This is a genomic window from Streptomyces sp. NPDC059037, assembly GCF_042740015.1.
In the GTDB taxonomy this organism is placed as follows: domain Bacteria; phylum Actinomycetota; class Actinomycetes; order Streptomycetales; family Streptomycetaceae; genus Streptomyces.
Window position 1 is genome coordinate 1 of record NZ_JBHYIG010000032.1, and the last position, 46766, is coordinate 46766.

47 protein-coding genes and 1 pseudogene are annotated in these 46766 nt (G+C 70.4%); 24 read left to right on the forward strand and 24 right to left on the reverse strand.

The genetic code is table 11. From position 1 onward, the window contains the following. Positions 1-144: 144 nt before the first annotated feature. On the reverse strand, positions 145-816 hold the full coding sequence (nucS, locus tag ACFWY6_RS09830; RefSeq protein ID WP_266870826.1) for an endonuclease NucS: 672 nt from the start codon (positions 814-816) through the stop codon (positions 145-147). Between the two features lie 212 nt (positions 817-1028). Here nucS and ACFWY6_RS09835 point away from each other — a divergent pair, with 212 nt between their 5' ends. Further along, positions 1029-1421 carry an SCO5389 family protein gene (locus ACFWY6_RS09835; RefSeq protein ID WP_266870828.1) on the forward strand — a complete coding sequence of 131 codons (393 nt, stop codon included), beginning with the start codon at positions 1029-1031 and terminating at the stop codon, positions 1419-1421. A 70-nt stretch (positions 1422-1491) separates the two neighbouring features. Here ACFWY6_RS09835 and ACFWY6_RS09840 read toward each other — a convergent pair whose 3' ends face one another. Then, positions 1492-2562 carry an LLM class flavin-dependent oxidoreductase gene (locus ACFWY6_RS09840; RefSeq protein WP_384687693.1) on the reverse strand — a complete coding sequence of 357 codons (1071 nt, stop codon included), beginning with the start codon at positions 2560-2562 and terminating at the stop codon, positions 1492-1494. 211 nt (positions 2563-2773) lie between these two features. On the opposite strand from ACFWY6_RS09840, the gene ACFWY6_RS09845 reads away from it, so the two are divergent. Beyond that, complete coding sequence (locus ACFWY6_RS09845; RefSeq protein WP_384687694.1) at positions 2774-3112, forward strand: ATP/GTP-binding protein; 339 nt, start codon at positions 2774-2776, stop codon at positions 3110-3112. Between the two features lie 3 nt (positions 3113-3115). On the opposite strand, the gene ACFWY6_RS09850 is transcribed toward ACFWY6_RS09845, so the two are convergent. The 8 genes from ACFWY6_RS09850 to mce all read right to left on the reverse strand — a co-directional run bounded on the left by ACFWY6_RS09850 (position 3116) and on the right by mce (position 13677). Next, positions 3116-3970, reverse strand: a complete 855-nt coding sequence (locus ACFWY6_RS09850) for an ABC transporter permease (RefSeq protein ID WP_384687728.1) — start codon at positions 3968-3970, stop codon at positions 3116-3118. A gap of 86 nt (positions 3971-4056) precedes the next feature. Beyond that, on the reverse strand, positions 4057-5250 hold the full coding sequence (locus tag ACFWY6_RS09855; RefSeq protein ID WP_384687695.1) for an ABC transporter ATP-binding protein: 1194 nt from the start codon (positions 5248-5250) through the stop codon (positions 4057-4059). A gap of 109 nt (positions 5251-5359) precedes the next feature. Next, positions 5360-6148, reverse strand: a complete 789-nt coding sequence (locus ACFWY6_RS09860; RefSeq protein WP_384687696.1) for a hypothetical protein — start codon at positions 6146-6148, stop codon at positions 5360-5362. Continuing rightward, entirely contained in the window at positions 6141-6911 is a 771-nt protein-coding gene (locus tag ACFWY6_RS09865; RefSeq protein ID WP_384687697.1) for an ABC transporter permease, read from the reverse strand. The genes ACFWY6_RS09860 and ACFWY6_RS09865 overlap by 8 nt, the downstream gene beginning before the upstream one ends. 3 nt (positions 6912-6914) lie before the next feature. Beyond that, a complete protein-coding gene (locus ACFWY6_RS09870) occupies positions 6915-7901 on the reverse strand; it encodes an ABC transporter ATP-binding protein (RefSeq protein ID WP_384687698.1) in 987 nt (328 codons plus the stop codon). A gap of 113 nt (positions 7902-8014) precedes the next feature. After that, a complete protein-coding gene (locus tag ACFWY6_RS09875) occupies positions 8015-8950 on the reverse strand; it encodes a cellulose-binding protein (protein WP_360767068.1) in 936 nt (311 codons plus the stop codon). Positions 8951-9132: 182 nt separating this feature from the next. Next, positions 9133-13005: a polarized growth protein Scy gene (gene scy / locus ACFWY6_RS09880; RefSeq protein ID WP_384687699.1), complete on the reverse strand. Its 3873-nt coding sequence runs from the start codon at positions 13003-13005 to the stop codon at positions 9133-9135. A 231-nt stretch (positions 13006-13236) separates the two neighbouring features. Further along, complete coding sequence (gene mce / locus ACFWY6_RS09885; RefSeq protein WP_249587713.1) at positions 13237-13677, reverse strand: methylmalonyl-CoA epimerase; 441 nt, start codon at positions 13675-13677, stop codon at positions 13237-13239. Between the two features lie 135 nt (positions 13678-13812). Here mce and ACFWY6_RS09890 point away from each other — a divergent pair, with 135 nt between their 5' ends. Both ACFWY6_RS09890 and meaB read left to right on the forward strand, forming a co-directional pair. Continuing rightward, the gene (locus tag ACFWY6_RS09890; protein ID WP_384687700.1) at positions 13813-15015 is read left to right on the forward strand and encodes an acetyl-CoA C-acetyltransferase; all 1203 of its coding nucleotides are present in this window, start codon (positions 13813-13815) and stop codon (positions 15013-15015) included. Positions 15016-15093: 78 nt separating this feature from the next. Next, on the forward strand, positions 15094-16050 hold the full coding sequence (gene meaB / locus ACFWY6_RS09895) for a methylmalonyl Co-A mutase-associated GTPase MeaB (protein WP_135330224.1): 957 nt from the start codon (positions 15094-15096) through the stop codon (positions 16048-16050). Positions 16051-16430: 380 nt separating this feature from the next. Here meaB and ACFWY6_RS09900 read toward each other — a convergent pair whose 3' ends face one another. After that, entirely contained in the window at positions 16431-17072 is a 642-nt protein-coding gene (locus tag ACFWY6_RS09900) for a PepSY domain-containing protein (protein ID WP_384687701.1), read from the reverse strand. 135 nt (positions 17073-17207) lie between these two features. Here ACFWY6_RS09900 and ACFWY6_RS09905 point away from each other — a divergent pair, with 135 nt between their 5' ends. Next, the gene (locus tag ACFWY6_RS09905) at positions 17208-17891 is read left to right on the forward strand and encodes a response regulator transcription factor (RefSeq protein WP_384687702.1); all 684 of its coding nucleotides are present in this window, start codon (positions 17208-17210) and stop codon (positions 17889-17891) included. Further along, positions 17888-19324: a sensor histidine kinase gene (locus ACFWY6_RS09910; protein WP_384687703.1), complete on the forward strand. Its 1437-nt coding sequence runs from the start codon at positions 17888-17890 to the stop codon at positions 19322-19324. The genes ACFWY6_RS09905 and ACFWY6_RS09910 overlap by 4 nt, the downstream gene beginning before the upstream one ends. Positions 19325-19327: 3 nt before the next feature. Here ACFWY6_RS09910 and ACFWY6_RS09915 read toward each other — a convergent pair whose 3' ends face one another. The 4 genes from ACFWY6_RS09915 to ACFWY6_RS09930 all read right to left on the reverse strand — a co-directional run bounded on the left by ACFWY6_RS09915 (position 19328) and on the right by ACFWY6_RS09930 (position 22012). Next, a complete protein-coding gene (locus tag ACFWY6_RS09915; protein ID WP_266870842.1) occupies positions 19328-19804 on the reverse strand; it encodes a MarR family winged helix-turn-helix transcriptional regulator in 477 nt (158 codons plus the stop codon). Positions 19805-19924: 120 nt separating this feature from the next. Continuing rightward, on the reverse strand, positions 19925-20680 hold the full coding sequence (locus ACFWY6_RS09920; RefSeq protein WP_384687729.1) for an AIM24 family protein: 756 nt from the start codon (positions 20678-20680) through the stop codon (positions 19925-19927). 41 nt (positions 20681-20721) lie between these two features. After that, positions 20722-21372: an AIM24 family protein gene (locus tag ACFWY6_RS09925; RefSeq protein WP_384687704.1), complete on the reverse strand. Its 651-nt coding sequence runs from the start codon at positions 21370-21372 to the stop codon at positions 20722-20724. 1 nt (position 21373) lies between these two features. Next, positions 21374-22012, reverse strand: a complete 639-nt coding sequence (locus tag ACFWY6_RS09930; protein WP_266870844.1) for an AIM24 family protein — start codon at positions 22010-22012, stop codon at positions 21374-21376. Between the two features lie 167 nt (positions 22013-22179). On the opposite strand from ACFWY6_RS09930, the gene ACFWY6_RS09935 reads away from it, so the two are divergent. The 6 genes from ACFWY6_RS09935 to ACFWY6_RS09960 all read left to right on the forward strand — a co-directional run bounded on the left by ACFWY6_RS09935 (position 22180) and on the right by ACFWY6_RS09960 (position 25430). Then, complete coding sequence (locus tag ACFWY6_RS09935) at positions 22180-22524, forward strand: DUF3817 domain-containing protein (RefSeq protein WP_360767041.1); 345 nt, start codon at positions 22180-22182, stop codon at positions 22522-22524. Next, positions 22521-22814 (forward strand): MTH1187 family thiamine-binding protein, encoded by a 294-nt coding sequence (locus ACFWY6_RS09940; protein ID WP_135330232.1) that lies wholly within the window; start codon positions 22521-22523, stop codon positions 22812-22814. The genes ACFWY6_RS09935 and ACFWY6_RS09940 overlap by 4 nt, the downstream gene beginning before the upstream one ends. Before the next feature lie 163 nt (positions 22815-22977). Then, positions 22978-23676, forward strand: a complete 699-nt coding sequence (locus ACFWY6_RS09945; RefSeq protein ID WP_384687705.1) for a hypothetical protein — start codon at positions 22978-22980, stop codon at positions 23674-23676. Further along, a complete protein-coding gene (locus tag ACFWY6_RS09950) occupies positions 23673-24356 on the forward strand; it encodes a DUF4166 domain-containing protein (protein WP_384687706.1) in 684 nt (227 codons plus the stop codon). Before ACFWY6_RS09945 ends, ACFWY6_RS09950 begins: the two co-directional genes overlap by 4 nt. After that, complete coding sequence (locus ACFWY6_RS09955; RefSeq protein WP_384687707.1) at positions 24353-24982, forward strand: TetR/AcrR family transcriptional regulator; 630 nt, start codon at positions 24353-24355, stop codon at positions 24980-24982. The genes ACFWY6_RS09950 and ACFWY6_RS09955 overlap by 4 nt, the downstream gene beginning before the upstream one ends. Next, entirely contained in the window at positions 24945-25430 is a 486-nt protein-coding gene (locus ACFWY6_RS09960; protein WP_384687708.1) for a hypothetical protein, read from the forward strand. Before ACFWY6_RS09955 ends, ACFWY6_RS09960 begins: the two co-directional genes overlap by 38 nt. 39 nt (positions 25431-25469) lie before the next feature. Here the strand turns inward: ACFWY6_RS09960 and ACFWY6_RS09965 are convergent, their stop codons facing one another. From ACFWY6_RS09965 to ACFWY6_RS09980, 4 genes are read right to left on the reverse strand one after another with little or no spacing between them, the layout of a single operon-like run. Further along, complete coding sequence (locus ACFWY6_RS09965; RefSeq protein ID WP_384687709.1) at positions 25470-25766, reverse strand: hypothetical protein; 297 nt, start codon at positions 25764-25766, stop codon at positions 25470-25472. Between the two features lie 46 nt (positions 25767-25812). After that, the gene (locus ACFWY6_RS09970; RefSeq protein WP_384687710.1) at positions 25813-26349 is read right to left on the reverse strand and encodes a cupin domain-containing protein; all 537 of its coding nucleotides are present in this window, start codon (positions 26347-26349) and stop codon (positions 25813-25815) included. Further along, positions 26346-27563 carry a cytochrome P450 gene (locus ACFWY6_RS09975; RefSeq protein WP_384687711.1) on the reverse strand — a complete coding sequence of 406 codons (1218 nt, stop codon included), beginning with the start codon at positions 27561-27563 and terminating at the stop codon, positions 26346-26348. Before ACFWY6_RS09975 ends, ACFWY6_RS09970 begins: the two co-directional genes overlap by 4 nt. Before the next feature lie 46 nt (positions 27564-27609). Next, the gene (locus ACFWY6_RS09980; RefSeq protein WP_384687712.1) at positions 27610-28671 is read right to left on the reverse strand and encodes a type III polyketide synthase; all 1062 of its coding nucleotides are present in this window, start codon (positions 28669-28671) and stop codon (positions 27610-27612) included. Position 28672: 1 nt separating this feature from the next. Here ACFWY6_RS09980 and ACFWY6_RS09985 point away from each other — a divergent pair, with 1 nt between their 5' ends. From ACFWY6_RS09985 to ACFWY6_RS10005, 5 genes are all read left to right on the forward strand, one after another. Continuing rightward, the gene (locus ACFWY6_RS09985) at positions 28673-28891 is read left to right on the forward strand and encodes a hypothetical protein (protein WP_384687713.1); all 219 of its coding nucleotides are present in this window, start codon (positions 28673-28675) and stop codon (positions 28889-28891) included. Continuing rightward, a complete protein-coding gene (locus ACFWY6_RS09990; RefSeq protein WP_384687714.1) occupies positions 28888-30132 on the forward strand; it encodes a cytochrome P450 in 1245 nt (414 codons plus the stop codon). Before ACFWY6_RS09985 ends, ACFWY6_RS09990 begins: the two co-directional genes overlap by 4 nt. Beyond that, positions 30129-30341, forward strand: coding sequence for an acyl-CoA carboxylase epsilon subunit (locus tag ACFWY6_RS09995; RefSeq protein ID WP_384687715.1), 213 nt, complete (start codon positions 30129-30131; stop codon positions 30339-30341). Before ACFWY6_RS09990 ends, ACFWY6_RS09995 begins: the two co-directional genes overlap by 4 nt. A gap of 175 nt (positions 30342-30516) precedes the next feature. Continuing rightward, positions 30517-32331: a glycosyltransferase family 2 protein gene (locus tag ACFWY6_RS10000; RefSeq protein WP_384687716.1), complete on the forward strand. Its 1815-nt coding sequence runs from the start codon at positions 30517-30519 to the stop codon at positions 32329-32331. A 3-nt stretch (positions 32332-32334) separates the two neighbouring features. After that, positions 32335-34293, forward strand: a complete 1959-nt coding sequence (locus ACFWY6_RS10005) for a galactose oxidase-like domain-containing protein (RefSeq protein ID WP_384687717.1) — start codon at positions 32335-32337, stop codon at positions 34291-34293. Between the two features lie 35 nt (positions 34294-34328). Here the strand turns inward: ACFWY6_RS10005 and ACFWY6_RS10010 are convergent, their stop codons facing one another. Together ACFWY6_RS10010 and ACFWY6_RS10015 are read right to left on the reverse strand one after the other, a co-directional pair. Next, entirely contained in the window at positions 34329-35351 is a 1023-nt protein-coding gene (locus tag ACFWY6_RS10010) for a glycoside hydrolase family 6 protein (RefSeq protein WP_384687718.1), read from the reverse strand. 93 nt (positions 35352-35444) lie between these two features. Next, positions 35445-36306 (reverse strand): annotated as a pseudogene (locus ACFWY6_RS10015) (DUF5937 family protein). Between the two features lie 78 nt (positions 36307-36384). On the opposite strand from ACFWY6_RS10015, the gene ACFWY6_RS10020 reads away from it, so the two are divergent. The 5 genes from ACFWY6_RS10020 to ACFWY6_RS10040 all read left to right on the forward strand — a co-directional run bounded on the left by ACFWY6_RS10020 (position 36385) and on the right by ACFWY6_RS10040 (position 41634). Then, complete coding sequence (locus ACFWY6_RS10020) at positions 36385-37668, forward strand: MFS transporter (protein WP_384687719.1); 1284 nt, start codon at positions 36385-36387, stop codon at positions 37666-37668. Between the two features lie 10 nt (positions 37669-37678). Continuing rightward, a complete protein-coding gene (locus tag ACFWY6_RS10025) occupies positions 37679-38188 on the forward strand; it encodes a MarR family winged helix-turn-helix transcriptional regulator (RefSeq protein ID WP_266870860.1) in 510 nt (169 codons plus the stop codon). A 67-nt stretch (positions 38189-38255) separates the two neighbouring features. Further along, positions 38256-38588 carry a DUF3817 domain-containing protein gene (locus tag ACFWY6_RS10030; RefSeq protein WP_384687720.1) on the forward strand — a complete coding sequence of 111 codons (333 nt, stop codon included), beginning with the start codon at positions 38256-38258 and terminating at the stop codon, positions 38586-38588. 74 nt (positions 38589-38662) lie between these two features. Next, complete coding sequence (locus ACFWY6_RS10035; protein WP_384687721.1) at positions 38663-40363, forward strand: methylmalonyl-CoA mutase; 1701 nt, start codon at positions 38663-38665, stop codon at positions 40361-40363. Positions 40364-40536: 173 nt separating this feature from the next. Beyond that, a complete protein-coding gene (locus ACFWY6_RS10040; RefSeq protein ID WP_384687722.1) occupies positions 40537-41634 on the forward strand; it encodes an alpha/beta fold hydrolase in 1098 nt (365 codons plus the stop codon). Between the two features lie 55 nt (positions 41635-41689). On the opposite strand, the gene ACFWY6_RS10045 is transcribed toward ACFWY6_RS10040, so the two are convergent. Together ACFWY6_RS10045 and ACFWY6_RS10050 are read right to left on the reverse strand one after the other, a co-directional pair. Continuing rightward, the gene (locus ACFWY6_RS10045; protein ID WP_384687723.1) at positions 41690-43072 is read right to left on the reverse strand and encodes a sensor histidine kinase; all 1383 of its coding nucleotides are present in this window, start codon (positions 43070-43072) and stop codon (positions 41690-41692) included. Then, the gene (locus ACFWY6_RS10050; RefSeq protein WP_384687724.1) at positions 43069-43773 is read right to left on the reverse strand and encodes a response regulator transcription factor; all 705 of its coding nucleotides are present in this window, start codon (positions 43771-43773) and stop codon (positions 43069-43071) included. Before ACFWY6_RS10050 ends, ACFWY6_RS10045 begins: the two co-directional genes overlap by 4 nt. A gap of 198 nt (positions 43774-43971) precedes the next feature. Between ACFWY6_RS10050 and ACFWY6_RS10055 the strand changes: the two genes are divergently transcribed. Together ACFWY6_RS10055 and ACFWY6_RS10060 are read left to right on the forward strand one after the other, a co-directional pair. Continuing rightward, a complete protein-coding gene (locus ACFWY6_RS10055; protein ID WP_384687725.1) occupies positions 43972-45153 on the forward strand; it encodes a glycosyltransferase in 1182 nt (393 codons plus the stop codon). Beyond that, positions 45150-46154 carry an SDR family NAD(P)-dependent oxidoreductase gene (locus ACFWY6_RS10060; RefSeq protein WP_384687726.1) on the forward strand — a complete coding sequence of 335 codons (1005 nt, stop codon included), beginning with the start codon at positions 45150-45152 and terminating at the stop codon, positions 46152-46154. The genes ACFWY6_RS10055 and ACFWY6_RS10060 overlap by 4 nt, the downstream gene beginning before the upstream one ends. 49 nt (positions 46155-46203) lie before the next feature. Here the strand turns inward: ACFWY6_RS10060 and ACFWY6_RS10065 are convergent. Beyond that, the coding region (locus ACFWY6_RS10065; RefSeq protein WP_384687727.1) for a TetR/AcrR family transcriptional regulator at positions 46204-46766 on the reverse strand (563 nt) is incomplete at its 5' end.

The window sequence follows — 46766 nt, forward strand, 5'->3', positions numbered from 1 at the left end:
GCGCGCCCCCCCCACCGCCAGAAGCCCCCCCCCGCCGACCCTATAAAATCCACAAACACCTGCTCCGCGGCCACCCACACCACCCCCCCCCCTCACGTACGTACGGAAACCGACGGAAGAGTACGTACGGAAACCGACGGAAGACTAGAACAGCCGCAGCTTGTCGTCCTCGATGCCGCGCATCGCGTTGTAGTCGAGGACGGTGCAGCCGATGCCCCGGTCCGTGGCGAGCACGCGCGCCTGGGGCTTGATCTCCTGGGCGGCGAAGATGCCCTTGACCGGTGCGAGGTGCGGGTCGCGGTTGAGGAGCTCCAGATAGCGGGTGAGCTGCTCGACGCCGTCGATCTCACCGCGCCGCTTGATCTCGACGGCGACGGTCTGCCCGTCGGCGTCACGGCAGAGGATGTCCACCGGGCCGATCGCCGTCATGTACTCGCGGCGGATCAGGGAGTAGCCGTCGCCGAGGGTCTCGATCCGGTCGGCGAGCAGTTCCTGAAGGTGTGCTTCCACGCCGTCCTTGATGAGGCCGGGATCGACACCGAGTTCGTGCGAGGAGTCGTGCAGGATCTCCTCCATCGTGATGATGAGCTTCTCGCCCGCCTTGTTCACGACGGTCCAGACGCCGGCGTCGTCCCCCGAACCCTCCTTCAACGTGCAGGGCGGGGACATCCAGTTGAGGGGTTTGTAGGCCCGGTCGTCCGCGTGGATCGAGACACTGCCGTCCGCCTTCACAAGGATCAGGCGGGGGGCCGACGGGAGATGGGCGGTGAGCCTGCCCGCGTAATCCACGGAGCATCGGGCAATGACGAGACGCATGGGGCGCAACGCTACTCGACACCAGGTGGTGCGCGCGATTTCGCCGTCGATGGGGCTGTTCGATCCTGGCCGGTTATGTGCCCAATCTCCTGGTGCGGTGCCGGTCCGATGCTTACCGTATAAGCAGGAGGTCGTCATGCGTGCACTCTGCGTATGCGGACTTCTTCCCTGTCCGTAAGCCCCCGCTCCCCGGGGGTGCGAGAGGAGAACCCATGTCGCTCGACGTCTCACCGGCACTGTTGGAACAGGCCGAGCGAGGCGAGGTCGACGAAGCGGAATTCGTCGACTGCGTCCGGACCTCCCTGCCCTACGCATGGGAGATGATCAGCTCCCTGGTGGCCCAGCTGAAGGTTGACGGCGGAGAGTTCGCCGACAACCAGACGCCGCCGCCCGACGAGCAGGCGCGTGGCCAGCTGCTGCGCGCACTCGCGAGCGACGCGATCCGCGGTGCGCTGCAACGGCACTTCGGCGTGCGCCTGGCATTCCAGAACTGCCACCGCGTGGCGGTGTTCCCCCTGGATGCTTCCGTGGACGACCGGTTGGCCCGATTCACCTCGATCCGAGGTCAGTTGCTCAATCAGTCACCCGAACTGCGGGACTGCTGACGCCTGTTGCTGCCGCTCCGTACGCGGGAGGTGTTCTAGTACCGGAGCGGCAGCTCCCCGCCCCGGCGGCTCAGCCGAGCTGGGGCAGCACCTCGGCGCCCAGCCTGCGGACGTTCTCCTCTGTCGTGGACAGGTCTCCCGAGCCCTCGACAAGCAGCGCGAAGCGTGTGATGCCCGTCCGCTCCGAGGTCGCCGAGATCCGGTCGGCGCACACCTGGGGGGTGCCCACCGGGTGGATGCCGCAGAGCAGTTCGGTGTACGCGAGCGGGTCCCGCATCGCCCGCGCCCGGCCGTCGACCGTGACATGCGCGTCCAGCCCCTGCTTCAGCCAGCCCGGCATCGCCTTCTGCAGCGTCTCCGCCGCTTCCACGCGCCGGTCCGCGATCTGCGCGACCCCGGCGGAGACGTGCGCGGCCGTGTGGATCTCCTCCGGCGTACGCCCCGAGGCGCGCGCGTGCCTGCGCCACAACGCCACCATTTCGGCCTTCTCCTCGTCGCCGACATGCATGCCGAGCAGCATCGGCAGACCGCGCTCCGCGGCGAGCCGCACGCTCGACGGTGAGGTGCAGGCGACGATCACCTCGGGGCCGCCCACCGCCTCCGGGGTGTCGGTGCCCGGGGGGTCCGAGAGGTCCGAGCCGGGCAGGGCTTCTTGCGGGCGGGGCACCACGGCGACCTCGCGGAAGGCGAAGCGGCCCGACTCGCTCGCGACCCGGGGCTCGGTCAGCCACCGCAGCAGCAGATCGAGGGATTCCGGGAAGCCCTTCTCGTACGCGTCGAGACCGGAGCCGAAGACCTCCAGGTCCACCCACGGCCCGCCGCGCCCCACGCCCAGCGAGAAGCGCCCGCCGGACGTCACGTGCAGCAGCGCCGCCTGCTCGCCGAGCGCGACGGGATGCGCGGTCGGCAGCACGCTCACGGCGGTGCCGACGCGGATGCGCCGCGTACGCCCGAGAAGGAGCGCGGCGAGGGTCACGGCGGACGGACACGTGCCGTACGGCACGAAGTGGTGCTCGGCGAGCCAGACCGCGTCCAGACCCGCCTCCTCGGCCACCTCGGCGGACCGCACCGCACGGTGCAGCGCCTCCCCCTGCCCCTGTCCGGGGAACTGGGCGGCCAGAACAAAACTACCTACACGCATCGCACTCCTGCCTCCTTGGCGCCGACGCAGGCACTCCCCCTACGGGCAACAACGCGTGACACGTGCCAAAGGCACGGCCTGGCATGAAGATTGACGGATTTTCTGCGCAATGCAGGGGGGATCTGTGGGGGTTGGTGCAGGACGCCTACCCCTGGGAGCGGCGCGTAGGCTGGACACACCCCTGAACCCCGTACATCCAGTGAGGTGTCCTGTGTCCCCGCGTCGCAACCGCCCCAAGGGCGCCGGAGCCGGAGCAGAGAGTCCGCGTGCGGACGCGGAGCCTTCGGGCCGTTACGGCGGCTTCCAGCGGGCCGAGAGCTGGCAGGACGAGCAGTGGAGCGTGCGCCATGTGGCGGGCGCGAGCGCGGCGGGCAAGACCTACCGCTGCCCCGGCTGCGACCAGGAGATCCCCTCCGGCATGGCGCATGTGGTGGCCTGGCCCGAGCACTCGGGCGTGGACGAGCGCAGGCACTGGCACAAGGCCTGCTGGAACGCGAAGGACCGCCGCACCTCGCGGGTGCAGCGGTCCCGTAACGCGCCTCGGTACTGAGGATCAGACGTCGCGCTTCTCCAGAAGCGCGAACGCGCCGACGATCGCGGCCAGCGTCACGACGATCAGCAGCACCAGCTGTGAGTTGCCGTTGCCCGAGCCGGTGTCGAGCTGGAAGATCTTGGCGAGCGAGTTGGGCGCGTTGTAGTCCATCATCTTCTCGCCCACGCTGCGGGTGCTCTCCGAGATCAGCAGGAACGCGGGCAGGATCGCGGGCACCAGGACCAGGCCCAGCATCGCGGTGATCGCGCCCGCCGAGTGGCGCAGCATCGAGCCGACCGCCAGGGCGAGGACGCCCAGGAGCGAGACGTAGAGGCCGCCCTTGAGGACCGTGCCGCCCCATGCCACGTCGCCCGCCTCGGAGCCGCTGTGCATCCCCGACGTCATGGCGCCCACCAGGAAGATGGATGCCGCCGAGACGACGAAGGCGATCACGAAGAAGACCACGATCTTCGCGGCGAGGACGCGGTAGCGCTGCGGCGACGCAGTGAACGTCGTACGGATCATGCCCGTGCCGTACTCGGACGACGTCACCAGGACGCCGAGCGTGATCAGGCAGATCTGGCCGAGGACCAGACCGAAGAACGCCGGGATGGTGAACGGCACGTCCAGGTAGTCACGGGGTTCCGTCTGCGCGGCGACGAGCAGGCCGATGCCGATCACCAGGAGGAGGAAGACGCCGAGCGTCCACATCGTCGAGCGGACCGACTTGATCTTCGTCCACTCGGAGGCCAGGGCGTTGCCGATGTGGGTCTTCTTGACCGGGATCGGCGAGGTGTAGGCGTTGCTCATCGCCTGCTGCCAGGCGGAGGGCGGCGCGGGCGCGGCGGGCGGGGGAGCCGTCGGGGCGCCCTGCATCGGTGCGCCCTGCACGGGGGCGCCGGCCTGCGCGTACATCTGCTGGGGCTGCGCCTGCGGCTGCTGCTGCGGAGTCGGAGGCGTGGTCATCGGGGGTCCTCGCTGTCGCGCTTGGTCATGTCGGGGACGGGGGAAGAGGCGGGAGCCGCGGCCGGTGCCTGCGGGGCGGCGGCGTACGGGTTCGGCGTCCCGGACGCGTCCTGCGGCTGCTGCATCGCGAAGGGCTGACCGCCCTGCTGGGGCGGCGGCGGTGCGTACCACCCGGGCTGGCCCTGGCCGGGCACGGGCATCTGGCCCTGCGGCGGCATGCCACCGGGCATCGCGCCCTGCTGCACGGGCTGCTGCAGGCCCGCCCGCTGGTCGACCGTGGAGCGGTAGTCGACGGCGCCCTGCGTCATCCGCATGTACGCCTCTTCCAGCGAGGCCTGGTGCGGGGAGAGCTCCCACACGCGGACGTCCGCGCCGTGCGCGAGGTCGCTGATGCGGGGCAGCGGAAGCCCGGTGACCCGGAGCGCGCCGTCCTGCTCGGGCAGGACCTGGCCGCCGGCCTCGGTCAGCGCGGCCGTCAGCTTCTCGCGCTGCTGCGGCTCGCTGTCCGGCGTACGCACCCGGGCGAAGTCGGCGGAGTTGTGCGAGATGAAGTCCTTGACGCTCATGTCCGCGAGCAGCTGCCCGCGGCCGATCACGATCAGGTGCTCGGCGGTCAGCGCCATCTCGCTCATCAGGTGCGAGGAGACGAAGACCGTACGCCCCTCGGCCGCGAGCGACTTCATCAGGTTCCTGACCCAGAGGATGCCCTCCGGGTCGAGGCCGTTGACCGGCTCGTCGAAGAGCAGCACCTGCGGGTCGCCCAGGAGGGCGGCCGCGATGCCCAGGCGCTGGCCCATGCCGAGCGAGAAGCCCTTGGAGCGCTTCTTCGCCACGTCCTGGAGGCCCACGACGCCGAGCACCTCGTCGACCCGGCGGGCCGGGATGCCGGAGAGCTGCGCCAGGCACAGGAGGTGGTTACGGGCGTGCCGGCCGCCGTGCACCGCCTTGGCGTCGAGCAGGGCGCCGACCTGGCGCGGGGCGTTGGGGAGCTTGCGGTACGGGTAGCCGCCGATCGTCACCTGGCCCGTGGTGGGTTGGTCGAGCCCGAGGATCATGCGCATCGTCGTCGACTTGCCGGAGCCGTTGGGGCCCAGGAAGCCGGTGACGGTGCCGGGTCGCACCTGAAAGGAAAGGTTGTACACGGCTGTCTTGGCGCCGTAGCGCTTCGTCAGGCCGACTGCCTCGATCATTCTCCGCACCCATCGAATGGTTCAGGACGTCGGGGCACACGCCCCCGTAAGGGTTAGGAGGATATAGCCGAGCTGACGGTTCCAGCCAAGAGAGGGTAAAAGTGCGGCATCACGGAAACCCCGGCTGCGGCAGCGCCCAGCCCGCGTCGGCGAAGGCCCGCCTGCCGCGATCGCGCAGCCCGCGGTCCGCCGCGGCCTTGCGCACCCAGTCGGCGGGACCGGGCCCGAGCAGCCCGCGCAGGGCCGCCGAATCCCCGATGAGCGAGGCGAGCAGCGCCGCCTGATCGCCGCCGCCGGGGCGTGGCAGGCCTGACCGCGGATCGGCGAGGACACCGTACGTACTGACGTAGAGATACGCGCCGTCGAGCCGCTCACCGGACGGCAGCGTCATCGCGAAGTCGCCGCCCGGAAGGAGCGCCCGCCGGTAGTTGGGCAGCTCCGTGTCGTCGACCGCACGGAACTGGTCCTGATCCAGCCAACTCACGACCAGGGAGGTTTCGACCGCCGGGTCCAGGTAAGGGGCGGCCGCCACATACCCGGCACGCCCGATGTGCGCCGAGCAGCCCACCGCGATGCCGCGCACCCGCATCGGGACCATCGGCACGGCGGAGGTGATGCCGCGCCTGGCCAGTTTGTACGCGACCTGTGCGGGCGAGGCGTTCGATCCCACGGCGATGACGGGGTGCCGGCTGCCGGTGGGCGCCTCGCCCCGCCCGCTCAGCGTCTCGTCGAGCGTCAGCCCCGCCACGGGCCACTGGCCGAGCGGCAGCGGACGTACATCGAGGGGGAGCAGCTCGTCGCCGGCCAGGAGGGCGGGCCAGGGGACCGGACGCCCCGGATACGTCAGCGGCCGCAGTGCGGGAACCTCGTCGAGGCCGAGCGCCGTGAGGCTAGGCATCCCGCTTCTTCAACAGCGCGTAGCCGCCGATCAGGGCGACCACGACCCACGTCACCATGATCGCGAGGCCGCCCCACGGACCGTACGGAGTGTCGTCGTCCAGCGGCGTCTTCACCTGCATGATTCTGCTTCCGGCCTGGTCGGGGAGGTAGCGGCCGACCTTCTTCGTGGCCGAGACATTGCCCAGGATGCTGGAGATCAGGAAGAAGAACGGCATCAGGATGCCGAGCGAGAGCATCGGGCTGCGCAGCATCGTGGCGACGCCCATCGAGAACATCGCGATGAGCGCCATGTAGAGCCCGCCGCCGATGACCGCGCGCAGCACACCGGGATCGCCGATCTCGGCCCTGTGCTCGCCGAGCATCGCCTGCCCCACGAAGAACGCGATGAAGCTCGTCACGATGCCGACCGCAAGCGAGAGCAGGGTGGCGACCGCGACCTTGCTGAACATGAAGGTGCCGCGCTGCGGGACCGCGGAGAGCGAGGTGCGGATCATGCCGGTGCTGTACTCGTTCGAGACGACGAGCACACCGAAGACGATCATCGCGAGCTGGCCGAGGCTCATCCCGGCGAAGCTGGTGAAGGTCGGGTCGAAGACCCTGCGGTCCTGGGCGTTGAGGCTGTCGTAGTCGTTCTTCGCCAGGATGCTGATCAGCAGGCCGAGCCCGACCGTGACGACCACGGCGAGCCCCAGCGTCCACACGGTCGACGCGACCGAGCGGATCTTGGTCCACTCCGACTTCAGGACTTGCGTCGCGGCCATCGCTCAGGACCCCTTCTTCTGCGTCCAGCCGTCGCCCCAGCCTTCGGCCTGCTGTGGGGGCGGCGGTGCGCCGGGCCCCTCGTGGTCGGCGTGCGCGTGATACTCCACCGACTCCGCGGTCAGCCGCATGAACGCCTCTTCCAGGGAGGCCTGTTGAGGGCTCAGTTCATGGAGGACGAGCTGATGCCGGGCGGCGATTTCGCCGAGCTTCTCCGCGGGCGTGCCGTCGATCTCCAGGGAGCCGTTGCCCGTCTCGACGGCGGTGATGCCCTCCTGGTGCAGCACGTCGAGGAGCCGTTCGCGCTGCGGGGAGCGCAGTCGGACGTACGAGCGTGAGTTCTGCTGGATGAAGTCCGACATGGAGGTGTCGGCGAGGAGCCGGCCCTGGCCGATGACGACCAGATGGTCGGCGGTCAGCGCCATTTCGCTCATCAGGTGCGAGGAGACGAAGACCGTACGGCCCTGTGCGGCGAGGGACTTCATCAGGTTCCGGATCCAGTGGATGCCCTCGGGGTCGAGTCCGTTGACCGGCTCGTCGAACATCAGGATCTCGGGGTCGCCGAGCAGCGCGCCCGCGATGCCGAGGCGCTGGCCCATGCCGAGCGAGAAGCCCTTGGCCTTCTTCTTGGCGACCTGGGTCAGGCCGACGGTGTCCAGGACCTCGTGGACGCGGGCACGCGGGATGCCGTTGCTCTGCGCGAGGCAGAGGAGATGGTTGAAGGCGCTGCGCCCGCCGTGCATGGCCTTGGCGTCGAGGAGGGCGCCGATGTACTTCAGCGGGTCCTTCAGCTGTGCGTACCGCTTGCCGTCGATACGGACGTTCCCCGCCGAGGGATTGTCGAGACCGAGCATCATCCGCATGGTGGTGGACTTGCCCGCGCCGTTGGGGCCGAGGAAGCCGGTGACGATGCCCGGGTGCACGGTGAAGGTCAGATGGTTGACGGCGACCTTCTCGCCGTACCGCTTGGTCAGCCCCTCGAGCTCGATCATGCGCCAACGCTAAAACGGGACGGGGCCCCTTGCCACCGGAGTGACAGGGGGCCCCGTAAGGGGCGCGGGGAACTGCGCGACCAGCCGAAGCGGACCGTCAGATCCCCACAACCTCAACGCGTCTGCTGAGCAGGCACCCCGCGGCTGATGGGCTCATCCTCGGCAGGCGTACCCGCCGCGGCGACGGCCGCACCCGTGAGGGTGGCCAGCATCTCCCGCACATTGGTGAGCTGAGCGTTGATCGAATCGCGACGATTCGTCAGCGCCGCAAGCTCCCGCTCGGATTCCGAGCGGATCCGGTCAGCCTTGGCATTGGCATCGGCCACGATGTCCTCAGCCTGCCGCTGAGCGGTCTCGACGGTCTGGCGAGCGCGACGCTCCGCGTCGGTCCGGAGCTTCTCCGCCTCAAGACGGAGCTGCTCGGCACGGTGCTCGATCTCCGCGAGCCGCTTCTCCGCCTTCGCCTGCCGCGAGGCAAGGTCACGCTCGGACTGCTCGCGGCGCTTGGCGAGGTTCGTCTCGAAGTCGGCGGCGGCCTGGGCGGCCTTCGCGCGGGTCTCCTCGAAGAGGGCGTCCGCCTCCTCGCGCTTGGACTGAGCGTCCTTCTGCGCCTCGGTGCGCAGCGCACCCGCCTCGCCCTTGGCCTTCTCGACGATCCGGACGCCCTCGTCCTCCGCCTTGGCCTTGCGCTCGGCGGCGAACGACTCGGCGTCGTTGCGCACCTGCTGGGCCGCCGACTCGGCGAGCTCGCGGTGCTGCTCGGCGGCGCGACGGGCCTCCTCGCGCAGGTCCTTCGCCTCCTCCTCGGCGAGGCGGAGGATCTTCTCGACGCGGGCACCGAGACCGGCGTACGACGGCTCGGCGTCGGCCACCTGAGCCTGGGCGTTCTGCGTCTCGAGGTGCAGCTCCTCGATGCGCTTTTCCAGAGCAGTGATACGAGCAAGAGCGCTGTCACGGTCGGAGACGAGCTTGGAGATACGTTCGTCCACCTGAGCGCGGTCGTACCCACGCCGCACAAGCTCGAAGCCGTAGGGGGAAGTGTCGCTCATGGGGTTCCTGTCGAATGAGACCGGTGAGGTGATAGAGGGAATCCTAGGGGTCCAAGCGGCGTGTCATCGAGCAGATGCCCGTTTGATCTGGAGAATGACACCCCTTTTGAGTGGCTAACCGCCAGAGCACTTGCCAGGGACAGTGCCGAAGGTCCTTTCAAAGCACGGCAGAAGCTCCTTGGCTAGCCCTCAGACGTCTTGCCACCCGATCGAGTTGACCCCGCCGCTGCACCGGCCTTGACGCCCCCCGCGCCGGAGCCGCCGTTCGACGTCGGTTTCGCGCCGGCCGCCGGGGCCTCAAAAGATTCCAACGCCTCGAGCACGTCTTGGACACGGGAAATCTCGGCGTTGATGTCCTCGCGCCGCCGGACAAGCACTTCGAGCTCGCGCTTGCCCTCGGAGACCATCCGCTCGGCCTCGGCCTCCGCCTCCGCCTTGACCCGCTCGGCGTCGCGCACCAGCCCGGCCACCTTCGTCTCGGCCTCCTTGAGCAGCCCCTCGGCCTTCTTCACGGCGGAGATACGCACCTTGGCGGCCTCGGAACTCGCGTCCGACACCAGCTCCTTGGCCTTCGCCTCGGCCTCGGCACGCTGCTCCTCGGCGGCCTTCACAAGCGCGTCGCAGCGCTCGCCCGCGGACTTCATCGCCTCGGCGGACTCGCGGCGCGCACGCTCGTGCAGCTCCTCGATCTCGGCGGTCAGACGGTCGCGCTGCTCCTCGGAGCGCTCCCTTATGGCCGTGGCGTCGCGGCGGGCGCCGACGAGCAGCTCGTCCGCGTCCGTACGGGCCTTCTCCACCAGGGAGTTGCCCTCCACCGTCGCCTCGGAGACAAGGCGGTCGGCCTCCGTGCGGGCCGCGCCGACCATCGTGTCGGCCTGCGCCTCCGCGTCCGTGGTCGCCTTGAGAGCCTTCTCCTGGGCGTCGGACGTCAGCTTCTCGGCCTCGGCCGCCGCCTCCGTGATGAGCGTGTCGACCTGCTCGGCCGCCTCCGAGCGGCGCTTGTTGGCGGCCTGACGCGCCTCGTCCAGGGTGCGCTCGGCCTCCTCCCGCGCCTGCGAGGTGAGCCGCTCGGCCTCGGCCGCGGCCTCCGCCTTGACGCGCTCGGACTCGGACCGGATGCGCTCGGCGTGCTGCTGGGCCGAGCCCACCGTCTCGGCGGCGTCCGCGCGAAGCCGCTCGGCGTCGCCCGTGGCGTCCGAGATGAGCTTCTCGGCCTTCGCCACCGAGTCCGTGCGCTGCCGGTCGGCCTCGGCGGTCGTCTCCGTCTGCAGCCGCTCGGCCTCGCTGCGCGCCTCGCCGATCAGCTGGTCGGCCTGGCTCGCGGCATCGCTGCGGATGCGGTTGGCGTCCTCGCGGGCGTCGGCACGCGTGCGTGAGGCGTCCTGCTCGGCCGAGGCGATCGCGTCCGACGCTTCCGTACGCGACCGCTGGGCGTGCTCGGTGGCGTCCGAACGCAGCCGCTCCGCCTCCGCGATCGCGTCCGAAACCGTGCGCTCCGCAAGGGACTTGGCGGCCTCGGCCTCGTCGTTCGCCTCGCGTCGGGTGCGGTTGGCGTCCTCCGTGGCGCGCTCACGCTCGGCGTAGGCGTCCGCGCGGACGCGGTCCGCCTCCTCCTGCGCCTCGGTCCTCGTACGCTCCGCCGCGTGCTCGGCGGCGCTGCGCAGGCCCGCGACCTCGTCCTGCGCGCTCTCGTGCAGGCCCGCCACGGAGTCCCGTACGGACTGGGCGGTCTGCTCGGCGCTGGAGACCATCTCGGTCGCCCTGCGGTCGGCCTCCTCGACCAGGCGGACGGCCTCGGCCTGGGCCTCCTCGACGCGCTTGCGGGCGGAGGCGAGCAGCTCCTCGCTCTGCTCACGGGCCCGCTCGCGCTCCTGGTCGGCCTCGCCGCGCGCGGAGCTGAGGGTCTCCTCGGCCTCGCGGTGGCGCCGCGCGGCCTCCTCCTGGGCGGCGGAAAGTGCCTCCGCGGCCTCGGTGGAGATGCGCTCGGCGGCGGTGGCGGCCTCCGCGCGGACCCGGTCCGCGGACTCCTGGGCCTCCGACTTGAGCCGCTCCGCCTCGGCGGCGGCCTCCGAACGCAGCCGTACGGCGACGCTCTCGCCCTCGGCGCGCGCCTGTGAGGCGTCCGAAGCGGCCTCCGTGCGCAGCCGCTCGGCCTCGGTCTCGGCCTGTGCCTGCAGGGTGCGGATCCGCTCGGCGGCCTCCGTGCGCAGCCGGTCCGTCTCGTCGGCGGCCTCCTTGCGGATGCGCTCGGCCTCCGCGCGGGCGTCGGTCAGCGCCTGCTCGGCGGCGGCGACGCGCTCCTCGGCCTCCGTGTGAAGGCGCGTCAGCTCGTCGGCGGCCTCGGACTTCCGTGCCGCTATCGCCCGCTCGGTCTCGTCGTGCAGCGCCCGCGCGGCCTCCTCGGCCTCCGACTTCGTGGCCTCGGCCTGCTCGGCGGCCTCCTCGCGGTGCCGCTCGGCCTCCGCGCGGGTGCGCTCAAGGGTCTCCTCGGCCTGCTTGCGCAGCGTCGTGGCGCGCTCGATGGCCTCGGTGCGGACCCGCTCGCTCTCGGCGGTCGCGGCCGTCTTCAGCTCGTCCGCGTCGGCCTTCGCCTTGGCGAGCAGCTCCTCGGCGGACTTGGCCGCCTCCTCGATCTTCTGGACGGCCTCGCGGCGGGCCTCGCCACGGATCCGCTCGCCCTCGGCGACCGCGTCGGCCCGCAGCTGCTCGGCCTCGCCGCGCAGCCTGCGCGCCTCCTCCTGCAGCTCGACGGTCTTGGCGCGGTACTCCTTGGTGTCGTCCTTCGCCGCGCCCTTGAGCTCCTCGGCGATGTCGTGCGCCTGACCGCGAAGCCGGTCCGCCTCGGCCTCGGCCTCGCCGCGGATCCGCTCGGCCTCCTCGGTGGCGGCCTTCGTCGTCTCCTTGGCGTCCTTCGAAGCCTTGTCGAGTACGTCCTCCGCCGTACGGGCCGCCTTGGCGAGCTGGCCCGCGGTCTCCTCGGCGGTGATCGTGCGCGCCTTCTCGGCGGCGTCCTTGATCAGCTTCTCGGCCTCGGCGCGGGCGTCGGCGACGAGCTGCTCGGCCTCGGACTTGGTGGCCTCGGCCTCCTTGGTGGCCTCGCCGACCAGGCGCGCGACCTGCTCCTTGGCGGTGCGCGTGCGCTGTTCGTTGGCGCCTTCGGCGGCCGCGAGCTGCTTGGCCGCGGCGTCCTTGGCCTCGGTGAGCACCTTGTCGGCCTCGGCGCGTGCCTCGCGCAGCGCCGTCTCGGCCTCCGCCATCCGCTGCTCGGCGGCCCGGCTCGCCTCAGCGGCCTGGCGGCGCGCCTGCTCGGACTCGGTGGCCGTGGTCGAGCGCAGGCTCTCCGCGTGGTCGGTGGCCTCCTGCGCCTGCGTCGACGCGGCGTTCAGGAGGCGCTCGGCGTCCGTGCGGGCCCGGCGCAGGATCGACTCGGCCTCCGCGCGGGCGGACTCGGCGTCGCTCGACATGCGCTGGCGTGCCTCTTCGGCGACGCGCTCGGCCTCGGCGCGGGCGGCGGCCAGCGACTGGTCGGCCTCGGCGCGGGACTCGTCGAGCAGGCGGCGCGCCTGCTGCTCCGTACGCGCGCGCAGCTGCTCGGCCCACGCCACGTTCTCGTTGACGTGCGACTCGACGGTCTGGCGGCGCTCGGACAGCTCCTGGTCGAGCTGCTGACGGCGCGACACCGCCTCGGAGTGCAGCTCGGACTGGAGCCTGGCCTGCTGCTCGGCGTGCTCCTGGAGGATGCGCTGGGTCTGCGCCCTGGCGTCCCGCAGCTCGCGCTCGGCGTCCTGGCGCAGCTGATCGGCCTGGATCTGGGCGTTACGGAGCAACTGCTCGGCCTGGTAGCCGATGTCCGCGCCGTCGTAGGCAGGGCGGGACGCGAGGTTGCGGCGCGCCTCGTGCAGCTTGGCGCGCAACACCTCGACCTGGTAGCCGAGGTCCTCGGCGTGCTGAACAGCCTTCTCTCGTTCGGTCTTCAGCCGGTCCATCTCGGCCTCGAACCGCGAAAGATGGTCCGTCTCAGCCCGCGAGCTCTCTTGGCGTTCGTAGCCCCGCACTGCGCGGTCCCATCCGTCCCCTGGTCGCAACTCCTGAAGTACGAGCCCTGCCCATCCGCCGAACGGGGCCCCCGGGGAATGGTGTCAGATCAACAGCTGAGCACGGGCTGCTGCCCCGACGCTCGTCCCCCGAAACCCGGACCCCGGCACGCGGCCGCCCAGCGTACGGACGACCGGCCGCCCAGACTTCGGACGGCCGACCCCAACCCTACCGGCCCAAGTATGCGGAGGTCAGTGCTCCGGTGACTCCTGAGCTGCCGAGGTGACGAGTTCGGTCAGCACGCCGTGGCAGTCCTTGGGGTGCAGGAAGGTGATGCGCGACCCCATCGACCCGATCCGGGGCTCCTGATAGAGGACTCGTACGCCCTTGTCCTTGATGGCCGCGGCGTCGCCGTCCACGTCAGCGGTGCCGAAGGCGATGTGGTGCACACCCTCGCCGTTCTTGGCCAGCCACTTGCCCACGGCGGAGTCGTCGCGGGTGGGTTCGAGGAGTTGCAGGTAGGAAGCCCCGCCGTCACTCGTCTCATTGATCTTGAGCATGGCCTCGCGTACGCCCTGCTCTTCGTTGACTTCGGTGTGGAACACCGTGAAGCCGTAAGTCTCCCGGTAGAACTCGACGGTCTTGTCGAGGTCGAAACAGGCGATCCCGATGTGATCGATTCGCGTCAGCATGGTTTAAGTGCAGCCCTTCCGGCGGCGTTTACGCAACGTGCGCGCGATCACACCCAACGCCCGATGACGCACGGCGTACCGCTCAGTACATTCAAGTAAACCCTCATTAACCTCTCCTCCCAAGGGGCCGTTCACATGTCTGGAACGACCGGTACCACCTCAGTGATCGTCGCGGGCGCGCGCACGCCCATGGGCCGCCTGCTCGGCTCCCTGAAGTCCTTCTCCGGCGCCGACCTGGGCGGCTTCGCCATCAAGGCCGCGCTCGACCGGGCCGGCATCGGCGGCGACCAGGTTCAGTACGTGATCATGGGCCAGGTGCTCACCGCCGGGGCAGGGCAGATCCCGGCACGCCAGGCCGCCGTCAAGGCGGGCATCCCCATGAACGTCCCCGCGCTCACCGTCAACAAGGTGTGTCTCTCCGGGCTCGACGCGATCGCGCTCGCCGACCAGCTGATCCGCGCCGGCGAGTTCGACATCGTCGTCGCCGGCGGCCAGGAGTCGATGACCAACGCGCCGCACCTGCTCCCCAAGTCCCGCGAGGGCTACAAGTACGGCGCGATCGAGATGCTCGACTCGATGGCGTACGACGGTCTGACCGACTCCTTCGAGAACATCGCCATGGGCGAGTCCACGGAGAAGCACAACACCCGCCTGGGCATCGCGCGCCCCGAGCAGGACGAGATCGCCGCCGCCTCCCACCAGCGCGCCGCGGCCGCCCAGAAGAACGGCATCTTCGAGGCCGAGATCACCCCGGTCGAGATCCCGCAGCGCAAGGGCGACCCGGTCCTCTTCGCCAAGGACGAGGGCATCCGCGCCGAGACGACCACCGAGTCCCTCGGCAAGCTGCGCCCCGCCTTCGCCAAGGACGGCACGATCACCGCGGGCACGTCCTCGCAGATCTCCGACGGCGCGGCCGCGGTCGTGGTCATGTCCAAGGCCAAGGCCGAGGAGCTCGGCCTCGACTGGATCGCGGAGATCGGGGCGCACGGCAACGTGGCCGGTCCGGACAACTCGCTCCAGTCGCAGCCGTCCAACGCCATCCAGCACGCCCTGAAGAAGGAGGGCCTGGCGGTCGAGGACCTGGACCTGATCGAGATCAACGAGGCCTTCGCCGCGGTCGCGGTGCAGTCAATGAAGGACCTCGGGGTGTCCTCGGAAAAGGTGAACGTCAACGGCGGGGCCATTGCCCTGGGTCACCCGATCGGGATGTCCGGCGCGCGGGTCGTGCTGCACCTCGCCCTGGAGCTGAAGCGGCGCGGCGGCGGCGTGGGCGCGGCGGCGCTGTGCGGTGGCGGCGGTCAGGGCGACGCGCTGATCGTGAAGGTGGCGAAGGGCTGACGCGTTTGCGCGTGCACACCTTTCCCGACCACTTTCCCGACCACGCCTTTCCTACGTCTTGGAACGGAGCTGTCTGACATGCAGGACGTCCCCTCCCTGGTGGCACAGGCCCGCGAGGGCAGGCCGCGGGCCGTGGCCCGGCTGATCTCACTGGTCGAGGGGGCGTCACCGCAGCTCCGTGAGGTCATGGCGGCGCTGGCTCCACTGGCGGGCCATGCGTACGTGGTGGGCCTCACCGGTTCGCCGGGTGTCGGCAAGTCGACTTCGACGTCGGCGCTGGTGTCGGCGTACCGGCGGGCGGGGAAGCGGGTCGGCGTCCTGGCCGTCGACCCTTCCTCCCCCTTCTCCGGGGGCGCCCTGCTCGGCGACCGGGTCCGCATGTCGGAGCACGCGTCCGACCCCGGCGTCTACATCCGCTCGATGGCGACGCGGGGCCACCTCGGCGGCCTCGCCTGGTCGGCGCCGCAGGCGATCCGTGTCCTGGACGCGGCGGGCTGCGACGTGATCCTGGTCGAGACGGTGGGCGTCGGCCAGTCCGAGGTGGAGATCGCATCGCAGGCGGACACGTCGGTGGTGCTGCTCGCGCCCGGCATGGGCGACGGGATCCAGGCGGCGAAGGCCGGAATCCTGGAGATCGGCGATGTGTACGTCGTGAACAAGGCGGACCGCGACGGCGCGGACGCGACGGCGCGCGAGCTGAACCACATGCTGGGCCTCGGGGAGTCCCGCGGCGCGGGGGACTGGCGCCCGCCCATCGTGAAGACGGTGGCCGCGCGGGGCGAGGGGATCGACGAGGTCGTCGAGGCCCTGGAGAAGCACCGGGCGTGGATGGAGGAGCGGGGGGTCCTCGCGGAGCGCCGGGCGGCGCGGGCCGCCCGTGAGGTGGAGACGATCGCGGTGACGGCCCTGCGGGAGCGGATCGCGGATCTGCACGGCGACCGGCGTCTCTCGGCGCTGGCGGAGCGGATCGTCGCGGGCGAGCTGGATCCCTATGCGGCGGCGGACGAACTGGTCGCGGGGCTGACCTCGGGCTGAGGGTGCTGGCGTGGGCGCCGGTCTTGGCCTGGGCGTGCGCCCGGCTGACCTTGGACTGGCCCTGCGGTGCCCGCAGGGCGGGCTTGGGCTGCCCTTTGGCCGGGCGGATGCCGGGGGGACTCCCCGCTCCGCCCGGGCTGGGGCTGCCCCTGAGCCGGGCGGGCGCCGGGGGACTCCCCGCTCCGCGGTCGGTCTCCCACCCACCCACCCGTTGCCCTGCGGGGTAATCGGGTGGGTGGGCGGGAAAGATCCGCCGCGAAGCGGCGGCTTGGAGCCCGGCGCGAAGGCGCAGGAACAGGGCCCGCCCTCCGGGACGCGAACGGGGCCCGCCCTCCGGGGGAGAGAGCGCGGGCCCCGTGGTTCAAGCGGCAGGCGTGACGTCAGTCGTCCTGGCCGTCCTGGTCGTCGTGGTCGGCGCTGTCACCGCGGTCAGCGGTCACCGCGGCCGACCGCAGGTCAACGTGCCAGTCCGACTCAACCCCGCCGGAGGCGACCGTCTCCACGTCCCAGGCGGTAGCCGTCCCGTCGTCATCCAGGTCCACGGACGTCACCGTGCCCTTGGCCGCCGCGGCCTTCGCCGCGTCCTCGGCCGTGGTGGAGGCGCCCTTCAGGACGGCGGCCACCCGCGCGGCGTCGCCGTCCTCGTCCCGCTCGGTGTGCGAGCCGAGCACCTTGCCGGTGCCGGGGTCGACCTGGACGCTGTGCCAGCCGCCGTCCTTGCCGAGCACGTCGACGTCCCAGTACAGGCTGCCGCCGTCCTCGTCGTCCAGCTCCGCGGAGACCGCCGTACCGGACTGCTTGGCCAGCGCCGCCTTGATCGCGTCGGCGGCCGTCACCTTCGCGGCCTTGACCTCGGTCTTGTTCTCCGTGGCGTCGTCCTGCCCGTCGTCGTCCTTGACCTGGACGCTGGACTGCTTGGCGGCGGTCGACTCGTCGTCGCCGGTGACGGCCATGGCTGTCGCCGTGCCGCCTCCGATCAGGGCCACGGCGGCGACGGTGGCGATGACGATATTGCGCTTCATGAGGGTTCCTCCCGAGTCGGTCCGACCGCTCAGCGGCCGTTCGCTTTCGACGAGGAACAATCTGGCTGAGCGATGCTGAAGCCAGCCTGAAGGTGCCTGAAGAACTCTTCAGGTTCGCTCTGCGACCCTGAGCGCATGCGTTTGTTGATCGTGGAGGACGAGAAGCGGCTTGCCCTGTCGCTCGCCAAGGGTCTGACCGCCGAGGGCTACGCCGTCGACGTCGTCCACGACGGCGTCGACGGACTGCACCGCGCGAGCGAGGGAACGTACGACCTGGTCATCCTCGACATCATGCTCCCGGGCATGAACGGCTACCGCGTCTGCGCCACCCTGCGCGCGGCCGGTCACGACGTACCGATCCTGATGCTCACCGCGAAGGACGGCGAGTACGACGAGGCCGAGGGGCTCGACACGGGCGCCGACGACTACCTCACCAAGCCCTTCTCGTACGTCGTGCTCGTGGCCCGCGTGAAGGCGCTGCTGCGCCGCCGCGGCAACGCGGGCCCGTCCCCGGTCCACACCCTCGGCGACCTGTTGGTCGACACCGCCGCGCGCCGCGTCTTCCGCGGCGGCGACGGCAACGACGACGGCGATGAAGTGACGCTCACCGCCAAGGAGTTCGCCGTCCTGGAGCAGCTCGTCCTGCGCCGGGGCGAGGTGGTCTCCAAGGGCGAGATCCTGGAGCACGTCTGGGACTTCGCGTACGAGGGCGACCCCAACATCGTCGAGGTGTACGTGAGCGCCCTGCGGCGCAAGCTGGGTGCGCGGCTGATCAAGACGGTGCGCGGCGCCGGCTACCGCCTGGAGGCCCCCCGATGAGCCGCTTGTTCAGTTCGGTCCGGGCCAGAGCCACCCTCGGCGCGAGCCTCGTCGTCGCGGTCGCGCTGGTCGCGGCGGGCGCCGCCGTGCTGCTCTCGCTGCGGTTCAGCCTCATCGGCGAGGCGGAGGCCGACGCCGATTCGGCCGCCCGGCGGGTGGCCTCGCAGATCACCCCCGGCATCGCGTACGACAAGCTGGATCTGCCCGAGGCCGAGGACAACCCCGTGCAGATCGTCGACGCCGACGGCCGGCTGGTCGCGGCCAGCGAGGATCTGGAGCGCATCAGCGGCACGGGCACCGCCGCAGTCAGGCCCGAGCAGGCGTCCCCCGCGCCCGGCGGCGACGATGACGATGACGACGACAGCGCGGAGGAAGCGCTCGAACCCGGTGAGCCGTCCGACGACAAGAAGTTCACCGACGGCTCGGCGACCGTCGACGGCGAGACGGAGGACTACCGCTTCGCCGAGGTCGAGGTGAGCGTCGAGAAGAAGGGCGATCTCACCGTGTACGCGGGCGGCTCGCTGGAGTCCCAACAGAGCGCGATGTCAACGGCGTTGACATCGCTGCTCATCGGCTTCCCGCTGCTGCTCGCCGTGATCGCCGCGGTGACCTGGCTGGTCACGCGGCGCGCCCTGCGCCCGGTGGACGCCATCCGCTCCGAGATGGCGGCGATCACCGCCTCGGAGGACCTCGCGCGGCGCGTGCCCGAGCCGGACACGCATGACGAGGTCGCCCGCCTGGCCCGGACCACGAACGAGACGCTGGCCGCCCTGCAGGCGTCGGTGGAACGCCAGCGCCGCTTCGTCGCCGACGCATCGCACGAACTGCGCAGCCCCATCGCGTCCTTGCGCACCCAGCTCGAAGTGGGCGCGGCACACCCGGAGTTGCTGGATGTGGACGGCGCCGTCGAGGACACCGTGCGCCTTCAGGAGCTGGCCGCCGACCTGCTCCTGCTCGCCCGCCTGGACGCCGGGGAGAAGCCCGGCGCGACGCGGGTGGACCTGGCGGCCCTCGCCCGCGAGGAGCTGTCCCAGCGGGCGAGGGACCGCGTCGAGGTGCGGACCGACCTGTCGGGGGCCGAAGTCGCCGGATCGCGCGGCCAGTTGGCGCGCGTGCTCGGCAACCTCGTGAACAACGCGCAGCGCCACGCCCGCACCCACGTCACGGTCGCCACCCGCGCCGAAGGGGCCTGGGCGGTCCTCGCGGTCTCCGACGACGGGGCCGGCGTGCCGGAGAGCGAGCGCGAGCACGTCTTCGAGCGCTTCGTACGGCTCGACGACGCACGCACCCGTGATGACGGCGGGGCCGGTCTGGGTCTCGCCATCGCGCGGGACGTGGCCGAACGGCACGGCGGCACGCTCACGGTCCAGGAGGCTCCCGGCGGGGGAGCGCTCTTCGAACTCAGGGTGCCCCTCGTGCCGCGGTCCGGCTGAGCGTCAGGGCTTGCCCCGTTGCGCGCGCAAGTGCTCCGCGATCGGGGTCAGTGCCTTGTGGAGCTCGCCGAGCGCCTCGGGCGAGATCAGATCGATGAAGTGCCGGCGGACCGAGGTCACGTGGTGCGGGGCGACCTTCTTCATGGTCTCCATGCCCTCGTCCGTGAGCACGGTGTAGAGGCCGCGCCGGTCGGACTCACAGTTCTCCCGGCGGACCAGGCCCGCGTTCTCCATGCGGGTGATCTGGTGGGACAGGCGGCTCTTGGACTGCAGCGTGGCGGCCGCGAGATCGCTCATACGCATCCGCTTCTCGTCCGACTCGGAGAGATGAACGAGGATGTCGTAGTCGTTCATGGTCAGGTTGAACGGCTGGAGGTCTTTCTCGAGCTGGTATGTCAGCATCCTGTTGACCTCCACGTGGGTGCGCCAGGCGCACTGTTCCTCGTTGGTCAGCCACTGCGGGGCCGTATCGGTCTCCATGAAATCGATTCTACCTAAGAAGTTGAAAGGTGAACGAATGAGGGCGTGTGACGCGCGCCTCTCACCCTCCATGTCACGGAGGGGCACAGGCGTTCGTCGTCACACTCCGCAGACTACCGCTCACAGGCCGAAGCGACGCTGGAGGTCCCCCAGTTGTCCGGGAAGGCGTGGTTGTCCCGGCTGCTGTCCGCGTTGACCGGGTGCACCCCCGGCGCCCGGGATCCCCGCCTGTTGCGGCACCGCACCCGTCGCCTGGTCTGCCATGAGCATCTCCGAGGACTGCAGCAGCACCGTCCCCGCCCCCACGAACTCGAACTGGTGCTCCTCGCCCGAGGTCCCGCCGATCCCGGTCAGCGCCCGCACGCCCCCCATGACCCCCGTCATGTAGCCGTGGTCGTAGTGATGGCAGGGCGACGGGCAGTCCGCCCAGCCCACGAGGGCCTGCGGATCGACGCGGATCGGCGGCTCCATGAACACGACCGGACCGTTCGACGCGGCCACGAACTTTCCGGTTCCGATCAGGGTCAGGAAGCCCGGAACAATTGATTGCTTCAGGGCGAGAGTTGGCTGAAAAGCGAGGAGGTTGCCCGAGCGAATGGTCAGGTTGCCGTCCTCGAGGTCGTACGAATTCACATCGAAGGCCCGGTCGGCGAGGAGCATCTTGCCCTGGCCCTCCGCCACGACCCAGTCGCTCGCGTGCAGCGGCGAATGGAAACTCGTGCGCACCAGTCGGTCCAGGCGGCCGTGCCCGATGCCGTTGAAGTCGATCGACCCGTAGTAGGCGATCATCTTCCCCTTCTGCAGGAACCACTGGCTCCCCTTGAGCTCCACGCAGAACGTGTACGCGTTCACGCTGTCGTCGCTCGGCAGCGTCATCGGATCGAACACCGCGGGCCCGCCCGCGGGCACTGAAGGGGTCACAGCTTCTCCTCCGACGCCTGGACGAACACCGCACCGCTCCCTGACAGCTCCAGCTGGAACGCCTCGCCCGAGCCCCGCCCCACCATGTCGCGCCAGCCGAGCGCCGTGGAGAGTTTGTTGCGCACGTCGCCGTGGTGCGCCACATAGGCCTGCGGGTCCACGTGCACCGGGCGCTGCGGGGTGATCGGCACCTCGACGACCCCGCCGTGCGCCATGACGGCGACCGCGCCCTGTCCCTTGAGGGTGGTCGTGAACAGTCCCTGCCCGGTGACCTGTCCGCGCACCATGCCCATCACGCCGCCCTGCGAGCCCATGAACATCGTGCCCTGCTGGAGGGTGCCGTCGAAGGCGAGCAGCCGGTCCGCCTCCACGTAGAGGGTGTCTCCGGAGAGGCTGATCACCTGGATGTGATGCCCGCCGTGCCCGAAGAGGACGGTGCCGCTGCCCTCGACGGTCATCAGCGGCGTCGCCTCGTTCGCCACCCGCCGCCCGATCATGGACGCGAGGCCGCCCTGCCCGCCCTGGATGTTGGGCGTGAAGGAGACGTCCCCCTTGTAGGCGAGCATGGCGCCGCGCTGGCTGAACAGCTTCTGGCCCGGCAGAACCGTCGCCTCGACCACCTTCGAGTTGATCTCTCGGAAGGGCATGTCAGACGTCCCCCGCCATCGTGGTGCGCTCGCTGGGCTGGACGTAGACCAGACCGTCGCCCTCGAAGCGGATCTGGAAGGCCTCGCCGCCGCCCTCGCCCATGAACGTACGGAACGTGACGCCCGACTGGAGGTTCTGGCGGAGGTTTCCCTGATGCGCGATGTACGCCCCGGGATCCACGGTCAGGGGGTACTGCTGACTGACGCGCAGGACCACCGCGGGCCCGTCGGACATGATCGCCGCCTGGCCCGTGCCTTCCACCGTCGTGGTGAACAGGCCGTTGCCCTGTGAGGCGCCGCGCAGTCCGGTGAAGCTGGTGCCCGTGTGCAGGCCCGCGTCGGTGCAGAGCAGGTTGCTCGACTCGACGAAGAGCTTCTCGCCGCGCAGCTCCACGAGGTTGATCTCCGTGGCGCGGTCGGCGAACCAGCAGGTGCCGTGCCCCTTCACCTCCATCACCGTCATCTGCTCGCCGGTGAGGCGACGGGTCACCATGCCCCGTATGCCCTCGCCGCCGCCGGACATCTTTTTGAAGGCCATCTGGCCGTCGTACGCGACCATCGAGCCGTTCTTCGCCTTGACGGCGTCGCCGGACATGTCCACGGCGAGCACCCTGCTGCCTTGCAGTCGGAACGTTGCCACGTATCGACGGTAGCCGTCGGATATGCCCTCGGAACAGGGCAACGGCCCCTGAGCGAACCCCGAGAACACCCCGATGTCACAATGGGGGTCGCTTGTGCGCGCATTCACAAGATCGCGGCCGAGCGGCCCGCCCGCACCCCCTCCGTCCTCCCCCCCGAAGGTGATCCGTGGACATCAAGACCGCATCCGCACTCCGCCGCCTCCGCCTGGTCTCGGCTCCCGAAGCCGTCTCCTTCCTGCTGCTGCTCGTCTGCTCGGTGCTCAAGCGGACCACGGACTTCAACGCCGTGCCGGCGATGGGCATGATCCACGGCGTGCTCTTCGTCCTCTACGTGCTCTTCTGGCTCGACGCCTGGAACCGCACGAAGTGGAACGCGAAGACGGCCGCCCTCTACTTCGTCCTCTCCGTCCTGCCGACCGGCGGTTTCTTCGCCGAGCGCAAGCTGAAGCGTGAGGCTGAGGCCGCCGTGATCGCGTCGCGCGCCCGCCGCGAGGGGGTCGTCGGCGCATGATCGTCGCCTTCTCCGTGACGCCGCTGGGCGTCGGCGAGGACGTGGGCGAGTACGTCGCCGACGCGGTCCGCGTCGTCCGCGAATCGGGGCTGCCCAACCGGACGGACGCGATGTTCACCTCCGTCGAGGGTGAGTGGGACGAAGTGATGGACGTCGTCAAGCGCGCCGTCGCGGCGGTCGAGGCGCGTGCGCCGCGCGTCTCCGTCGTCATGAAGGCGGACATCCGCCCCGGGGTGACGGACGGCATGACGTCGAAGGTCGAGACGGTGGAGCGCCACCTTTCGCAGTGACACCCCGAGACTTCTGAGAGCCCCCGCCGGCAACGGCGGGGGCTTTCTTGTGTCTCCATGGTCGACGCGACGGACTTGAGCGACTGCTCAAATCCCCGTAAGGTCTGTTTGAGCAGTCGCTCAAACATGCCGAACATGCATGCACTGACTTGGGGGATACGCCGTGAGCCTGTACGTCGAAGCGCACATAGCCGCCGACCTCGACGAGCTCTGGGCGCGTACGCAGGAGCCCTCCCAGCACCAGCGCTGGGACCTGCGCTTCACCGAGATCGACTACCTGCCGCAGGTCGCGGGGGAGCCGCAGCACTTCCGGTACGGCACGCGCGTACTGCCCTTCGTCACCATCGCGGGCACCGGCATCTCCGCGGGCGAGAAGCGCCGCCCCGACGGCACCAGGACGTCGGCGCTGCGGTTCGCATCCCCGCATCCGCTGTCGCTGCTCCAGGAGGGCTCGGGCTACTGGCGCTACGTACCCGCCCCGGACGGCGGCGTCCGCTTCCTCACCGGGTACGACTACCGGCCGCGCTGGGGCCGCTTCGGTGCCTGCGCCGACCGGGCCCTCTTCCGGCCGCTGATGGGCTGGGCCACGGCCTGGTCCTTCGACCGGCTGCGACTGTGGCTGGAGCGGGGGATCACCCCCGAGCGGCAGCTGCTGCACGCGCTCGGCGAGGTCGCCTTCCGGGCCGGCTGCGTGCTCGCGGCGGTGCTCGCCGCGCCCGTGGTGGCACTGGCGGTACTCGCGCTCGCGTTCCTCGTGCCGCCGCTGCCCGTGACGCCTGCGGCGCGCCGGTGCCTTCGTACGCCACCGCCACGCACACGTGCGCCCCGCATTCTGACCACCCTCCAGGAGCAGCCGTCATGACGCCGTCGATCTTCCGCACCGTGCTCGGCCCCGACTTCGACCGGCTGCACCCGCAGCTTCAGCGCCGCTTCTCCGTGGGCCTCGCGAGCGGTGAGGCGTGCACGGGCCGAGGGGTGATGGACCGCATCTGGCACGGCAGGGGCTTCGTGAAGCCCTTCCTGGTCGTCGGCGGCACCCGCAACATCCTCGTCCCGAGGGTGGGCCGGAACGTCCCCTTCACCATCGAGAACGTGCCGTACACCGACTCGTTCGGCCGTGAGACGGTGACCTTCGTGCGCACCTTCGACCTGCCGGGCCGCTCCCGGCGCTTCGACGCCCAGATGGTCCTCGCACCGAGTCGGGACCGGATCCTCGACTACTTGGGGACCCACCAGCACCTCGCGAGCGACCTCCACCCCCGGGTGGAGCCGGACGGCTCGCTGCTCATCCGCTCCGGAGAGCACCGCTTCCGGGAGGGGCCGGTGGACGTCCGCGTTCCCGGGCTGATCGGCGGCGACGCCGAGGTCCGGGAGTCCTTCGACGACAGGACGGGCCGCTTCCGCATCCAAGTCCGGGTGGTGAACCGGCACTTCGGGCCGCTCTTCGGGTACGAGGGTTCCTTCACGGCCACGTACGCCGATGTCCGCACCTGTGGCGTACGGGCGGGCCTTCGGCCTGTCCGCGAGGAGGCGCGGGCGTGAGCGCCGACACCAAGACGAAGCTGCTCGAAGCCACCTTGCGCACGCTCATCGAACAGGGCATCGCCAAGACGTCGGCGCGCACGATCGCGGCCGCCGCCGGGGTGAATCAGGCGCTGGTCTTCTACCACTTCGGGTCGGTGGACGAGTTGCTGGCGGCGGCGTGCCGGCACGGGTCGGAGCAGCGGGTGTCCCGCTACCGGGACCGCCTGGCGGCGGTGTCCTCCCTGTCCGAACTCCTCGAGTTCGGGAGGGAGATGCATGAGGAGGAGCGGGCGGCCGGTCATGTCGCCGTCCTCGGCCAGCTCCTGGCGGGGGCTCAGACGCAGCCCCGTCTCGCCCCCGCCACGGCGGCGGGCCTGGCCCTCTGGATCGAGGAGATCGAGAAGGTCCTGACCCGGGTGCTTTCGACGACTCCCCTGGGGGAGTTCGCCGATCCGTCCGGTCTTGCCAGGGCGGTGGCGGCGTCCTTCGTGGGGATCGAGCTGTACGAAGGTGTGGATGCCGATGGGGCGAACAGGGCGCTGGATGCCTTGGAGCAACTGTCCCTCCTGGTGACGGCAGTTGAGGACCTGGGCCCGCTGGCCCAGCGTGCGGTCCGCCACCGCCTCCGCCGGGCGCGGCCCTGACGCGGCCCTGCGCGCACTCCATGGACACGGGCGCCCCGAGGCGGCACCGCCGCTCGATCCGCGCCGCTGGAAGATCCTCGCGGTCATCGGCCTCACCCAGCTCATGGTCGTCCTCGCGGGTGGCCGACCTGCGCGGGCCCTGGGCGGCGCCGCGGCCACCTTCGAGGTCCTGGTGACGGCCCGCGCCCTGCAAGGCGTGTTCGCGGCCCTCGCCGCCTCGGGGGGCGCGGTGGGGCTGCTCCTGGGCGGCCTGCTCACCGAGCACCTGAGCCGGCGTTCGACGCTGTACGTCAATGTCCTCTTCGCCGCCGTCGCCGTCACCGGCGGCGCACCGCTGCACTGGCCTCGTCCGGGGGCTTCTGCACGGTGTTCGGCCTCGCGGAAGCCGGCGGCCACGGCTGGACGTCCCCGGACAGCTGCGGCTTCCTCACGGCCGCCGCCGTGCTGATCGCCGCGTTCGTGTGGGCGTCTTCTTGTTCCTCACGTACTACCTGCAGCACACCCGCGGATACAGCCCCGCCAAGACAGGTCTGGCCTTCATGCCCATGTCCGGATCCATTGTGCTCAGTGCGACCGGCCTCGGCATGGGCCTGATCACGCCACGGTCAACGCCATGCGGCAGAGCGGCGGCTCGGTCGGCACCGCGCTCACCTCCCTGCACGGCGCCCGTGGTGATCTTGTCGTCCCCATGGTCGCCGTGGACGGTGGCGCCGTGCTCGGCTGTCCCCACGACCAGCGCGGTGATGAGGGTGTCGTTGCCGCCGGCCGGGCGGGGCCTCTTCACGGGGCGAGGGTGCCCCGGTGGTACTGGGATGAGGGTGCCTTGGTGGTCAGGACAGGCCGTGGCGCAGCGGAGTGAGCTGCTCGACGTCGTAGCGGGCCCGCAGTTCCTGGATCGCCGCCGGGTCCGGTGGGTCGCCGGTGTCGAGCAGGGTGAGGAGCTCCTCGAAGTACCGCTCGTGATCCGGTGGTGGTGAGGCCTGGAAGAACATGCGGGCCGGTTCGCCCGTGGGGTTCGCGAAGGCGTGCGGGCAGCCGGGCGGAACCACGATGACGGTTCCGGGAGTCGCGCGGACGACCTGGCGGCCGTCGAGTGCCCGCCAGTGCCGCCAGTCGTCCCCGGTGCGGACGCGCGGCTCGAACGCCATCACGTCGAGTTCGCCTTCGAGGACGTAGAACAGCTCCTCGCTGCGCGTGTGCAGGTGCGCCCCGACGTCGAAGCCGGGCGGTACGACGACCTCGAAGCTGGAGCTCACCCGGGAGTGCTCCCCGGTGACCTTGAACGTGACCTGCTGGGCGGCGGTGGTCAGGGTCCGGCCGTGGCCAGGGGGGACGAGCAGTCCCGGACGGGCGAGGTGCGCGGTCATGACCAGGTCACGGGGAGACCCTCGGGCCCTCGGATGAGTGCTCCGGGGCGCCAGCGCAGTTCGTCCGGGGGGACGGTGAACCGCAGCTCCGTGAACCGGTCGAGCACCGCGTCCATGAGCAGTTCGGACTCCAGGCGGGCCAGCACGGCGCCGGGGCAGTAGTGCGGTCCGTACCCGAAGGAGACGTGCGGGTTGGGGCTGCGGTCGAGCCGCAGCTCGTCGGGGTCGGGGAAGATCTCCGCGTCGCGGTTGGCGGCGAGGTAGGAGACGTAGACCGCTTCACCCGCGCGGATGCGGTGGCCGGCGATCGTGACGTCTTCGAGGGCGATCCGGGAGAGCCCGACGGCGTTGCGGTGCGGGATGTAGCGCAGGAGTTCGTTGAGCGCCGAGGGCCGCAGCTCGGGTGTGTTCCGCAGCCGCTCGAGCAGGTCGGGCCGGGTGAGCAGGATGTAGACCATGTTGCCCACGTTGTTGGTGACGGCCTCGCCACCGATCTGGATGAGCAGGGCGAGGCCGGTGGCTTCCTCTTCGGTGACCTCTCCGCTTTCGATGGCCTTGACGAGGAGCCCGATGACGTTGTCACCGCCCGTTCCGCGCCCCTCGCGCAGGCGTTCACCGAGGTAGGCCAGCATGTCCGTCTTGGCCTGCTCGCTTTGTTGCGCGCCTTTGGCCGAGGACAGGATCAGGGCGGTCCACGTGTGCACCGTGGGACGGTCGGCCTCCGGAATGCCCATCAGCTCGCATACGACGGCGAGGGGGAAGGGTGCGAGCAGGCGCTCGGTCAGGTCCGCGGGCGGTCCGTCGCGCAGCATCCCGTCGACGAGTTCGCCGAGCATCGCCCGCGCCCGCGTACGAAGGCGCTCCACACCGCCGGCGGTGAAGGCCCCGGCGACGGCACGGCGCAGTCGTGTGTGGTCGGGCGGGTCCTCGAAGCCGACCGCGCCGGGGGCGGGGATGAAATGGGGGGCCAGACGGGTGACGTCGTGGTCGACGACCAGCTTGCGGCTGAACCTGGGGTCGTTGGTCACCATCCGCACGTCGTCGTACCGGCAGACGAGCCAGGCCCACCCGCTTCCGTTGGGAAGCTTGATGCGGGTCACCGGCCCCTCCCGCATCAGTCCGGCGAGGACGGGGTCGAAGTCCACCCCGTCCAGGTCCAGGGCGGGCCACTGTGTGATGGGTGGCTGCGAGGTGTCGGGGCCGTCCCTCAGCATCGTTCCGATTCCTCCGTGACGGGGTCTGAGGCCTGAGTGGTCTCGCCTAAGCGGTCTCTCGCCCCGTGGTCCAGTTGCCCAGTGCGACCTCGGCGGTGATGCCCGGGCCGAACCCCGCCAGGAGACCTCGCGCGGCGTCGCGGGTGCCGTTCTCGTCGAAGAGCCGGCGCAACGCGTCCAGGACGACGGCGCTCGCGATGTTGCCGTACTCGGTCAGTGTGGCCCGGCTGAAGCGGAATGCTTCGGATGCCACACCGAGGTACTTGCTGAGGTCGTCGAGGATCCGCGGGCCACCTGCATGGATGATGTAGAAATCCAGGGCGGCGGCGTCCCAACCATGCGCATGGGCCAGCTGCTTCAGCACCGGGGCGAGCGGCTCCATGGTGCCGGGAACGCGTCGGTCGAGCCTGAAGTGGAACCCGGTGGCCTTGACTTCGTACGCGATCCAGTCCTCCGTCCGGGGAATGATGTACGAGCCGTTGCGCCGCAGTTCGATGCCGGTGCCGCCGCGGCCCCGGACGACGGCGGCAGCCACGCCGTCACCGAACAGGCCGTTCGAGAGGAGATTTCCCACCTCCAGGTCGCTCGGCTGATAGCACAGGGAGCAGAACTCACAGGCGACTATCAGGGCGTTCGCCTCCGGGTAGGCGGTGCAGAAGTCATGCGCGCGGTTGACCGCCGCTCCGCCCGCCGCGCAGCCCAGCTGGGCTATGGGCAACTGCCTCGTGTCGGTGCGGAACCCCATCGTGTTGATCATCCACGCGGTCAGCGACGGCATCATGAAGCCGGTGCACGACACGTACACGATCAGGTCGATGTCCACCGGGCGCATTTCCGCGTCGGCCAGCGCCTGACGCACCACCGCCGGGACCCGTGCCTTGGCCTCGGCTTCGTACATGGCGTTGCGTATTTCGAAGCCGGGGTGCGCGAGGGTCTCCTCGATGGGGCGCACCAAGTGCCGCTTCGCGACGCCGGTGTTCTCGATCAGCCGCAGAGCCAGTTCGAGCTGCGGATGGTCCGGATGAACGTACCGGGCCAGGTCGAGGGTCTGCTCCATGGTGATCACGTACTCGGGCACGGACACCGTCGGTCTGCACAGAGTCGCCACGGTGGCTCTCCTTTCCTGTTTCGACAAAGCCTCACGGACCCCTGCGCAATGCGCGCGCGGGACTGTTTCGACCGGTGGTTGGGCCAATCCGGTGACGCTGGGCGACGCCGACGGCGGATCGAGCGACGAGAGGGAAGGCATGCCACAGCCGATATCCGGCGGAATCGACCGCTGGGAGCGACAGGAAGCTGACATCGAGGAACAGGGAGATGAAGCATGACGTCAGACCCGCGCACGGTTCTCGGGCCGCAGACGGAACCGGCTTCGGACGAGACGGTCCACTGCTGGGGCCTTGACGACCTGGAGGGCCTCGAGTTCGACCCCTTCCTCAGCGACCGGCTGCGGGACGAGCAGGCCACGCGGATCCAGTTGCCGTTCGGCGAGGGCAGCGCCTGGCTGATGGCGCGCTACTCCCACGTCAAGGCGGCGACGACCGACCCGCGCTTCAGCAGGGAGGAGCTGGTCGGGCGTACGGTCACCAGTTCCTGCCCGCACGCGATCGCCTCCCAGCAGGCGTCCCTCACCTACGCCGACCCGCCACGCCTGAATGACATGCGCCGCGTGCTGGCGCGAGCGTTCACCGGCGAGAGCATGCAGAAGCTCAGGCCGTCCGTGCAGGCCACCGCCGACAGCATGCTCGACGCCATGGAGCGGCACGGCTCACCGGCGGACCTCGTGGAGCACCTGCACGGCCCCTTCCCGCTCGCGGCCGTCGCCGACCTGCTGGGAATGGACCAGGACATGCGGGAGGGCATGACGTCCTGGGCGAACCTGATCACGACTCCCGGCCCGGCCCCCGAGCGGAGCGGCGACGCCAGCACGACCGTCCGTGAGTGCGTCGTCAGTCTGCTCGCCCGGCGTCGCGATGAGCCGGGCGACGACCTGGCCGGGGTCCTCGCCGCGGCCTCCGACGCCGGTGAGATCACGGAGCCGGAGGCCGTCTCCCTGGCCACCGCCATCCTGGTGAGCGGCGCACACGCCGTACGCAACAACAGCGCCAACATGGTCTACGCGCTGCTCACCCATCCGCGGCAGCTGGAACGGCTGCGCGCCGAACCGGACTTGATTCCGCAGGCCGTCGACGAGCTGCTGCGCTACATCCCGCACCGCAGCGGAGTGGGCCTCCCGCGGATCGCCTCGCAGGACGTCGAGATCGCCGGTGTCGTGGTCCGGGCCGGTGAGGCGGTCTACTCCTCGTACCTCGCGGCCAATCGCGACCCCGAGGCCTTCCCGAACCCCGACACGCTTGACTTCGACCGGGGGCCCATCGCCCATATGGCCTTCGGGAACGGCCCCCACCACTGTGTGGGCTCGATGCTGGCCCGGATGGAATCCGAGATCATGATCGCCACGCTGCTCGACCGCTACCCCGCACTCGCGCTCGCGGTGCCGCCCGAGCGGATCGAGTGGCAGACGGGTGACCTGATCCGAGGGCCCAAGGCCCTGCCGGTGTCCTGGTGATACGCCGCCACACGATCAAGGTCGTCGGAGGCAGCCCGAACCACTTGGAGCTGGCTGCTCTCACCGCGGTCTTCATCGTGCTGATACGCGGTGCCCACACCCTGCGCGCCCCGCACTCCGCTGGTGCCCATCGCGCCTGGTGGGATCAGAAACCGCCGTATGTCCCCGCGCACTCCTGGCGCTCCAGGCAGGCGCCCCCTCCGTACTGACACCTCCACAGCAGGAGCGGGCCCGCTCCGCAACCCCGGTGAAACCGCTCGCCCCAAAACCGCTCACACGGACGAGTCCGGTTCGACACGCGGACAAAACTCACTTTTTGTATGGGTATTGGCTTGTTCGCACCAGAACCTGCCATCGCCAGATCATCGAAGACCTGGAGGCGCTGTGCGGTCGGAGGGCTACAACTACGAAACCCACAGCACGCTCGCCGGCCCAATCACCGAGCCGGACGGCGACGACTGCTATCGGGTGCAGTACACCAAGCTCCTCTCCGGCCAGCCGCACCGAATACGAGCCGTCCTCCTCATGACGCTCGCTCCCGTCCTCACCGGCCTCCTCCTCGTCTATCTCGTCTGGCCGACCCACTGGACGGAACGCGAGGGCGCCGACAGCTGGCTCATCGGCCTCGACATCACGATGCTCGTGGCGATCGGTCTCATCGAGCTCTTCATGCTCGTCAATGTCATATCGATCGCCCACGCGACGATGGTGGCGAGAGACCCGATACCCGTCGTTCCCGAGCCGGGCACGCGGGTCGCCTTCCTCACCACGTACGTCCCCGGCAAGGAACCCCTGGCCATGGTCCGCGCCACCCTCGAGGGCGCGACCCGCATACGTCATGACGGACCGCTCGACATATGGCTCCTGGACGAGGGCGACGACGACGAGGCCAAGGCCCTCTGCGCGGAGCTCGGCGTCCGGCACTTCACCCGCAACGGCGTGCCCGAGTGGAACCGCGAGAACGGCGTCCACAAGGCCCGCACCAAGCACGGCAACTACAACGCCTGGCTCGCGATGCACGGCGGCGGCTACGACTTCTTCGCCTCCGTGGACACCGACCACGTCCCGCTCCCCAACTTCCTTGAGCGGATGCTGGGTTACTTCCGGGACGAAGACGTCGCGTTCGTCGTGGGCCCGCAGGTCTACGGGAACTACGACACCCCCGTCACCAAAGCCGCCGAGTCGCAGCAGTTCCTCTTCCACGCGTTGATCCAGCGCGCCGGCAACCGCTACCGCGCCCCCATGTTCGTCGGCACCAACAACGTCGTACGGATCAAGGCGCTTCTCCAGGTCGGCGGTCTCTACGACTCGATCACCGAGGACATGGCGACCGGCTTCGAGCTGCACCGCCACAAGAACCCCCTCACCCGGCGGCACTGGCGGTCCGTCTACACCCCGGACGTGCTCGCCGTCGGCGAGGGGCCCGCCTCCTGGACGGACTTCTTCACCCAGCAGATGCGCTGGTCGCGCGGGACGTACGAGACGCTGTTCAAGCAGTACTGGAAGGCACCGCTCACGATGCCGCCAGGCCGGCTGTTCTCGTACACGATGATGCTCGTCTACTACCCGATGACGGCCGTCAACTGGCTGCTTGGCGTGCTGAGTTGTGTTCTCTTCCTGTGGTTCGGGGCGTCCGGTACGCAGGTGGCCGCGTCCGTGTGGCTGATGCTCTACAGCGACGCCGCCGCGCTCCAGGTCGGGCTCTACCTCTGGAACCGGCGGCACAACGTCTCCCCGCACGAGCCGGAGGGCTCCGGAGGCCTGGCCGGCATGGCGATGTCCGCGCTCTCCGCGCCCATCTACGCCAAGTCGCTCGGTGCCGCCCTCCTGCGCCGCCCGAGCCGCTTCGTGGTCACCCCCAAGGGGGACGGCACGAGCCCGGACCGGGTGCTCACCTTCCGCATCCATCTCTTCTGGGCGGCCCTGCTCGCCACGTCGCTGGCCGCCTCGTTCGTGCTCGGCCATACCCATGTGGCGATGCGCACCTGGGCCGTGCTTGCGATGGCCATCTCGCTCGCCCCGATCACGATCTGGGCCTTCACGCTGATCAAGGAGCGCAAGGGAGGCAAGGCACGCGCCGAGGCCCGGCAGCAGGCGCGCCGCCTCGGAGGCACGGACGCGGAAGGCCTGGTCGCCACGGGCCCGGACAGCGATCCGGAGCCGGCATTCGCCACCGGTACGACGACAGGAGGGAACTGAGCCATGGCCTACCGGCCCTCGCAGCGGACGAAGAAGACACTCCTCGGAGTCGGGGCGGGCGCGCTGCTCGTCGGACTCAACGCACCGGCGGCGCTCTCCTTCGCGGAGCAGCAGTACTACGAGTACAAGATCGCCCAGCCCGGCTACAAGGCGAAGTACGGTTCCTGGAAGCAGATCGGCATTCCTGACGAGTACCGCACCAATGCCATCCACGCGGCGCTCCTGCACACCGGCAAGGTCCTGATCGTCGCGGGCTCCGGCAACGAGCAGAAGAAGTTCGACAAGGGCTCCTTCGACACGATCCTCTGGAATCCGAAGACGGACACCTTCAAGAAGATCGCGACCCCCGAGGACTTCTTCTGCTCCGGGCACGCCCAACTCCCCGACGGGCGCCTCCTGGTGGCGGGCGGCACGGCGCGCTACGAACTCCTCGACGGCGAGATCGAGCGGGCAGGCGGCGGCATGCGGGTCAAGAACGAGAACCCCGACAAGCCGCTCGTCCTGAAGAGGGGCACCCGCTTCCGCTCGCCCTCCGGCGTCGAGTACGTGAGCAGGTTCGACGTCAACGTGCCCAAGGCCAAACGGGACTTCAAGATCACGTACTCCAAGTCCGGGGTGATGCAGCCCTGGAAGGCGACGGTCAAGGCGAGCGAGACACGCGTCTTCGTGGAGGCGGTCCAGAAGGGCGAGCGGTCCGTCACCGAGAAGACCGCGCAGTACGAGATCGAGGGCCTGACCGGCAAGGAAGCGGACAACGCCTACGGGATCGCCGAGAAGATCACCATGGACAAGCAGGACTTCCAGGGGATCAAGGCGGCCTACGAGTTCGACCCGAAGGCCGAGAAGTACATCCCCGTCGAGCCGATGGAGAAGGCCCGTTGGTACCCGACGCTCGTCGGTCTCGACGACGGCAAGGTGCTCGCGGTCTCCGGGCTCGACGACGTGGGCATGATCGACCCGGGCGACAACGAGATCTACGACCCGAAGACGAAGAAGTGGACCAACGGGCCCAAGCGCTACTTCCCGACCTACCCCGCGCTCTTCCTCACCAAGGGCGGCAAGCTCTTCTACCCGGCGTCGAACGCGGGCTACGGCCCTGCCGACAAGGGCCGTGCCCCCGGGCTGTGGGATCTGAAGACCAATAAGTTCCAGAAGATACCCGGGCTTGCCGATCTCGATCAGACGGAGACGTCCGCGTCCGTGCTGCTGCCGCCCGCGCAGGATCAGAAGGTGATGATCCTTGGTGGTGGAGGTGTCGGTGAGTCCGAGAAGGCGACCCGGCGCACGGCGGTGGTGGATCTCAGGGAGGACAGCCCCGTCTTCCGGACCGGGCCCCAACTCCCGCAGGGCACTCGGTACTTGAACAGCGTGATCATGCCGGACGACTCGGTGTTCACGTCCAACGGCTCCAGGGACTACCGGGGGCGCGGCGCGAGCAACATCCTCAAGGCGCAGTTCTACGACCCCAGGACGAACGCCTTCCGTGAGGCGGCGTCACCCAGGGTGGGCCGCAACTACCACTCCGAGGCGCTGCTGCTGCCCGACGGACGGGTCGTCACCTTCGGCTCCGACCCGCTCTTCGACAACCAGGAGAACACCAAGCTCGGCCACTTCGAGCAGCGCATGGAGGTCTTCACGCCGCCCACCCTGCACAAGGCCGGCAAGGACCGCCCCGTACTCGGCAAGGGGCCTGAGGTCCTTGCCGCCAACGGCCGCGCCACGTTCCGTACGCGAGACGCGGCGAAGATCGCGTCGGCCCGGCTGATGCGCCCCAGCGCGGTGACGCACACGACGGACGTGGAACAGCGGTCGATCGCGCTCGGGCTCACCAAGGGCAAGGGTTCGGTGACGGTGGACGTGCCCAGGGGCGACACCGCGCTGGTGCCGCCGGGCTGGTACATGCTGTTCGTGACGGACCGGAACGGCACGTCGTCCGAGGCCAAGTGGATCCACGTGAAGTAGCGGATCCACGTGAAGTGACGTGTCCTCAGGCGTCCTTAGGCGTCCTTGGCGTTGCGCGCGAGGCCCAGCGCGTAGTCGGGCCACCACTGGCCGGCCGCCGGGCCGCCCCGGCACGGTCCGTCCGAGTCGCCGGGGCGCTTGATCCACAGGACCGCGTCGAGCAGCGCGTCGCCCGTCTTGTCCGTGGGCGGGGTGCCAAGACCCCGGCCCGGCGGATTGCACCAGGCGTCCTCGCGGTCGCTGGCCAGCGGCCCCTTGCCGTTGCGGCTGGTGTCCATCACGAAGTGTTTCCCGGCGACCGCCTCCGACAGGCTGCGGCCGTACGCCTTGATCGTCTCGTCGGTGTGGAAGTTGGAGACGTTCAGCGAGAATCCGTCGGCCTGGTCGATGCCGGCCTTCTGGAGCGGTTCGGCGAGCTTGGGCGCCTGGTCGATCCAGCCGGGGTTGCCCGCGTCCAGATAGACCTTCACCCGGGGCTGCTGCTTGAACCGCTGGATGGCTTCGGAGAGCAGTTCGTAGCGCTCGGCGTGGTACTCGCCGGGCGTGCAGCCGTCCACGATGTGCGGGACCGCGTCCGGCTCCAGGATGACGAGGGCGGGGCTCTTCCCGATGGCCCTCGCGAACTTGTCGATCCACTGGCGGTAGAAGTCGGGGCTGCCCGCGCCGCCCGCGGAGTGCTGGCCGCAGTCGCGGTGCGGGATGTTGTACGCGACGAACACGGCGGTGCGGTCGCCCTGTGCGGTACCGTCGGCGGCGCCCTTGATGTCGGGCGCCGGGTCGTCGCCCGCGGGCCACACCGCCATCGGCTGCTCGGAGATCCGCCTGAGCACGGCGGCGTCCTGGGGGCGCCCCTCCTGCTCCCACTGCTCGACCTGCCGGGCCGCGGGGCTCTCCGGGTCCACCCAGAAGGCGCTTTCGGGAGGCCGGTCGGCGGCGGTGGAGCGGCCCGCGTCGGCGGCCGGCTTCTCTTTGCCGGAGCCGGACCCGGACGAGCAGCCCGTGAGCCCGAAGGCCGTGAGGGCCGTGAGTGCCGTGAACGTGCGGAGCAGCCGGTGCATCCAGACCCCTTGGGCGACGGTGACGTGACGCGTCGCCGCAATCGTTACATAACGGTCGAATGCGGTTCGGTTACGACACCGGGACCGGCCGCCTCAGATGCCGCCACTCGCCAGCGCGATGCCCAGCGGCGTCCGCTCGTACAGGACCTGATGCCCGTACCGCCGCGAGACCAGCAGACCCGCGTCGCGCAACGTGCCCAGGTGCGCGGACACGGATGACGGGGCCAGGCCAAGGCGGTGGGCGAGGGCCGAGGTGGTGGCGGGGTCGACGAGCGCGGCGAGGACGGTCGCCCGGCCGCGGCCGAGGAGGCGTACGAGCGCTTCAGGCGTACGTTCGCCGGGCCCCGCCCAGAGCCCGGCGAGGCCGCGCGCCGGATAGGCGATGGTCGGCTGCCACGGCGGGTCGTGCCCGCCGACCACGTCGGGCCAGGTGAAGACGCTCGGCATCAGGACCAGGCCCTCGCCCCGCAGATCGCGCACATGCTCGCCGTTCCAGTCCACGGCGAGCGTCCCCGCGTTCCAGCTGAGCCGCGGGTCGAGCTCGCTCAGGAGCCCGCCGAGCCCGACCTCGGCGAGGCGGCGCGAGTGGAAGGCCACGTCGGCCTCGAGGAGGGTGCGAAGGCGGGGCCAGTCCGGCTCGATCAGGGCGTGCCAGGCGGCCTCCATGGCGTCCGCGAGCTCCCGCACCGCGCGCGCCGGATCGCCGACGAGCGCGCGCCCCAGCGGGCTGTCCGCCGCCCCCGGGGCAGTGCCCGCGGCGCGGCATCAGGAGCCAGACCGCCGCGAGGTCGAGCCGCGCGCCCGCCCCGCGGATCCGCCGCAGCCACTGCGGGTGGTAGCCGTGCCGGTCGGGGCGCTTGAGGGTGCGCACGGCCTCCTGCGTCTCCCACAGGGGCGAGATCGCGAACCGGCAGCGCAGCAGGTCGTCCTGCCCGAAGTGCAACTGATACGGCATGGCTCCCCCCGCCCCAGGCTCGATTCGCCTGGAGCCGAAACTCTAGGGCGAGGGCACGCGCGCGTGCAGGGTGCGGACATGCCCGAAGAGAAACCCACCGGCTACCGCCGCGTCTTCGCCGTCCGTGAGTTCCGCACCGTCTTCCTCGCACACGCCCTCTCGCTGCTCGGCGTCATCGTCAGCGAGGTCGCGCTGACCGTCCTCGTGTACTCGCTCACCGGGTCGCCGCTGCTGAGCGCGCTCACCTTCGCGCTCGGCATGCTGCCCTACCTGATCGGGGGGACGCTGCTCTCCGGGATCGCCGACCGGTATCCGCCCCGCCGGGTGCTCGTGCTCTGCGACCTGCTGTGTGCCGGGTGCGCGGCCCTGATGGCGCTGCCCGCGACGCCCGTCTTCGCGCTGCTCGCGCTGCGGTGCGTCATCGCCGTCGTCTCGCCGGTCTTCAACGGGACGCGGATGGCGACCCTCACCGACATCCTCGGGGACGGCGATCTGTTCGTGCTCGGGCGCTCCCTGCTGCGGATCGTCTCGCAGAGCTCCGTGCTCGTCGGCTTCGGCCTCGGCGGCGTGCTGCTCACCTTCGTGCCCGCGCGCGGGGCACTCGTCATCACCGTCTGTACGTTCCTGGCGTCGGCGCTGCTTCTGCGGCTCGGCACACGGCGCAGGCCCGCGCGGGGCGACGGCGGCTCGGCGCTCGTCCGCTACTCCCTCGGCGGCGCGCGGCGGATACTCGGCGACCGCCGGATCCGGGCGCTGCTGCTCCTGCTCTGGGCGCCGCCGATGTTCATGGTCGCCCCGGAGGCGCTCGCGGCCCCGTACGCCGACGAGATCGGCGTCGGCGTCGCGGGCGTCGGGCTGCTGATGTGCGCGCTGCCGGTCGGCACGATCGCGGGCGAGCTGTACGCCGGGTCCGCACTCTCCGCGGGCACCCGCGCCCGCATCGCCCTGCCGCTCGCCTCCGTCACACTGCTGCCGCTCGTCGTGTACGCCGTGACGCCGGGGCTGGTCTGGGCGATGCTCGCCCTCGTGCTCGCCGGGGCCGGGTCCGCGTACACCCTGGGCCTCGACCGCTGGTTCGTCGACTCCGTGCCGCAGGAGCTGCGCGGGCGGGCCATGACCGTGCACACGGCCGGGCTCATGACGATCCAGGGGGTCGGCATGGCGCTCGCGGGCCTTGCCGCCGAGTTCTTCGGGGTGAGCACGGTCGTGACGGGCGCGGGCATCCTGGGCACGGTGTGCTGCCTGGTCCTGGTGGTGGAAGTCCGGGCCACGGCCCGTGCCGCTCCCGGCGCATCCATCGACGTACGGGAACAGGCGACCGAATTGCGAGACGGGGCTGACCAGCATGTGACCGGCGGGTAAGGTCTTTGGCGTGCCGAAGCCGCTCAGCCTTCCCTTCGATCCCATCGCCCGCGCCGACGAACTCTGGAAGCAGCGCTGGGGATCGGTCCCGGCCATGGGCGCGATCACCTCGATCATGCGGGCGCACCAGATCCTGCTCGCCGAGGTCGACGCGGTCGTCAAGCCGTACGGACTGACCTTCGCGCGCTACGAGGCGCTGGTCCTGCTGACCTTCTCGCAGGCCGGCGAGCTGCCGATGTCGAAGATCGGCGAGCGGCTCATGGTCCACCCCACGTCGGTCACGAACACCGTCGACCGCCTGGTGAAGTCCGGCCTCGTCGACAAGCGCCCGAACCCGAACGACGGGCGCGGCACGCTCGCCTCCATCACGGAGAAGGGCCGCGAGGTCGTCGAGGCCGCCACCCGCGAGCTGATGGCGATGGACTTCGGGCTCGGGGTGTACGACGCCGAGGAGTGCGCGGAGATCTTCGCGATGCTGCGGCCGCTGCGGGTCGCGGCGGAGGACTTCGAGGAGCAGTAGAAGCTGCTTTTCCGGTTGGCCGGGGCCGCCGGAAGATCGCGCAAAACGGGCCGATACCCTCGAACGCATGAAGAAGAGCGTGCTGACCCGATACCGGGTGATGGCCTACGTCACCGCCGTCATGTTGCTCGTGCTGTGCACCTGCATGGTTTTCAAGTACGGCTTCGACAAGGGTGAGGGCCTGACGCTGGTCGTCTCCCAGGTCCACGGCGTCCTCTACATCATCTACCTGATCTTCGCCTTCGACCTGGGCTCCAAGGCGAAGTGGCCCTTCGGGAAGCTGCTCTGGGTGCTGGTCTCGGGCACCATCCCCACCGCCGCGTTCTTCGTCGAGCGCAAGGTCGTGCGCGAGGTCGAGCCGCTGATCACCGACGGTTCGCCGGTCGCCGCCAAGGCGTAACCTCCACCGCCATGGACAGGTCCGTGGCGGTCACCCATCGACATTTACTAGGACGTCCTAGTAAATTCGAAGGTATGGACGCTGACGCCATCGAGGAGGGCCGCCGTCGCTGGCAGGCCCGGTACGACACCGCGAAGAAGCGCGACGCGGATTTCACGACGCTCTCCGGCGACCCGGTCGAGCCCGTCTACGGGCCGCGGCCCGGGGACACCTATGAGGGATTCGAGCGGATCGGATGGCCCGGCGAGTACCCCTTCACCCGCGGACTCCACCCCACCGGCTATCGCGGCCGGACCTGGACCATCCGCCAGTTCGCCGGCTTCGGCAACGCCGAGCAGACGAACGAGCGCTACAAGATGATCCTGGCCGCCGGCGGCGGCGGTCTCTCCGTGGCCTTCGACATGCCGACCCTGATGGGCCGGGACTCCGACGACGCGCACTCGCTCGGCGAGGTCGGGCACTGCGGGGTCGCCATCGACTCGGCCGCCGACATGGAGGTCCTGTTCAAGGACATCCCGCTCGGTGACGTCACGACGTCGATGACGATCTCCGGACCCGCCGTCCCCGTCTTCTGCATGTACCTGGTCGCCGCCGAGCGGCAGGGCATCGACCCGGGCATCCTGAACGGCACGCTCCAGACGGACATCTTCAAGGAGTACATCGCCCAGAAGGAGTGGCTCTTCCAGCCCGAGCCGCACCTGCGTCTCATCGGCGACCTGATGGAGCACTGCGCGCGCGACATCCCCGCGTACAAGCCCCTGTCGGTCTCCGGCTACCACATCCGCGAGGCCGGGGCGACGGCCGCGCAGGAGCTCGCGTACACCCTCGCCGACGGCTTCGGGTACGTCGAGCTGGGGCTGAGCCGCGGCATGGACGTCGATGTCTTCGCGCCCGGACTGAGCTTCTTCTTCGACGCGCACCTGGACTTCTTCGAGGAGATCGCCAAGTTCCGCGCGGCCCGCAGGATCTGGGCCCGCTGGATGCGGGACGTGTACGGCGCCAAGACCGACAAGGCCCAGTGGCTGCGCTTCCACACGCAGACCGCGGGGGTCTCCCTGACGGCACAGCAGCCGTACAACAACGTCGTACGTACCGCTGTCGAGGCGCTCTCCGCGGTCCTCGGCGGCACCAACTCCCTGCACACGAACGCCCTCGACGAGACCCTCGCGCTGCCCAGCGAGCAGGCCGCAGAGATCGCGCTGCGCACCCAGCAGGTGCTGATGGAGGAGACCGGCGTCGCCAACGTGGCGGATCCGCTGGGCGGTTCCTGGTACGTGGAGCAGCTGACCGACCGTATCGAGGCCGACGCCGAGAAGATCTTCGAGCAGATCAAGGAGCGGGGGCGCCGGGCGCACCCGGATGGGCAGCACCCCATCGGGCCCATCACCTCCGGGATCCTGCGGGGCATAGAGGACGGCTGGTTCACCGGCAACATCGCTGAATCGGCCTTCCAGTACCAGCAGTCCCTGGAGAAGGGTGACAAGCGGGTCGTGGGCGTCAATGTCCACCATGGTTCCGTCACCGGTGACCTGGAGATTCTGCGGGTCAGCCATGAGGTGGAGCGGGAGCAGGTGAAGGTCCTCGGCGAGCGCAAGGCGGCGCGCGACGACGCGCGTGTGGCGGCCTCGCTCGACCGGATGCTGGGTGCCGCGCGGGACGGGTCGAACATGATTGGCCCCATGCTGGAGGCTGTGCGGGCCGAGGCGACCCTCGGGGAGATCTGTGATGCGCTGCGGGACGAGTGGGGGATTTACACCGAGCCGCCCGGGTTCTAGTCCGGGTTCGTTTAGGTGTGTGGGGATCTGCGGGTCTTTTGTGGCTGGTCGCGCAGTTCCCCGCGCCCCTTCGGGGGCGCACCCCGCGGGGCGTTGTTGATGTGATGGGTGTGGTCGGCACTTAGTTGGGTAGGCGCGGCGGACGTCAGTTCGTCCTGCCCCTGGAGCCACCTGTGTCACCTGCGAGCCTGCCCGGCCCCACCCGTACCGCCGTCACCGCCATCGGAGTCGCCTCGGTCACTCTGCTCGGTGCGCTGGCGGTGGGTGGCTCCGGTGAGGTGAGTGCCAGCCCGCCGGCCGAGCCGAAGGTCCAGGACGCCTTCGACTCGCTCGGCCCCGAGGTGCACGCGGCGAAGCTGGCGAACGGGCGGACGGCGCACTACTCCGACTCCGGCAGCAAGGACGGCAAGCCCGTCCTCTACATCGGCGGCACCGGCACCAGCGCCCGCGCCGCGCACATGACGGACTACTTCCGTACGACGCGCGAGAACCTCGGCCTGCGCATCATCTCCGTGGAGCGCAACGGCTTCGGCGACACCGAGTTCGACAAGGGCCTGGGCAAGGCGGACTTCGCGAAGGACGCGCTGGAGGTGCTCGACCGGCTGAAGATCGACGACGTCAGCGTCGTCGCGATCTCCGGCGGCGGGCCGTACGCGGCCGGGCTGGCCGCGCGGGCGCCCGGGCGGATCTCGGCGCTGCATCTGGCCGCCGCGCTCCCGCCGTACGGGGCGAAGCCCGCGTACTGCGCGATGTCCGACGAGGCGCTTGCCGCCGCCCTGAAGGACTCGATCAAGGATCCCCGCACGTGGTGGGCGTTCCCCGACGACAGCCCCGTCAAGTCGATACCGGGCTTCGCCGACACGGCGTACGAAGAGGGCGCGCGGACCTACAACCAGCGCGGCCAGCAGGCCGATCCGGCGCCGCAGGTGCACGAGCAGAAGCTGTACTGCGAGCGGCCGGGCCCGGATCTCGCGAAGCTCGACGCCCCCGTCTACCTCTACGGCGGAAAGAAGGACACGACCGTTCCGCCGGCCACCCTCAAGACCTGGCAGGAGGCGCTGCCGGGCACGGCGAAGGTGCGTACGTACGCCGACTCCGGGCACGACGTGCAGTACCGGCACTGGGACCAGATCCTGGTCGACCTGGCCGGGCAGGGGGAGCGGACGGTCATCTGCCGCGGCAAGCAGACGAAGGTGCCGTACGCGAAGGAAGCGGACCGGCTCGTCGCCGAGGGCAAGGCGACGCTCGGCAGTTGCGCGTGGACCAGGTAGGCGTGGACCAGGTAGGCGTGGACCAAGTAGGCGTGGACCAAGTAGTGGGAGTGGGCTAAGTAGGGAGCGTCAGTTTGAACTGTGCGCCCCCGCCTGGCGCCGCCTCCGCCGTCAGTTCCGCGCCATGCGCGTGCGCGATCTGGCGTGCCATCGCGAGGCCGAGGCCCGAGCCCGGGAGGGCGCGGGCCTTCTCCGCGCGGTAGAAGCGGTCGAAGACGTAGGGGAGGTCCTCCGCCGCGATGCCGGGGCCGTGGTCGCGGACCGTCAGCGCGGTGGGGGTGAGGGTCACTTCCACCGGCGTTCCCGGCGGGCTGAACTTGGCCGCGTTGTCGAGGAGGTTCGTCAGCAGGCGGGACAGGCGTGCCGGGACTCCAGGGATGTTCAACTCGGCGGCTTCCGGGGTCACTTGGAGGGTGAAGGGGACCTGGGGCCAGTGGCCGCGCGCCGCGTCCACGCCGTGGGCGACCAGCGGGGCAAGGCGTACCTCCTCCAGGAGGGGCTGCGGCTCCTCGTCCCGGGCCAGCTCGATCAAGTCGTTGACCATGCCGGTGACTTCACGGAGCTGGCGGGTCAGGGCTCCTGATGCCCGGTCGCGCTGAGTGTCCGTCAGGCGGTCGGCCCTGGCCAGGAGTTCCGCGTTCGTACGCAGCGCCGTCAGCGGCGTACGCAGCTCGTGCGAGGCGTCGGCGACGAGTCGGCGGCGGGCTGTGACCGACTCCTCCAGCTCGGCCAGCATGGTGTTGAAGGAGGTCGCGAGCCGCGTCACCTCGTCCTCGCGGCCCGGCGGCCCCGGCGGCAGCTCGATGCGGTGCCGGGCGTCGCGCGTGGCCGCGATGCGTTCCGCGGTCGCGGTGAGGCGGGCGACCGGGGCGAGGCCGGTGCGCGAGACCCAGTAGCCGCCGAGCCCGGAGAGCAGGATGCCGACGCCGCCCACCGCCGAGAGGAGATACGCGGTCTGCCGCACGCCCCGGTCCGCGATGTCGGCCCGCAGGGCGACCTGCACGGCCTCGCCCTTGCCGTAGCTGGTGGTGAACATCCGGGCGGGCTTTCCGTGCAGGGTGAAGTTCGAGTAGTACGGCGCCAGTTGGCCGCTCGCGACCTGCCGGGTGGCCGCGGAGACCGGGAGGAGGTAGGCCTCGGACGGGTCGTCGTCCGCGTCGGCGGGGACGATCTGCAGGCAGGCCGGTGCGCCCAGGAACCGGCACTCGCCCGTGACGACGCCCGGCCCGCCGTCGTGCCGCTGCTGGGCGATCAGGGTCGCCGACTGGGCGAGGTTCTGGTCGAGCTGCTGGTACAGCTTGAAGCGGATGACGAGGAACGCGGCCACGCACACCCCGACCGCGACGAGGGCGACCGCAGCGGCGGTGGCCACCGCGAGCCGGGCGCGCAGCGGGCGGCGGCGGCGCCACCGGGCGCCGAGCCTGCGGCGGGCGCTCATGGGCTGCCGAGCCGGTAGCCGACGCCGTGCACGGTGTGCACGATGCGGGGCTCGCCTTCCGACTCCAGCTTGCGGCGCAGATAACCGACGTACACGGCAAGGGAGTTGGAGTCAGGCCCGAAGTCGCGGCCCCATACCGATTCCTGGATCAGTTCGCGGGGCAGCACCTGGCCCGCGTTGCGCAGGAGCAGTTCGAGCAGGGCGGCTTCGGTGCGGCTGAACTCGATCGGGCGGGGGCCTCGGTGCCCGGTGCGGGTGGCCGGGTCGAGGGTGAGGTCTCCGTGACTGAGCCCGTCGCCGGTTTCGTCGGCGGCGCGCTCGGGGGCGGCGCGGCGCAGCAGGGCCCTGACGCGGGCCACCAGCTCGTCCAGGGCGAAGGGCTTGACCAGGTAGTCGTCCGCGCCCGCGTCGAGGCCGTCGACGCGTTCGCTGACGGAGTCAAGGGCGGTGAGGACGAGTACGGGGGTGCGGTCGCCTGCGGCGCGCAGTTGGCGGCATACGGCGAGGCCGTCCAGGACGGGCATCAGGACGTCCAGGACCAGGAGGTCGGGCTCCCAGCGGGCCACTGCCGTGAGCGCGCGCTGGCCGTCGGCGGCGCCGCGGACCAGGTGGCCCTCGATCGTGAGGGCGTCCTCCACCGCTGCGCGGACTTCTGGGTCGTCGTCGACCACGAGGATCTTGGCGGCGTGGGGAGTGGTCACGCGGGGTTTGCCGTGTCTGTGCTGGACGCGTGGTGCATCGGTGCTCGGCGGCTGTGCGTTGTGCCCACCCGTTCCGCCCTGCGGAACGCCTGCCCACAACGCGGACGGGCGTCGATTGTGCTCGGAGATCTCATGGATCAAAGGTGCCAAACCTTGCTCTTAAAACACTCTTAGACCTGCTCGTGATGCTCCATTGCCATGCGAACACCCGATATGCGATCTCCCGATGCGGGGGCCAGGCCGCCGCTCTCCGTCGTCATCGGCGCGGGCGGCACCGGTGGGCACATCTATCCCGGGCTAGCCCTCGCCGACGCCCTGCGGCGGGCCGTGCCGGGCGCGGTCGTCTCCTTCGTCGGTACGGAACGGGGACTTGAGACCCGGCTGATACCGGACGCCGGGTACCGGCTCCACACCGTCGACATGATTCCGTTCGACCCGTCGCTCGGCGCCAAGCGGTATCTGCTGCCCGCAGCCCTGGTGAAGTCCGGCGCCCAGTGCCGGGCGATCCTTCGGGCGCAGGGCGCGCAGGTGGCCGTCGGCATGGGCGGCTACCCGAGCGCCCCGGTCATCGTCGGCGCCAGGATGGCCGGCCTGCCCAGCCTCATCCACGAGTCGAACGCCGTCCCCGGCCGCGCCAACCGTTTCGCCGCCAGGCTCACCCCGAACATCGCGGTCGCCTTCGACCGCAGCAAGGCGCATCTGCCCGGCGGCGACCGGGCCTTCACCACCGGGATGCCGATCGCCGCGCCGCTCGCCGCGCTCGACCGTGCCGCGCTGCGGGCCGAGGCCCGCCGGGAGTACGGGGTGCCGGAAGCGGCCCGGATGCTGCTCTTCAACGGCGGCAGCCTCGGTGCGGCCCGGCTCACCGAGGCGGCCGTGGGGCTCGCGGCGCGCTGGCGGCACCGCGGCGACGTGCAGCTCCTCGTCAAGACCGGGCCCGCCGCCCTCGACGAGACGCGGCGGCGCCTGACGGAGGCGGGTGCGGACACCATCGCCCGCGCCGTGCCCTACCTCGACCGGATGGACCTCGCGTACGCCGCCGCGGACCTGGTCGTCTGCCGCGCCGGTTCGGCGACCGTCGCGGAGCTCGCCGCCACCGGCGTCCCGGCCGTCCTCGTCCCCTACCCGCACGCGCCGGGCGACCACCAGACCCACAACGCGCGGGTCCTCTCCGACGCGGGCGCGGGGCTGCTGCTGTCCGACGGCGAGACGACGGCGGCGCGGCTCGCGGAGCTTGTCGGGCCGCTGCTCGCCGATCCCGCGCGGCTCGCCGCGATGAGCGGTGCGGCCGATCCGGGGCCGCACGCCCGCGCCGCCGATCTGCTCGCCGAGCGGGTCGTTCAACTCACCCACCACACCTCTCACTTGGAGTACGCATGACCCGCAACGACACCTTCGACTGGACCGGCCGTACCGTCCTCGTCACCGGAGCCGAGGGCTTCATCGGCTCGACGCTCGTCGATCTGCTCCTGGAGCAGGGCGCGAAGGTCCGCGCCTTCGTGCACTACAAGCCGTACGCGGAGAAGGGGCATCTCGCGCATCTGCTCGGCGACCCGCGGGTCGAGATGCTCGCGGGCGATGTCCGGGACGCCGGGCGCGTGATGGACGCGGTCGAGGGCTGTGACACCGTCTTCCACCTGGCCGCGCTGATCGGCATCCCGTACTCGTACGACTCTCCTGGCGCGTACGTCCAGACGAATGTCGTCGGCACGGAGAACGTGGCAGAGGCGTGCCGGCGGCACTCGGTGCGGCGGCTCGTCCACACGTCCACCAGCGAGGTGTACGGGACGGCGCTGACGGCGCCGATCTCCGAGGATCACCCGCTCCAGCCCCAGTCGCCGTACTCCGCGTCGAAGATAGGCGCCGACATGATGGCGCTCTCCCACTGGCACGCCTTCGAGCTGCCGGTGACGGTGGTGCGCCCCTTCAACACCTACGGGCCGCGGCAGTCGGCCCGCGCGGTGATCCCCACGATCCTGGCCCAACTCCACTCCGGGGCACGGGAGATCAAGCTGGGCTCGCTGACGCCGACGCGTGATTTCACGTACGTGACGGACACCGCGCGGGGGTTCATGGCGCTGGCGGGGTGTGAGGCGGCGGTCGGGCGTGCGGTGAATCTCGGGGTCGGCGAGGAGATTTCCATCGGGGATCTGGCGGAGGCGCTGATCGCTGCGTCCGGCCGGGAGGCGTCGGTCGTCGTCGACCCTGCCCGGCTTCGTCCCTCCGGGAGTGAGGTGCTGCGGCTTCTGTCCGACAACTCGCTCGCCCGGGAGCTGTCGGGGTGGGAACCGCGGGTGTCTCTGGCGGAGGGCCTGAAGCAGACCTCGGCCTGGGTTGCCGAGCATCTGCAGCTCTTTGCTGCTGACCGCTATCAGGTCTGAACTTCGGCCGCGGGCTGTGTGTGGCTGGGCGCGCAGTTCCCCGCGCCCCTTACGGGGCGCCCTGGTTGCCCGCAGCCGCCGACAGTCCGCCCAGCAGCAGCAGGGTGAAGCTGCGGGCCCAGGCCTCGTCGATCGGTTCCGCGCTGACCAGGGCGCGGTGGACCACCGCGCCCGCTGTCACGTCGAAGATGAGGTCGGCCGTCCGCGCGGCGGCCGCGGGGTCGGGTTCCGGGGGGAGCTCCCCCCGCTGCTGTGCCCGCTGCCGCCCCGCGAGGACAAGACGCTTCTGGCGGTCCACGATCGACGTGCGGATCCGCTCCCGCAGGGGTGCGTCCGACGTCGACTCGGCGACCACCGCCATCAGCGCGGTCTTCGTCTCGGGGCGGCTCAGCAGTGCCGCGAACTGCAGGACCACGCCCTCGATGTCGGCGGCGAGGCTGCCCCGGTCCGGCAGCTCCAGCTCGTCGAAGAGTTCCGCCACCGCGTCCACGACCAGCTCGCTCTTGCCCGCCCAGCGGCGGTACAGGGTCGTCTTGGCGACGCCGGCCCGCGTGGCGACGTCGCCGAGGGTCAGCTTGGACCAGCCGAGTTCGACCAGTGCCTGACGGGTCG

What these genes read in the sequence shown, in the direction of transcription:
- nucS (WP_266870826.1), bottom strand. Translation starts at nt 816, where the DNA reads ATGCGTCTCGTCATTGCCCGATGCTCCGTGGATTACGCGGGCAGGCTC.
- ACFWY6_RS09835 (WP_266870828.1), top strand. Translation starts at nt 1,029, where the DNA reads ATGTCGCTCGACGTCTCACCGGCACTGTTGGAACAGGCCGAGCGAGGC.
- ACFWY6_RS09840 (WP_384687693.1), bottom strand. Translation starts at nt 2,562, where the DNA reads ATGCGTGTAGGTAGTTTTGTTCTGGCCGCCCAGTTCCCCGGACAGGGG.
- ACFWY6_RS09850 (WP_384687728.1), bottom strand. Translation starts at nt 3,970, where the DNA reads ATGCAGGGCGCCCCGACGGCTCCCCCGCCCGCCGCGCCCGCGCCGCCC.
- ACFWY6_RS09855 (WP_384687695.1), bottom strand. Translation starts at nt 5,250, where the DNA reads ATGATCGAGGCAGTCGGCCTGACGAAGCGCTACGGCGCCAAGACAGCC.
- ACFWY6_RS09860 (WP_384687696.1), bottom strand. Translation starts at nt 6,148, where the DNA reads ATGCCTAGCCTCACGGCGCTCGGCCTCGACGAGGTTCCCGCACTGCGG.
- ACFWY6_RS09865 (WP_384687697.1), bottom strand. Translation starts at nt 6,911, where the DNA reads ATGGCCGCGACGCAAGTCCTGAAGTCGGAGTGGACCAAGATCCGCTCG.
- ACFWY6_RS09870 (WP_384687698.1), bottom strand. Translation starts at nt 7,901, where the DNA reads ATGATCGAGCTCGAGGGGCTGACCAAGCGGTACGGCGAGAAGGTCGCC.
- ACFWY6_RS09875 (WP_360767068.1), bottom strand. Translation starts at nt 8,950, where the DNA reads ATGAGCGACACTTCCCCCTACGGCTTCGAGCTTGTGCGGCGTGGGTAC.
- mce (WP_249587713.1), bottom strand. Translation starts at nt 13,677, where the DNA reads ATGCTGACGCGAATCGATCACATCGGGATCGCCTGTTTCGACCTCGAC.
- ACFWY6_RS09890 (WP_384687700.1), top strand. Translation starts at nt 13,813, where the DNA reads ATGTCTGGAACGACCGGTACCACCTCAGTGATCGTCGCGGGCGCGCGC.
- meaB (WP_135330224.1), top strand. Translation starts at nt 15,094, where the DNA reads ATGCAGGACGTCCCCTCCCTGGTGGCACAGGCCCGCGAGGGCAGGCCG.
- ACFWY6_RS09900 (WP_384687701.1), bottom strand. Translation starts at nt 17,072, where the DNA reads ATGAAGCGCAATATCGTCATCGCCACCGTCGCCGCCGTGGCCCTGATC.
- ACFWY6_RS09905 (WP_384687702.1), top strand. Translation starts at nt 17,208, where the DNA reads ATGCGTTTGTTGATCGTGGAGGACGAGAAGCGGCTTGCCCTGTCGCTC.
- ACFWY6_RS09910 (WP_384687703.1), top strand. Translation starts at nt 17,888, where the DNA reads ATGAGCCGCTTGTTCAGTTCGGTCCGGGCCAGAGCCACCCTCGGCGCG.
- ACFWY6_RS09915 (WP_266870842.1), bottom strand. Translation starts at nt 19,804, where the DNA reads ATGGAGACCGATACGGCCCCGCAGTGGCTGACCAACGAGGAACAGTGC.
- ACFWY6_RS09920 (WP_384687729.1), bottom strand. Translation starts at nt 20,680, where the DNA reads ATGACGCTGCCGAGCGACGACAGCGTGAACGCGTACACGTTCTGCGTG.
- ACFWY6_RS09925 (WP_384687704.1), bottom strand. Translation starts at nt 21,372, where the DNA reads ATGCCCTTCCGAGAGATCAACTCGAAGGTGGTCGAGGCGACGGTTCTG.
- ACFWY6_RS09940 (WP_135330232.1), top strand. Translation starts at nt 22,521, where the DNA reads ATGATCGTCGCCTTCTCCGTGACGCCGCTGGGCGTCGGCGAGGACGTG.
- ACFWY6_RS09950 (WP_384687706.1), top strand. Translation starts at nt 23,673, where the DNA reads ATGACGCCGTCGATCTTCCGCACCGTGCTCGGCCCCGACTTCGACCGG.
- ACFWY6_RS09970 (WP_384687710.1), bottom strand. Translation starts at nt 26,349, where the DNA reads ATGACCGCGCACCTCGCCCGTCCGGGACTGCTCGTCCCCCCTGGCCAC.
- ACFWY6_RS09975 (WP_384687711.1), bottom strand. Translation starts at nt 27,563, where the DNA reads ATGCTGAGGGACGGCCCCGACACCTCGCAGCCACCCATCACACAGTGG.
- ACFWY6_RS09990 (WP_384687714.1), top strand. Translation starts at nt 28,888, where the DNA reads ATGACGTCAGACCCGCGCACGGTTCTCGGGCCGCAGACGGAACCGGCT.
- ACFWY6_RS10005 (WP_384687717.1), top strand. Translation starts at nt 32,335, where the DNA reads ATGGCCTACCGGCCCTCGCAGCGGACGAAGAAGACACTCCTCGGAGTC.
- ACFWY6_RS10010 (WP_384687718.1), bottom strand. Translation starts at nt 35,351, where the DNA reads ATGCACCGGCTGCTCCGCACGTTCACGGCACTCACGGCCCTCACGGCC.
- ACFWY6_RS10020 (WP_384687719.1), top strand. Translation starts at nt 36,385, where the DNA reads ATGCCCGAAGAGAAACCCACCGGCTACCGCCGCGTCTTCGCCGTCCGT.
- ACFWY6_RS10030 (WP_384687720.1), top strand. Translation starts at nt 38,256, where the DNA reads ATGAAGAAGAGCGTGCTGACCCGATACCGGGTGATGGCCTACGTCACC.
- ACFWY6_RS10035 (WP_384687721.1), top strand. Translation starts at nt 38,663, where the DNA reads ATGGACGCTGACGCCATCGAGGAGGGCCGCCGTCGCTGGCAGGCCCGG.
- ACFWY6_RS10045 (WP_384687723.1), bottom strand. Translation starts at nt 43,072, where the DNA reads ATGAGCGCCCGCCGCAGGCTCGGCGCCCGGTGGCGCCGCCGCCGCCCG.
- ACFWY6_RS10055 (WP_384687725.1), top strand. Translation starts at nt 43,972, where the DNA reads ATGCGAACACCCGATATGCGATCTCCCGATGCGGGGGCCAGGCCGCCG.
- ACFWY6_RS10060 (WP_384687726.1), top strand. Translation starts at nt 45,150, where the DNA reads ATGACCCGCAACGACACCTTCGACTGGACCGGCCGTACCGTCCTCGTC.